This window comes from Fluviicola chungangensis (assembly GCF_007558725.1).
Lineage (GTDB): Bacteria > Bacteroidota > Bacteroidia > Flavobacteriales_D > Crocinitomicaceae > Fluviicola > Fluviicola chungangensis.
Window position 1 is genome coordinate 173015 of sequence record NZ_VLPL01000006.1, and the last position, 57671, is coordinate 230685.

Sequence of the window (57671 nt, forward strand, 5' to 3'; positions counted from 1 at the left end):
GGATCAAATGAATCTTCTACTTTCAGATAAACCAAGGGAGTAAATGATCTTGAGGTATCTGCCTGAAGCGTAACCAAGGGAACCAAGTTGGTATTCCCGTTAATATCCATTACAAACATCGCTTCCTGACCCTTGGTCAGTCCGCTTGCCAATTGCACTTTCATGGTATCTCTCCCGGGAACCAAATATTGAAGGGTTTCACCTCCGTAAACAGTTGCCTCTTTCATCGGCGTACGATTAACCAAAAAGACTCCCGAGCCGCGATTTTCCGCTTTGAATTTATTGCCAAGAGCCCGGATCTCATCATTTGGAGTCGCTTCTTCACGAACTTGTTTCACCAACCAGGCATTTCCAAGCGCAGCAGGATTTAAAATCGCAGTATCTAAGCCTGATGGCGATGATTGTAAGAAATACTTCACGTTCAACATATCCAATACTTTGTTATTGGTCTGTGAAATCTGAAATTCCATCAGATTATTGATATTTCTCAATTTAGCACCGTGATAACCGCCAAGTGATTTATGGAAATAAGATGCCCTACTACTTGAAAAAGCCCCTGAAAAGTCGAGTACCCGGTAGTTTGTTGCCATACTTAAAGCATGAAAACGGTATGAGTTAATCACATTTATTTTTGCAGCCCCCTCGTATCCTAATTCATCGGCCTTTTGTTTTCCTTTTGCTTCACCTCTTTTTACTACGGCGGCCAGTGATGGATTCTGAGCTATTTCAGCAGCCATAATCTCTTCATCTCCTTTCGTTGTAGTAATCGGGTAAGCAGTCAAACCCGCTTCCTCCCAATACTTATATCCATTTCCGGAAGCATCGTCAACCGCTCCCAAATAATTGTAAGCAACAGGAACCAGATCAGCAAATGTCAATATGACCAAACCTGCAACTAAAATGATATTTGCATTTTTTTCATTCTTGGAATACAGGAAAATAAGAAATAGTCCGGCTCCAAGGAAAGCAAACAAAATTGAACGCGTCATGCTTGAACTGAAAATCTGCTTTCTGGCCATTTTAACTGCATTATACGATTCCATCTGGGAATCTACCTGCATGTTTACAAATTGTTGCACTTGTTGTGGATTTGTTATATCCAGCTGATATTCCTGTGCCGCAACCTGTGGGTCCATTTGCATTACCTGTTTGGTATATGCCTCATTCAGTCCCGCATATTGTTTCGCTTCCATCGGGTTGGTGTAGCCATCACCTAATCCGGCTACTTTCACAATAATCAAAAATGCTATGAACGATCCCAAAACAATCATGACTTTTTGTTTCTGAGCAATAACCGATTCTCGCTGCTTGATGAGCTCATTCAAAAACAAAACTCCCATTACCGGAATCGTCAGTTCAACCAACACCAAGATAATAGTAACCGCTCTGAATTTGTTATATGCAGGAACATGGTCAATGAAGAAGTTGGTTAATCCCATGAAATTTTTTCCCCATGACAGCATAATTGCCAGTACTGTTACCGCAAAAAGCGCCCACTTCATTTTGTCCTTCAGGAAAAACAAACCTAAAAATGCCAACATACAAACAATGACTCCAATGTAAACAGGGCCCGAAGTAATGGGCTGCGTCCCCCAATATGAATATCCTTTCAGCGCATTGTTTATTTCTGCCTGAGACAAATCACTGTTCTGGATTTGTTCAGAAAATGGTGAATTGCCCAATTGTTCCGATGCACCTCCCTTTACGTATGGTGAAACAAATGTGAACGTTTCATCTATTCCATAAGACCATTGAGTAATATAGTCCCGATCCAATCCAGTGGATTGATTTTTTGCAGGTAATCCATCAGGGGAAACGGTGACATCATTTCCTCCGCGGATAGAGTATTTAGCATAATCGTTTGTAAGGATAATATTCCCGCTGTTGATTACAAAGGCCAGGATAAAAACTCCGATAATCCCGGCAGCTGTGACTCCGAAGTTTTTCAAATCTTTCTTCCGGATTGCTTCCACCAAAAAGTAAATACCCAGGAACAATAAAATAAACAAGAAATAATACGTAACCTGTACGTGGTTCATTGCCAATTCAAAGGTCATGAAGATCCCCGAAAGAATCACTCCCCACATCCGGTTGGTCCGGAATGCATAAATAAATGCCCCCAACAAAGCAGGCAAAAATGCAGCTGCACCAGATTTGGTAACGTGTCCTGCCTGAATAACAATCAACTCATAACTTGAAAAACTGAAAGCTATCGCACCCAAAAGCCCAACCCACGGGTTTATTTTCAGAAGCCTGGCAAACAATAAAAAACAGAGAAAATGTAAAAATATAGTTCCTACGGGATTTGGTAAAATTTTAAAATATTGACCTAAAATAGTTTTAAACCAGTTTCCCGGATATATAAGCGAAATTTGCTCTGCAGGCATTCCTCCAAAAGCAGAGCTCGTCCACAAAGGTTCTTTACCGCTTTCCTCACGAAACAGATCTGTCTCGTTACTCATTCCTTTCCACTCCTTAATATCGTGTTGCTTCACACCATACCCTTCAAATTGTGGCTTAAAGAACATCGCTATAACAATAAACATTCCTCCGATTATTGCCAGGTACATCCAATTTTTCTGAAAAAAGCCTTTTATATCCATAAGTTAAAATTGTCCGACCAAAAATAAGAACTTTAATCTTCCGAAGGGTGTTTTGACAGAAATTATCCTGATTTCTGATTTCTTCAGTAAACTTTGAACGAAAGTGAATTTGGAATGTATGACTAATTGTTCTAATATCAAATGATGAAAACAGTTTCTTTGTTGTTGGTTTTAACAACCCTAGCTTTTGTAACACGCGCTTCGGATCAACTTAAGTCCGTACCGAAATTTTACATTTATAAAACCACTAAAAATACAGCCATCAAAAACGGGGAAGCCAAACTCACCATTCATTTCGACAGTCCGAATTTCAGTGATATTCCACTAGGTTACCAGACAATCATCTATTACTCTGTCAACAATGTTGAAGATACACTGACCCTCAACACATCTTTTACTGCAACTCTCCGGTTAGCGGCAAAAAAGACTGTTTTCAAGTTTTGGCCGGGACCGGGTTATGATGAAGTGATCACAGATACGATCCAGATAGAGAACCAAACAGAAAATGAAGCACAAGTCAATTTCTATTCTGAAAACAGGATGATTGAAGTGGACAAGCCGGTCATTTACCTGCAAAATCCTGTAAAAATGGATTTTTCTCTAAAAGTAATACCCACAAACGGTTTCACATTTACTTATCCGGTGTACGAAGACGAATGGAAAGGAACTGTTTACCCAACTGGGGAAATTGAACTAAAGGGCCAAAAATATCCATACCTCTTTTGGGACTCAAAGCAAGCATTCACCTTAAAAAAACACACCAACGGATACCGGGTTTCCAAAGAAGAAATTATCCCGTTTTTGGAAAACCAGCTTTCCAATGCCCGCTTAACTTCCGCAGAAAAAACGGATTTCATCACCTATTGGGGACCGCGAATGATGCAATACGAATCCGTGTTTGTCCAGTTCTATCTCCAGGAAGACTGCAACCAATTCGCTTCAATCCACTGTGATCCGGAACCGACAGTGGTAAATCGGCTATATATTGCATTCTCAAAATGGAACGACAAATTGGAACCTTACATTCACTCCATTGAACTGCCTGCCTTTAAACGCGATGGATTCAATCTATTGGAATGGGGTGGTTTTGAACTTAAATCAATTGCCTTATGAATCGAACATTGAGTATCCTTTTTTTAGCGACGTCTTTTCTTGGTTTTTCCAAAGGAAGAGAATTACTTCCTTCGGTCTGGATTATCAAAGACAGCATTTCTGAAAAAATTCACCCGGATAGTGTTCAATTGGTTTTTAATGTGGACGACCTCTATAATCAGCTGATGCTGAACCAGCATGCTGCAATCGTGCAGGTGAAAATTGATGGAAAATCAAAGAAATATACCATTACCGATAAGCACCCGATCTTCAGATTTCCACTAGCGAAAGGGAAACACAGATTGGCTTTTTATATCAACGCCAACTTTAATGAAATATATCTTGAGCGGGAATTTATGGGAAAACACCATTACGAAATCGGATTAAATTTCCAGGGTTCTTCCAATTCCGGAAAACAAATCCTGGTGGAAAAACCGGTGATTTACCTCTATAGTGAAAAGGAAGAAGCCTTTCATCTGAAAGTGAAAACGAGTGCAGCATTACAATTTACTTATCCGGCATACAGCAATGAATGGGTGGGAACGAGTTCTCCAAACGGAACTATCCAGCTAAACGGCACCAAGTACCCATATCTTTTTTGGGATGCGCAACTTCCTGTCAATCAGGTGAACCTGGACTGGAACTTTGCTGATCAACTGGAAGGAAGTCACGTAATGGCTTACCTGGAAAACCAATTGGACAAAATCGGTTTCAATGAAAAAGAGAAAGCTGATTTTATCACCTATTGGGGTCCGCGCATGCAGAAAATGAAACACCTGCAGGTTCTTTGGATGCAAAATAAAAGTATTGATCCGATTGCCTCCCTGGAAATCTCGCCCAACTTCAAACAAAACCGCATTTACCTTGTTTTCCGGGAAACGAGCCAGTGGAACGAACAAACTCCGGAAATCAGAATCTCTTCTCCGGAACCAATGGACCGCTCCGGAAATTACCTGGTAGAATGGGGGGGAATGGAAATTGAACCAAATTTATAAAATGATGCGTCTTATCTTGTTTTTTCTGTTGATCAGCAGCAATTTGCTCGCAAACAAATTGGAATGGATTCCCGATTATTTCGTGAGATACGAAACCGATAAACATCCGCCCCAAACTGGTTCCCGGATTAAGATCATTTGTGAGTTCGATTCGGACTATGACTTATTCCGCGAATTGCGCTTCGGGATGAATGGCAGTAACGAACGTATCAAAATGAACGACAAAAACGAAGCGGAAGTGATCCGTAAACCACAAAAAGCCGTTTTTCAATTCTATTATGACAGCCATTTCCAGGAAATCGAAACGGATTCCATAGAACTAAAAACAGGTCAACTGACGATCATTTCGCTTCATTTCAAAGCAAAAAATGATCCGCGACCGGTCAAAAAACCGGTGATTTACCTCTATCCTGATTCAGACACGGACGTATCGGTTGATTTAAACGCAAAAGGAAATCTGACATTCACTTATCCCGATTATTCCAGAGGTTGGAAAGGGACAGCGCACCCCGATGGTTCTATTGATATCAACGGAGCACTTTACCCCTATTTGTTCTGGGAATCGGAACAGGTATTCAATACCTTCGATGCAAAGACCGGTGGTTTTCTCCTGGAAAAAGAGCAAGTCGTTCAATCCTTGGAAAAGTACCTGACAGATCTGGGTTTCAATGACAAAGAAAAAACAGATTTCATTACTTTCTGGGCACCTGAGCTTCGGAAATACGAACAGGTACTGATCCAATTTGTACTGAATGATTCCTGCAATGCATTCGCTGCACTGGAAATCACGCCGAAACCGCTGCATTTAAACCGGGTCTATATCGTTTGGTCACAAACAGATCAAACAAAGCCTCAGCTCGTGAAACCACAAATATTGCAGAAGCTGAACCGCGATGGTTTTGATGTACTGGAATGGGGCGGAATCGAATTAACGCCGCAACATCCCTAATCCAAAGCAAACTCGGCTACTTTTTCGGATTGGCGAACATTTTCACGTCATCTCCGGTGATTTTGGCTCCGCACAGAATCACCAGGCGTTCTACGATATTTCTTAATTCCCGGATATTTCCGGTCCAATCTGTTTGTTGTAATTCAATCAAAGCCTCATCCGTAAATTCTTTCTTTGGAATTCCATGTTCGTTGCAAACCAGGGCAATGAAATGTTCCGCAAGCATCGGAATATCTTCGCGGCGCTCATTCAAAGAAGGAACGTGAATTAAAATAACGGCCAAACGATGGTACAAATCTTCCCGGAAACGTCCTTCAGCGATTTCCTTGCGCAAATCCTTATTGGTTGCCGCAACCACCCGGGCGTCAATCTTAATGTCTCTTTCGCTTCCGACCCGTTGGATTACATTTTCCTGCAAAGCCCTTAATACTTTTGCCTGGGCAGAAGCACTCATATCTCCGATTTCATCCAGGAACAATGTACCTCCTGATGCCAATTCAAATTTTCCTTTTTTATCTTTTACTGCAGAGGTAAATGCCCCTTTTTCATGACCAAATAATTCACTTTCTATCAACTCACTTGGAATGGCTGCACAGTTTACTTCCACAAAAGGCATTTTCCTGCGATTGGAAAGATCATGCAACGAGCGGGCTACCAATTCCTTTCCGGAACCGTTTGCTCCCGTAATCAATACACGTGCATCTGAAGGAGCAACTTTCTCGATCATTTCTTTGATCTTGTTAATTCCCTCCGTTTCACCAATAATTGACGATCCTTTGAATTTGCGGACAGTCGTTTTCAGCTGTTTGGTTTCTTCGACCAGCACAACCCGGTCCTTTGCATTTCGGATGGTAACCAGGATCCGGTTTAAATCAAGTGGCTTTTCAATGAAATCAAATGCCCCTTTTTTAATTGCATCGACCGCTGTTTCTATGTTCCCATGACCGGAAATCATAATCACAGGTGAATCTATCTTTTGAGCAATTAATGCATCCAGGACTTCCATTCCATCCATTTGCGGCATTTTGATATCACAGAAGATAATATCGTAAAGCGTGTTTTTTGCTTTTTCAAGTCCTTCTGCCCCATTTTCTGCTTCATCTACCTGGAAGTCTTCAAACTCCAGAATTTCACGCAGGGCCCTGCGAATAGCACGTTCATCGTCAATGATCAGTATTTTTGCCATGTGTTTTTATTGGTGAACGAAAATAACCATTTAATTGAAAAGTGAGAATGGAAAATCGAGATCAAACAGATAAAGAGAAGTCCTCCTTTTCAATTCTCAATTTTAAATTTTAAAAGAATCTGCGCAGCACCCCTTCTTTCAAGGAACACGGTGATATCACAATCTCTCTGATCCCAAACTTTTCAATAATCCATTTTGTTTTCAAAGCCGCAATCGGAGCCATTTTTCTGCGGATCGGGATGATAAACGGATGATTTTCCCGTTGCTCGAATGTGGATTCAATGATCCAATTTAATGTTGTTACGATCTCTTTCCTGGAAAGTCGGATATTATCCAAGCTTGTAGGAAATTCTTTCTCATGAACCATTTCATAAAATGTTTCGAAGCTTCCGGAAGAACCAACGAGCACTTCGCATGAATCGAATGCATTCAGTTCCTGTGCATTTTCCTCAAACCAATTGATCAGTTCAACTTGATCCTCCTCTGACAAAGGATCTTTCAGAGAGAATAATTGGATTGCTCTTGAAACACCAATATTTGCGCTGATAAACTCCAATTCTTTTCCTTCTTCGATCCGAATAAACTCCGTACTTCCTCCCCCGATATCCATGATCAGAGAGGTTTGATCGAATTGGTAAGACCAGCTTACTCCCTGGTAGATCAATTTCGCTTCTTCCAGTCCGTCTACGATCTCAATGTCAATATCAAAGCGTTTTTTGATCTCCCGGATAAACTCATTCCTGTTACCTGCATCACGGACCGCCGAAGTGCCGATTCCTGCGATGGCATCAACTTGTAAATCCTCACAAATCCCTGTAAACTTTTCGAATGCGCGGAATGCGCGCTCCATGGCTTCGTCGGAAATGAATCCTTCGTTGATTCCTCCCATTCCCAGAGCAACTCCTTCCTTTGAGTTATGGACAATATCAAATCCTGCAGGGTTCAAATCCGCAACCAAAAGATTAAATGTATTTGTTCCCAGATCAATGACCGCTACACGCATTTTACTTGATTTTCAACCAAAGAATAATATTTTTAAACCGTAGCGTATGCCCGAATTGAAGCAAGCCGTTTTTGAACAATCGTGCTGCAATTGCAATTACACCAATCGAACTTGCCAGGAGTAAAAATAAGGAAACAAACAATTGGTATGCATTTCCTTCCGCAAATCCAAGAGATAATTTGACCATTGCCACAACCGGCGCGGTAAATGGAAAGTACATTAAAAATGTAGCCCACGGACTATCGGGATTTTCCAGGACGAAATATCCGGCATACAACGCAAAACACAAAAGAAGTATCAAAGGAATCAGGAATTGCTGTCCATCCGATTCTGAGCCCGAAACAGCTCCCAAAGCGGCAAAGAAAGCACCGTAAAACAAATAGCCGCAAGCAAAGAATAAGGAGAAATAAAAGATCATCACCCCGAACTGGACGCGCTCAAAAACCAATTCTACAAACTGATTGTAATCACTTACCTGTCCAGCTGCCTGGTTGGAAGCATCGTATATATCGACAAAAATGGTTTCACGCATGAAGTACAATCCCAATCCGATAATCAAACACCATAAGAATGCCTGCAAAAAGGCACTGATCCCGATACCTAAAATTTTTCCAAGCATTAAAGATCGTGGTTTTACTGTTGCCAGCAGGATTTCCACTACCCGGTTGGTCTTTTCCCTGGAAACCGAGCGCAAAATAGTCATCCCGAAAAGGAATATAAATACAAAAATGACTGCTCCGAAGAACAATCCCACCCATCCGGCCAGGTCACTTTTCACATCCTCCGGATCGTATACATTTCGAAATGCAAAATTCAGCGGTTGTTTGATCTTTCGAAAATCAGCAACAGACAATTCCGTGAATTGTTTGGCAAGAACCTCTTCCAATCTTCTTTCAACCTGGTAGCGAATATTCACTGACATGGTAAACGAGGGCTTTTCACGGTAAAACAAAAAGCTGGTTTTGTTGGAGAGAATTTTTTCATTGATTTCAACCATTGCGTCAAAATCTGCAAACCGTTTTTCTTTCGCAAACTGTTCCAACTCAATGTAATTCGTAGCAAATGAATACGTGATGTTCGGATCCTCATTCGCCATGATTTTTTGTTCCATTACATTTGCCGGATCAACGATCAACACCTGCCATTTTTGCTGATCTTTTCCTCCGAATTGAAAAATCAGGTAAGTGAGTGTAAGGACTACCAGAGGGCCTAAAATAGCCATCAGGATAAAAGAACGGCTTCCCAATCGTTCTCTGAGTTCGCGCATGGCAATTATCCAACTATTTCTCATTGCTTTCTGTTTTTACAGTTGAAATAAACACATCATTCATACTCGGCAAAACTTCCCAAGCCGCCTCAATTTTCACCTGCCCGATCAGGGTTTTCAGCAAATCTTCAAACGAATTATCTCCTCTCATTTTAACGCGTGCAATAAAGCGGTCATCGCCCAGGATTTCTTTATCGATTAGTTCAAACCCAATCCAAAGTGCATTGACGAAAGCAATCATATTCCCCCGGAATTTAACCGCATATTCTCCTGTTTTTTGCTGATCCTGAATTTCGCTTACCCGGCCTTCCAACACTTTTCTCGATTGGTGGATCAACACCACCCGATCGCAAATTTCCTCTACGCTGCGCATGTTATGAGTAGAGATCAGGATGGTTTTTCCTTTCAATTTCATTTCCTGCATTTCGGCCTTGATCAACTCCACATTTACCGGGTCAAATCCTGAAAAAGGTTCATCCAGAATAAGCAAATCCGGTTCGTGCAGGATGGCATAAATGAATTGTATTTTTTGCGCCATTCCCTTGGATAATTCTTGGATGCGTTTCTTTCTCCAATCCGCACAATTGAATTTCTTCAGCCAATAATCCAATGAAGTATTTATCTCGCTTTTACTCATTCCGCGCAAAGCGCCCAGGAAATGGGCATGAGCTTCCACAGTCATTTGTTTGTACAACCCTCTTTCTTCCGGCAAATAACCGATATGGGCCAAGTGCTTTTGTTGGAGCAAATCGCCATTGAAACGGATTGTTCCGGAGTCGGGCTCAATTATCTTATTGATGATCCGAATTAGTGTTGTTTTACCTGCTCCATTGGGACCAAGTAAACCGAAGATCTCACCTTTCCGAAGACTGAATGAAACCTGGTCTATCGCTGCTTTCCGCTGATAACGCTTTGTAAGCTCTTGAATTTCTAACATTTAATCAAAAAAATGATTTATTTCCCTTGTAAAAGTACCTTATTCCAGTTTTTCCATCGGTAGACCAACCAAAAAACAAGAATCATTAACGGATAAAACAAGAACATGGTTACATACATGTCCCAGCCCAATACCGGTTCGGAGACGTCAATAAACAATGCCTCCGTTTGAATGACCTGCCAATCGTTCGTTACAATGATAATTCCGAAGAGGTTGTTTGCCAGGTGAAAACCCCAGGAAAGTTCCAACCCGTTATCCATTACGGCAATGAAGGAAGTAAAAATTCCGGATGCAACATAATAGCCCATTGCGAAAGGTCCGAGTTTATCGATTTCGGGATTCATTAAATGCAGTGCTCCGAAAAGTATCCCGTTAACCGCAATCAGATAGATTCCTTTTTGAGTTATTTTCCCAACTAGCTGAAGCAGGAACCCACGAAACAACACTTCCTCGAATCCTGTTTGGAGCGGAACAAGAATTAAAGCTAACAGTACCAAATAAAAAAAGTGTTCACTTTGAAAGTTCCAACGGAACTGATGATTGAAATCCATGAACGTGATGAAAAAAGAAACCATTATCAACATGGCCCATAATCCGAATGCAAAGAAAAAACGGGTAAAATCAAAACGGGGACGTGCGGTTAAAAAGGTCCGGAAAGGACGTTTAAAAATGAGTTTTGAGCAAAATGCGATTGTTAAGATCCCAAAAACAAAGGGAATCATATTTAAAGCGAAAAATTCGTTTTTGGTAAACAGATTCCCGGGACCTGAAAAGGAAGTCAGGGTCCGACCAGCGGGTGACTTGGCTGAAATCAAGATTCCCATCAAAGATCCTCCAATAAAATAAACTCCGATAACAATTGCTACAAGCCCTAGCAAATAATGCCTGATACCAATTGTGGGTTCAAGCGGACTAGTAAATCTTCTCATACGATAAAGCTAGTGAAAAGAATATTTATTCGAGTGATTCAGGAAGATTGTCGCTAAATTCTTTTTGCCGCTTAAGATTTCACTATTGAAAATAAGGGGCTTGCATGAAACAGCAGTGGCGCGATTAATCGCGCCACTGTCTCAATTATTTTATTTCCGTTTACTGGAACATATCTTTCATCCGTTGAAAGAATCCTTTTTCATTTTGTCCCGGATTCGGCTTAAAGTTTTCACTGGTCTGTAATTTTTCCAGGATTTCTCTTTCCTCTTTGCTTACTTTTTTAGGTGTCCATACATTGATATGAACAAACAAATCTCCGTGTCCGTAACCCTGAAGCACCGGTAAGCCTTTTCCTTTCAAACGAAGCATTTTTCCGCTTTGCGTTCCTGGTTCAACCTTTATCTTTGCTTTTCCATTCACCGTCGGAACTTCAATTGTTTCTCCCAAAACAGCATCCACAAAATTGATGAATGCTTCATAGTGTAAATGTTCACCATCTCTGCGCAATTCTTCGTGTGCCTGCTCTTCGATTACCACAATCAAATCTCCAGGGATCCCATTAAAAGGGCCTGCATTTCCTTTACCGGAAACACTCAATTGCATTCCTTCTTCAACACCTGCAGGAATTTCGATTTCGATTACTTCTTCTTTTCGCTTTAATCCCTGATTGTCTGCATCTGCCGGTTTTTGATCGATCATTTTTCCGGCTCCCTGACAGGTATTACAGGTCGATTGTGTTTGCATGGCTCCCAAAAATGTCTGGGCAACACGTGTAATCCGTCCGGTTCCGTTACAGGTAGCACAAGTTTTGTATGTTACACCATCAGCATTTACCAGTTTGTTTACCTTGATTTTCTTCGTAACACCTTCGGCTATTTCCTCCAGGGTCAATTTCATTTTAACACGCAGGTTGGTTCCGCGCACTACACGCTGACCTCCTCCTCTTGCGCCACCAAAACTGCCACCCCCGAAAGCTCCACCGAAAATATCTCCAAATTGAGAGAAGATATCATCCATATTCATTCCACCGCCGAATCCACCGTTTCCGCCAAGGCCTGCATGACCATACTGATCGTAACGTGCTTTTTTATTTGGGTCGGAAAGTACCTCATACGCTTCCGCAGCTTCCTTGAATTTATTCTCAGCTTCCGAATCTCCGGGATTTTTATCCGGGTGGTATTTTAATGCCATTTTGCGGTAGGCTTTCTTAATTTCAGCTTCAGATGCGCCTTTTGAAATACCAAGGACTTCGTAATAATCTCTTTTATCCATAGTTAATCACTTCTCGTGAATCCATTTTTTACTGTCCGACAACCACTTTTGCAAAACGGATTACTTTATCATTCAAGTAATATCCTTTTTCTACATCCTCGATGATCTTTCCTTTCAGATCCTCAGATGGTGCCGGAACATTTGCAATTGCTTCATGCAAATCCGAATCGAAGGGCTGGTGTTTTGCCTCCATTTGTTTCAGGCCCTTTGCTTCCAGCAAATGTCTCAATTTGTGGTGGATCAGTTTAAAACCGTCCTTTACAGCCGCAATGTCTTCTGAATTTTCATTGTTTGCAATAGCGCGTTCAAAATCGTCCATAACAGACAACATGTCTTTCAACACTCCTGCACTTGCAGTCGAGATTAATTCGATTTTCTCTTTATTGGTACGTTTGCGGTAATTGTCAAATTCCGAATACAAACGCAAATATTTGTCATTTAACGCCGCAATTTGTTCTTCAGACGAAGGCGCCCCTGCATTTACTGACGAATTGTCAGCGTTTTCAACCTGCTCGTTCGCCGTTTCATCCTGATTTTCCTGATTCTTTGCATCAGTATCCTGGTTAAACTCTTCGTTTTGAACTGCTTCTTCTGCCATTATTGTCAATTTTTTGATTCAGATCAGGCAACTACCTTGCCATAGCGCAGAAAACAGACAAGGTGACAGGAAAACTGACATGTTAATTACGAATGCTGTCCCGATGGTTCTCGGGATACGAATTAACCAAATAACTCTAGGGACGCGAAGCACCGGTAATAATGTAGAAAACTCACCAAGCTACATAAACATTAAAAAAAGGATGTGACCTACTGTATGCTATGGGGTGAAATGAACCACATAGACCCATAGAACACATAGTGAATATTCAGTTTGAAGCTTGGATTGTTTTCTAAATCAGAAACTACATAGGTCAAAAAAGGTTCTTGAAAATAACACTTGCTGAAATGTAATGGACCGATTTCTCCCCGGCGGGAACATGTAAGAGATCATTCATATATCCAAGATTATAGCTGATCTTATTGTTTTTGGTGTGGTAAGAAATAACAGCAGACAAACGTGTTTCTCCATACTGGAAATGCTTCCACTCCTGGCTGGCTTCCTCGAAATCTGTTGAAAACAAAAATTCAAAACCCGCAATTACACTCAATCTTTTTGCTGGAACCAGGTCAAATTCGCTTTGAAATTTTAAACGCGACCTGAAAGCCGAAGAAACTTTCCAATCCCTGAATTCGGGATCATAAAACTTGCGGTATTCCTGTCTGAATGCAATGGAAGGTATTCCTTTTTTCTTCCAGCTTTTCATAATACGTGAATAAAGGCGGAATTCTTGTTTGAATCGGTCTTCAGCAGCCAAATACGGGTAGTTTTTTTCAAATTCATTTTGATGACGGTAACTTACAGCCAAAGAAACACTCCAAGCTGGTTTGAATTTGAATTTCACTTCTTCATTTAGCACGAAAATTCCCAGGCGATCAAAAACATTGATATCATCAACAGTACTTTGACCTGCAAAGCCAAAATAGGTCATCGAAGAAAACCTCCCGGCCGAATCCAGTTTTTGGTCCAGGCCAATGGCAAACCACAAATTCATTTTTGAATTACTTCCCAAACCGGGAGGAGTTAACTGACCGATGGAATAGGAATTATTCAAAAGAAAAATGAAAAGAAACATTTTTAATTTCATTGCTTTTATTCGTTTGGGGCAAGAATTTGAATTATTGATCATTCTCTTGATTCGAAAGAGTCTACACAAAATCAATCTTATCAATCAACTTATTGTTTTGGAAATAATATGCTTCAAAAGATTTCTTTCGGTTAACTGCATATACTGCCTCAATCATAATCTTATCTGCTTTTGGCGATCGGTTTTTTACATTCTTTTGCTGTTGAACAGATAATTCAGCGAAAGGGATAGTTTGCTCAAATTCAAACCCCTCATCGTATGTAAATTCAAGTTCGTAATTTGCCTGTTGCAGTTTTAGTTTTTGATTATAGACCATTAAGTCGGAGTCAGTTATCATCGTCTTTTCAGAGAATAAATTCTGTCCGGATTGTACCAGCATCATGACTCCGGAAAAAACCATTGCCGAATATCCGATTTTCCGGAAGGAGAGTTCGCTCAATTTTGGTAAAATCCATTTCATTAACAAGGTCGAAAAAACGGCTGAAGCGGTAACTACCAAACCAATCAAGATGACTTCATTACCTATCAACCCGAACAAACAATACAGGATAATTTTGAATAAATGCAATACAATTTCATTTGCAGCCCGTGTTGCAACAATCTCTTCTTTTGTCAAACCGTAACGCAGGTAAAATCGATTGAATAAAAGTCCTACCGCACCGGTTAACCCGGACAAAAATCCGGCAGACAATCCTATCAACACCAATTTAATAACAGATGGTCTTCGGTCAGAATCAAGCATTTTCTGCTTCCTAAAAAGAAAAGTCAGGTTACTTACCAAAAAAGCTCCCATTACAATTTCCAGGTATATCGGGTTTATGTATTTCAAGAGTAATGCTCCCAACCAAACAGCCGGTAAAGCTGCAGGAACAAAATATTGAACTACATCCCAGCAAATATTCTTTCGAAATACAATGAGTCTTGAGGCAGAGCTGGAGAAAGTGCCGATAGATAATGCTGCTGGAACCTGACTCACGGAAAGAAATTGACCTAAAACAGGAATGAGCATAAGCCCTGCGCCTCCTCCACAAATAGCACTGATCGAAAATGCCAAAAGACAAACTATAAACAAAATAATCAAAGAGGTTGTCATACTGATTTTTTTGATAGAATCCTTTAATTATTCCCCTATTTTGGTCAATACGATTGGATCCTGTTTTTCTCCTGTATCGGTATAAACCACTGTTTGGTCACCAAGATTTCCATCCAATTCAATTTCATAATACACTTTCTTACCGATTTCAATACGTTTCGCATCATCCAGTTTGAAATCTCTGTAGTCTGATTTGATCTTTGTTAGCACAGCTACCGGAATTTTTGCATGGGTAATTTCCTGTTCTACTTTCAGAATAGTTCCTTCCCCATTCACCCAAACTTCGTAATCATCTTTTCCGAGATCGAATTCCGCTTCATAAATTCCATTTTTCACTTCCCACTCCAGATCTTTGGCATCCGGGTATTTGGTCATTACAGCATTGATTACGACTGAAGGAATTTCCTGCTGGTCGATCGTGCTTGCACATGAGCCGAACGCAATTGGTAAAAAAGCCAATACGATTAATTTTAATCCTTTCATAACTTGTATTTTTTAATTGTTGATACAAAGCTATGGGGCAAATCAGGAAAGAATTGGGAATTGAAAATGGATAATTGAAAAATTGAAAAGATTTTGGCAATAGTACATTTATTGATCAATTGGAGAAGACTCTCTCCTTTTCAATTTTACATTGTACATTTTCAATTGAAGTTGATCATAAACTGGTGAATTCCCAGTGCATAGTTATACGAAATTCGATAACCCGAAAGGTCCACTATCGATTTCACAATTGCCAAACCTAAACCGGTCGAAGACTGATCATTGGATTCCTTATGAAAACGCTGAAAAACTTTAGCCGGATCCAATGGTTTATCGGTACCTGAATTCGAAATTTGCAACGAAGAATCAGTCAGCAAAATTCCGATCTTACCTTTTTTGAAATTATGCCGGATTGCATTCTTAATCAGATTGGTAATTAGTATCCTGGCAAGTTCCGGATTTATCTGTGCCTTTAATTCTCCTTCGAAAGCAAGATCCAGCTCCAATTCTTTGAATTCAATCTGATCCTGAAATTCATTCAATATGTTTTGAATCAATTCATTAAAACAAACCAGTTCTTCATCCCTGAATTGTTTGTTCTCAATTTTTGAAAGCAATAAAAGTGATTTATTCAGACGTGTCAATCGTTCCAGGGTTTCAATCGTTTGAAAGATCTCTTTAACGATTTCTTCCGATAGTTCCTTGTTTTCAGCCAATAATTGCAACTTATTCAATGCAATGGCCAAAGGTGTTTGAAGTTCGTGAGAAGCATTCTCGATTAATTGTTTCTGGTTATGGAATGAACGAATGTTACTTTCCAGTACTTCTGTCACCACTTTATTCAGTAATTGAAATTCAGCAGTTTTTGATTGAATGGGTTGGACTTTCTCGTTTTTTTCCAGTTTAAACTGGCTCAAACGATTCAAATAAGTGAAAAAAGGCTTCCACATACTGCGCAAAACAAGCGCATTAATCACCAAAATGGTCACCATCAAAATGAGGTAAAGCCATAGCAAAGAATAAAACAAATCTTCAATCAAATCATCTTCCTCCACCATGGAAGAAATAACCTTCAGTTCATAAAACTGATTTTCCTTTGCTTCAAAAACAGTGGTCAATAAACGTACGGGTTCCAGATCATGTTCATTTTCCATGTACATCAGCGTATCCTTATACTGATCGTAGTGTTTCAATGCATGATCAGCAGGCATTTTACGGATCGCATAATTTCCCTCATCAAAACTGGTTTTATATAAAACAGTCGAATCCTGGTTCGCTTCGTGAATGATCAGGAGTTTGGAATTGTCCAAACCATCATCAATACTGTCATGCACCTCATCAATCATGTTCACATAAAAAATGAAAGCCCAAGCAGACAGTGCAATGAGCAATGCAAGTGACATAAAGACAATCGTACGCTGAATTAATTTCACGATTCCATCAATTTATAACCGACTCCGTAAATGGATTGAATTTCAATTCCGGAATCCAGGTCGTTCATTTTTTTTCTCAAATTCTTGATCTGCGAATAGATAAACTCAAAATTATCCGACTCGTCAATATGATCTCCCCAAACATGTTCCGCCAAAGCAGTTTTCGATACCAATCTTCCTTTATTTGAAATCAAATACATTAAAATCGCAAATTCTTTTCGATTGAGTGTTACAGCTTCATTGTGGATCGTAATTGACTGATTTGTGGCATCGACCTGAATATTTCCAATTTCCAGCAGAGCATTCCCATCGAATTTTTTCCTCCGGACAATGGAACGGATGCGGGCAATTAATTCTGAAAAATGAAAAGGTTTTGTCAAGTAATCATCAGCACCCAAATTCAATCCTTTCAACTTATCGTCCAGTGAATTCCTTGCAGAAAGAATCAAGACTCCGTCTGATTTATTCTGGTTCTTTAGTTCCTGGAGGATTTCCAAACCGCTCCCATCGGGCAGATTAATGTCGAGCAAAATGCAATCATATTCATAAATCAAAGCTTTATCCAGGGCATCATTTAAGTTCATTGCAGTTTCCACAACAGCGTTTTCCTGCTTCAAGGCACGTTCGATTGATTCGAGCATTGCCGGTTCGTCTTCTACAACTAATACCTTCATTGTTCAAAGTTCCTTTAAAAATCTGAAAAAAATCTGGAATATGATGGAGTCATGAGCCAAGACTTCCAGAGTCAAGACTCATTGAAAATTTAAAACGGACAATTAATAAGACTTTATATAGTCCTGGACTTTTCAATTTTCCATTATCAATTCTTTGGTCTTGACTCTAAATTTACGCTAAACACTCACACATTAAAAATATCATCTAAATTTGTACTTCATTTCAAAATCACATGCTTCGTCCCTTTCGTGATGCCCTTAAACTTCTTCTGTTCTGGATCGTTTGTTTTGACATTCATCGGATCCTGTTTACAATCCACCATTTCGGAAAGTTAAAAGAGGCTGGTTTAGGTGAATGGTTCCTGGCATTTGTCTATTCATTCCGATTGGACCTTGCCACGGCAGCCGGACTTTCCGCGATTCCTTTCCTATTCAGATTATTCCAATATTATACGGACTGGAAATGGTGGGGACGTTTATTTCGCATAACCTTAATTGCTTCCATTCTTTTCCTGGTATTGGTTCAGGCGGGTGAAATTGTAGCATACGGTGAATGGAACCATAAACTCACATCCCGGGTATTCATGCACTTGTCGCATCCCGATGAAGTGGCAAGAACAGCCAATTATTCCATGATCTTTTGGTATGTCTTGTATGCCTTGATCCAACTGGTGATTTACATTTTCCTTTCCAGGAAATTCTTCAAAAAAAGGCCGATTGAAAAAGCAAATATCAGGCATTGGTTCGAATGGCTGGCATTACCGCTTACCTACGTAATTACACTGTTCCTTTTCTTTATGTCCCTTCGCGGAGGTTTTCAACCTGTTCCTCTAAACATTAATGCGGCAAGTTATTCCAACAAGGCAGTCGTCAATGATATTTCCATTAATTCGCTTTATTTCTTCGGGAAGAGCTACCTGCTTTACAATCGTTCGGAAATTGATGCATTCATTCCGAAAGTAGATAAAAAGGTAGCCCGGCAGGAAGTTGAAAAATGGTACAGTTATCCGAAAAAACATACGAATTACTTTTTGAAAAACAACCGTCCGAACGTGGTATTCATTGTCCTGGAAGGATGGTCGGCAGAAGCGATCGGCAGCCTGGGACCAAATAAAGGTGCTACACCAAATTTCGATAAACTCACAAAAAAAGGAGTACTCTTTACGAATATTTACGCCACCGGAACCACTTCCGAAATTGGGAACTCGAGTATTTTCAGCGGGCATTACACCTTACCGGAAGTTTCCATTTCCATGCAGCCGGAAAAACACCGGAAATTACATTGTTTGAATGAAGACATGGAAGCCTGGGGATATCACAGTTCCTATATTTTTAGCGGTGATCTGAAATACGGAAACATCGGCGGCTACTTCATGGACCATGGATTTGATGTTGTAAAGGATGAATCGGATTTTCCATCGGATTTACCACGTGGGAAACTCAATTTCTACGATCGAGACTTGTATAAATTCTTAATCCGGGAGATCAACAAGAACAAAAAACCCTTCCTGCAATGCGCATTTACGGGAAGTACGCATGCTCCGTATGACCAACCAGCGGCCTCTGGAAAAGGGAAACATTTTAACGGAGAAGAAGCAGATTTCATGAACTCACTGGTTTATGCCGATGAGTGCCTGGGTGAATTCATCCGAAACTGTAAGAAATATCCCTGGTATAAAAATACCTTGTTTGTTTTTGTTGCAGATCACGGACACGCTTCTCCCGGAATGGTAGATCCGGGAAGGGGGAAATTCTATCATGTTCCTCTATTGTTTTATGGTGAACCGATCAAGAAGTCCTATCGGGGAAAACGTATGAATGTGGTGGGTTCTCAAGCAGATATTGCTGCAACGCTGATTTACCAGATGAAAGGAAAACCGGCCCGTTATCCATACAGTAAAGACCTGATGAACCCGAAAGTTCCGCAATTTGCGTTCCATGCAATTATCCGCGGATACGGCTGGGGAACCGATAAAGGAAATTTCACCTATTACATGGAGCAAAAAATTGTCGGTGACAATACATTTACTGATCCGAAGGACTTCAAACGTGCGGAGAAAAACTGCTCTTATTTCCTGAATACGCTTTACGAAGATTATAAAAAATTGTAAGTTCCTGAATTTTCTAGGATTGTACGCGAAAAGTACCGTATCTTTGCGCCGGCGATGGAACCCAAGTATCATCACATCCTATTTTGAAGTAAGGCATGTCATCCAAATTGATTAATATTCGAAATTTAAACCCGGAAGAACTGAAGGCAGCAATCATTGCGTTCGGGGAACCTGCATTCCGTGCAAAACAGGTTTACGATTGGATCTGGAAGAAAAATGTGCATGATTTCTCTGCCATGGCAAACATTGGGAAAAGCCTGCAGGAAAAATTACAGGAGAACTTTTATTTCGATGGAATTACCGTGGAAGACCAACAGGTTTCTACTGATAAAACAATCAAATGTGCTTTTGGTATTGAAGGACAGTCGCAGGTCATTGAAGGCGTTTTGATTCCGACCACGAATCGCATGACAGCATGTATTTCGTCGCAGGTCGGATGCAGTTTATCCTGCGCGTTTTGTGCTACCGGCCGACTGAAAATGATGCGTAACCTAAGTGCAGGCGAAATCGTGGACCAGGTGGTTTATTTGAAGAATTTAGCAACCGATAAATACAACACCAATCTTTCCAATATCGTTTACATGGGAATGGGAGAACCGTTGCTGAATTACAAAAACGTGGTTCGCAGCACAGAGATCCTTACCGATGAGAATGGATTGGGAATGTCGCCAAAGCGCATTACAGTTTCTACGGCCGGGATCGCCAAAATGATCAAAAAATTGGGAGACGACCAGGTAAAATTCAACCTGGCACTTTCACTGCATGCCGCGAATGATGTGAAGCGTTCCAAAATCATGGACATCAATGACACCAACAACCTGGAAGCGCTCTCCGAGGCATTGCTTTATTTCCATGAAAAAACCGGTTCTCGTGTTACCTTCGAATACATCATTTTCAAAGACTTCAACGATGGCCTGGAAGACGCCCGGGAATTAGCTGATTTCGCCAAAGTAGTCCCCTGCAAGATCAATATCATTGAGTACAATCCGATTGACGATGGAGAATACCGCCAGGCAGACCGGCAAAAAGTAGATGACTTCGCCCGTTTCCTGGAAGAAAAATGCAACCTCATCGTAAACGTTCGCCGCAGCCGCGGAAAAGACATCGATGCCGCATGTGGTCAATTGGCCAATAAGAATAAGATGATTGATAAGCGGGTTTTGAAAGCTCATTAAGAGTAAAGACTTACGGAGTCAAGATTAAACTGAAATTTAAATAGACTCCATTAAACTTTTCAAAAAAGGTTTTCAACTTCCTAGACAGAATTCGACACAGTTTTTTATTATCAATTATTGGCAAATCAAGTTTTTTGTAAAAAAAACTTAAAATTCTCTCAATCGATCCGTTATACTTCTAATTTCGTTCCAGTCACCCACATAGTAATCAATGTCAGGAATTGCATCCTGATCATTAACGACCTATTTATTCTCACTTAAACATAACCAGTCAATGATCAACACTATCACAAAACGCGAGCTTCAAATTATCTCTCTGATGATGGAGGAAAAAAGCGCTAAAGAAATTGCTGTTTTACTAAATCTGGAGCCAAAAACGGTGGAAAGTCATAAAAGAAGATTGATGAAACGCTTTGGCGTCAAATCGTCTATTGGAATCATACTATACGCTATTTCCTCCGGATTTATTGAGTTAAACGGATAAATTCATGTTATTTTAATCGTTAAGTAATTTCCGCAAGACAAAAGTTTTCTTTTTAGAAAATGAACATCTAGTTTTGTTTCACTTCGAAGTCAACAATTTTATTAACCCTTCGCTTTCTGCGAAATCATCTAAATGAATATGAAAAAAATTATTTTCACGGCAATTGTCTTGGGATTTGCTCCCAAAATAATGGCTCAAAGTGCTGTCAAAGCTATTCCCAAAAACACACATGGTTACATTATCCTAAAGGACGTTAACAACAACATAGATTGTTGGCAAATTGACTTCTTTGAGAGAAAATTCCAAAATAATGCAGTCGCATATGTTCCACTTAAATCCGAACGAGTATGTGGAAAAGACTATCTTGGCATGCCGGATGGTATAGGTGGTGACATAACGCGTGATATCTATTTTTCAGTTTCGGGCTCCGAATCCAATGGTACGAAGCATAATTTCGATCAATTGGTTTCTACAGGAACTTTCAGTGCTTTTAACGGAACTCCGCAAACCTTTGTCAGAAGAGCGGGTGTATCTTGTGACGGTCAATCAGCCGGGCGTGCTTATGCTTACGACTTATCTATCAATGAGTTAACAACTCCTCAAAATCCAAACGGTACCGGGGGAGGTTCAGTTTTTATGGCTCCGGCATCAAGATACCAGCAAGGTTCAGTTTTTGTTCCGTTCTATGCATGTGTTGAAATTAACAATCTTCAAAATCATTTCGCCATTAATTATTCTTGGACTCCTATTATGTATCAGAGTTATTTAAATCCCAACACTACTCCTGATCCTTTACTAGTATCTCCTATTCTTTACCCCCAGGATTTACCATCCGGAACTGCGGTTATGAACCCTTCTAACCAATGGATTAACGGCCCCTACAGAATGGTTGCTAAAAACTTAAGTCAATATAGACCTGCTTTGGGTTCCGTAAAGAGCAATGTAGATGTTGCTACTGTTAGCCAGTATAATTTATCTGCGTACATGAACCTGGTAAACAACAGTACTGAGTACCAGATATTATGTTCGGAAGAAGTGAAATGTCTGGGTAATGGTTTTGCGATGCAGGGAACCAGCGTGGCTCCGGGCGAATTGGACTGCCTTCCAATCAATAATACCAATCTCGTAAATCCCACAACTAACCAATTTAGCCCGGGAACATATTTCCAGGGTATCCAGGATTGTTTTGGTGTTTATGAAGGCGGTACTTATGGCCAATGGTGGGATCAAGCACATTCGTGGGTTGAATTGGTCTATGATGTGGAAGGAAATACGCCTGGTGCGGCTTCTGGAAATGACCCGAGGTTACACATTGATCCGCTTACCGGATTTGAAACCGTTTGGGCATTTAATCAGGCTCAGGGAGTTTATATAAACAAAGGAACACTGAAACCCGGAATCTATAAATTGGGGATGGTCTTCAACAATGGAGATTATTTTCCGCTGATGTTTGAAGTGAAAGAAACACTTCCGATTATTTCCGAATTGAAAGATTTAATGAACGTGAATTTCTTCCCGGTTCCAATCACTGGAAACAACTATTCAATGGAAGTGGAAACCGGATTTTCAGGAAAAGTGATCTACCAGCTTTTTGATAGTCAAGGGACTAAAATCTATGAAGAAACATTAGATCTTCAAAAAACGACTGGTCGAGATCCTTATACCATAAGAATAAATGTTCCAACCAATATTCCGAACGGGCTCCTTTTCAATAAGTTTATTTGCCCTGATGGATCCATTTATACAGAAACAACTATCAAATAAATAGATTTCTTAAAAGGAGTGAAGCAAAGCTTCACTCCTTTTTTATTAAAGATTGATATTAATTTTATATTTTAGCCTCACAACAAGATACCATGAAACACATTCTATATTCCACCTTCCTTTTTTTCTGCTTTCATTCTTTTGCACAAGACCTGAACCTAAGCCAGCAATATTCATTTGGAGGCTCCGGATACGATCAATTATTAAAGACCATTCGTTTATCGAATGGAAACTACATTCTTGCAGGAGTTTCCAGTTCTCCCCTAAGCGGCACAAAAACGGAAGCAGGTTACGGATTAATAGATTGGTGGATCGTCTGCCTGGATGCGAATTACAATGAGTTGTGGCAAAAAACAATGGGCGGCACCCTGGATGACTACATGAGCGGGGTGAAAGAACTCAGCAATGGGGATTTATTAGTGTACGGTTTTTCCAATTCCTCGAATACCGGAAACAAACAATCCATTACACACGGTAGTAATGATTACTGGGTGGTGCGTATGACCAATTCCGGGACCGTTGTTTGGGACAAAACGTATGGTGGTAGTGATGTGGATAATGCATCAAACTTACTCGAACTAAGTAGCGGAAATATCATAGTAAGCGGTTCTTCTAATTCACCAGTATCTGGCAATAAAACAGTCCCCTCCTATGGTTTTACAGATGTATGGGTTCTAAAATTAGATCCTGACGGCAACATCCTAACACAAGCTGTATATGGAGGAAGTAATTATGATTCTGATTATTCCATGCTGCAATATGGTAATGATGGTTTATTTTTAGCAGCAAATTCTATATCTGGAGTTTCTGGCAATAAGACTATCCCTAACCTGGGAGGAGATGATGCCTGGATTATTAAGATTGACACCTCTTTAAATATCATCAATCAATATGTGGTAGGCGGAAATAGCGTTGATTACCCGGCATCCTTTATTCAACTGGATAATGGGAACTTTTTACTCACCTTTATCAGTTCATCCACCGCCGGAGGAATGAAAACCGAAAACGGGTATGGCAGCAACGATGTCTGGCTGGTGGAACTGGACACTGATTTCAATGTAGTTCGTGATAAGACCATTGGCGGAAATGTGGATGAATACATTTACAATACCTACCAGCTGGACAATGGGAACATTCTGCTCCCAATCAACACCGGTTCTGCTTCAAACAGCTTAAAATCAGAAAACAACATGGGGGCCAGTGATTCTTGGCTGGTAGTATTGGACGAGAATTGGAACATAGCCTACGAAAATACGATTGGTTCATCCGGAGCCGACGGAATAAACGAAATGATCCGAAAAAGCAACGGAGAAGTGGTCTTTTTTGGAAATTCAAATGGTGGAATCAATAACGATAAAACATGTAATACCAATGGACAAAATGATTTCTGGGTGGTTACGGCACAGACAGACCTTTCTGTTAATTCCAACATTCTTTCAACAGAAAGCATTTATCCAAATCCTACGGAATCCACAATCCAATTTAAGACGACAGAAATGAATAACGACCCTTATCAGGTCCTTGATATTAGTGGAAAAGTTCTTATGGAAGGGATTGTTAACAAGCAACAAATAGATCTGTCAGAATTGCATTCCGGAACATACTTCATCAGTTTAAACAACAACCAATACAAAGTCGTAAAATTATAGAACCAGGACTGGGACACTATTCTCTGCTTACTATACTTTTTGAATTTTGATCCGATAGCTATCGCGGATTGAATTTTGAACTACATTTGTATTCATGACAGTTCAGGAGATTTTAGCACCCATCGAAAACGAAATGAAATTATTCGAAGTTCGTTTCCACGAGAGCATGAAATCAAAGGTTCCCTTACTGGATAAAATCACACATTACATCATCCGGAGAAAAGGAAAGCAGATGCGTCCGATGTTCTTGTTCCTGACAGCAAAAATGCTGGGTGAAATCAATGAAAAAACCTATCAAAGCGCATCGCTTGTAGAACTATTGCATACAGCAACATTGGTCCATGATGATGTGGTAGACGATGCCAACGAACGGCGTGGTTTCTTTTCGGTAAATGCGCTTTGGAAAAATAAAATTGCTGTTCTAGTTGGTGATTACATGCTTTCCCGTGTATTGCTTCATTCCTTGGAAAATGACAATGTGAGGGCGCTTCAGATTGTAGCCCGAGCTGTTCGCGAAATGAGTGAAGGGGAATTACTTCAAATTGAAAAAGCACGAAAACTGGATATTACGGAGGAGGTTTACTTTGATGTCATTCGCCAGAAAACAGCCAGTTTGATTGCAACGGTTTGTGAGTCCGCGGCGGCGTCGGTTGACCGCGAAGACATGGCAGACCGTATGCGTCGATTCGGTGAGCTGGTGGGATTGGCGTTCCAGGTGAAAGACGATATTTTCGATTACGGAACCCCTGGAAACATTGGAAAACCGACAGGAAACGATATTCGTGAACGCAAAATGACCTTACCGCTGATTTACGCCTTACAACACAGTGATAAAGCTGTTCGCAAAGAGTTGATGAATATTGTCAAAAATCACAACGAGAAGAAAAAATATGTCCAGCGTGCCATTCAACTCGTGGTTGCAGCAGGAGGAATTGAATATGCCCACAAACGCATGATCGAACTCAAAACCGAAGCCCTGGATTTGTTAACGGATATTCCAGATTCGGAGTCAAAAAGGGCTTTGATCGGTTTGGTGGAATATACTGTCACACGGGATAAATAATTGAAAAATGAAAATGGAAAATTGACAACGTTTGGATTTATTTCTTCTTTTCAATTGTTGTTCATTTTCAATTCATCCTATTGGTCCAGCAAATCAGAAGATTGATCCCTCGGATTTCGCTCCCACTTCTTTTTCAACAAATGTTCAACACCATATGCCACTGAAGCTGCAAACACAATTGCGGTCAATGAAAAAACAAAATCCGGTAAATCCGTGTGGATATCTGCCGTAACTATAATTACTCCGATTAAAAAAGCAAAAAGAAATTGCGAGAACAGGAATATCGATCCTCCCAGCAATCCGTAACTCCAATGGGCCCGATTGTACGTTTTCGACAGGTTGTAATACGATTTCCAGAATAAATAAATAGGTATAATTGTTAACATCTGAATTGATTTGTCTGCAAATTTAATCAATTGAACAGCATCTATCCAATTTTCAACCAACCGGTCGATTTCAACGTTGTGAACTGTAACGCATTTAGACAACTTTCAGTATCTTTACAAAACATTAAAACAACATGAAAAAAATCCTTGGTCTTATTTTAATTGCCTCTATTTCGTTAACCACGAGCAGCTGCGGAGAAGAAAAAAAAGCTCCCAAAAAAGAAACTGCTGATGACCTGGTAGAAATAAAGAATGGAATTTATACGGAGTACTATCCGGGCAGAAAAGCCGTTAAATTCAAAGGACCTCAAGATGAGAACAGCCAGAGAAACGGACGTTGGTTCTTCTATGATGAAAGAGGGAACGAACTCTCCATGACGGAATATGTGAATGGGAAAAAACACGGTTTTATTTTTGTGCGTTACCCAAGCGGTGCTATGCGCTACACGGGTGAATTCAATATGGATAAGGAAGCCGGGCTTTGGAAATTTTACAAGGAAGACGGATCCCTTATCTCTGAAAAGGATTATGGAAACACTGAAATTATCCAATAAGAGAAAGCACTGTTTTAGAGAAAATTAAGCGTAAGCGCAGTTAAACTTAAGCAAAGCTTTTGATGAAAATCAAGTAACAACGCAGAAAAAGAATATAGAATAGTATGTCTCGCATTCCCCCGCATATCATTGATGAAATCATGCAAACAGCTCGCATTGAAGAGGTGATCGGGGAATTTGTGAACTTAAAAAAATCAGGATCCAACCTAAAAGGATTGAGTCCGTTCGTGGATGAAAAATCGCCTTCATTCATGGTTTCCCCAGCGAAACAAATTTTCAAGTGCTTTTCTTCCGGAAAAGGTGGAACAGTGGTTAGTTTCCTCATGGAAAAAGAACACTTCTCCTATCCAGAGGCGCTTAAGTGGCTGGCAGACAAATATGGAATCCAGGTCCCGGAAGATAAACCGCAAACAGCAGAAGAAATAGCTGCCGTTACCGAACGCGAAAGTTTATACATCATTAATGAATTTGCCAAGGAACACTTCATGCACAACATGCATGAGATTCCTGAAGGTCAGAATATCGGTCTCTCCTACTTCGAGGAACGTGGATTTCGTGCAGATATCATCAAAAAATTCCAATTGGGGTACTGTTTGAATTCGGGAGATGATTTCACCAAAGCCGCCTTAAAGAAAGGATACAAGCTGGAATACCTTGAATCCGTTGGATTGACCAGAACCAAGGAAGAGCGCAGTTTCGATTTCTTCCGTGGCCGTGTCATGTTCCCGATCCATTCTATTTCGGGGCGGGTTTTGGGATTTGGGGGACGAACGCTGATTACCGACAATAAAAAAGTAGCCAAATACTTCAATTCTCCGGAAAGTATCATTTACAACAAGAGCGAAATCTTGTATGGACTTTACTTCGCAAAAGGAGATATCGTCAAATACGACAACTGTTTCCTCTGTGAAGGATACACAGATGTCATTTCAATGCACCAGGCCGGGGTTGCCAATTCGGTGGCTTCTTCCGGAACTTCCCTAACAAAGGAACAAATCCGCTTAATCAAGCGGTATACGCAAAACATCACAATCCTTTACGATGGAGATGCTGCCGGAATCAAAGCATCTTTCCGCGGAATCGACCTCATCTTGGAGGAAGGAATGAATGTAAAAGTAGTCCTTTTCCCGGATGGCGATGATCCCGATTCTTACTCCAAAAAAGTAAGCACTACGGAATTGATGGATTTCATCAAAGCCAATACGCAGGATTTTGTGAGTTTCAAAACCTCTCTCTTGCTTGCCGAAGGAAACAATGACCCGCTGCAAAAAGCACAAATTATCCGCGATGTGGTACAATCCATTTCATTGATCCCGGACCAGATTACCCGTTCGGTTTTCACTACGGAAATTGCACGCGTTTTCGGGTTTGATGAAAGCATTGTCATCAACGAGCTGAACAAACTGCGTAAAAACCAGATTTCGAAAGAGTTAGACGAACCGATGATCGCGTCGAATCCTTCACTGACAGACACATTTACCGAGCCGACTCCACAGCAAATCACAGCTACGGAAGTTAAGTTACCTTACGCCCGCGAAGAGTATGAATTAATCCGGGTATTGATAAAATACGGTGTTTTTGCTATCACTACCGAACACATCGATGAACATGGATTAGCTCATACGGTGGAAGTCAGTGTCGCAGAATTGATCAACCACGAACTGGCAAAAGACGAATTAACTTTCCAGTTCCCTCTCTTCCAGGAAATTTATCAGCAAATTGTTGATGGTTTGGCATCCAAAACACTCTTTAAAGTTTCATTTTGGTTAAGACATGAAAATCCGGAAATTGTGCAGTTAATTACTGAAATTGAAACCGAACAATATGAATTGAGTCCGCAGTGGCTCTTAAAATATAGCGTGGATACCAACCGCGAAATTGACAAGCTGAAAAGCACGGTCATGAACGCTATTTATGCTTTCAAGAAGCTGCGGGTCATGCAGCGTATAGAGCAAATTCAAAAAGAACTGAATGAGCTTGCCGATACTATTACGGAAGAGCAATTCCAGGACTTACTGTCCGAGCAAATCGTTTTGGAACGCGTTAAGATGTCTATCGCAGGTAAGTTGAACCAAACCATTATTCACTAAGCATGTTAGAAACCCAATTCACGCTTGGTTTGATCAAGGTTTGTTATTTGAACATCCTCATTATTGCGATTTCGTTCTTTTTGGCATACGTCGCAAAAAAAATCATTTACCGTTCGGTAAAGCATTACCTGACTTCCGCAAATATTCATCTGGAAGGACGAAAAGCAACCTGGCTAAAGCTCTTAAGCCAAAGCGGATTTGCATTGGCTGCTTATGTTTCCGTGAAGTGTTTCAATATCAACAACGAAGGAGTGACTTTCAAAGAATTCCTCGATAATCACTTTATTGATACTCCCAGGATCAAAGTAAGCTTTGAAAATGTCATTTATGTCATTTTAATTATTTTCGGGGCACGAGTCGTGCTAAACGTGATTCGTTTGTTCATTCAACGCCGGTTTAAACGGCATAAAATGTCGGAGATCGGGACAGAATATGTCTATACGCAAGTAGCTAAATACGTGATCAATGTCCTGGCGTTCTTCTGCATTCTGGTTGCCTTGGACGTGGATGCAACATTATTCCTGGGAGGTTCGGCTGCTTTATTGGTCGGATTGGGTCTTGGATTACAGGATGTTTTCAAAGACATGTTCTCCGGTTTCGTCTTACTTTTTGAAGGAAGTATCCGGGTTGGAGACGTAGTGGAATTCAATGATGGAAAGTCCTCTGAAGCCATTGTGGCAAAGATTATCCGGATCAATGTGCGTACGACCCAGATCGAAACACGGGATGGCAATGTCCTCATCGTTCCCAACACGAAACTAACCCAGGAATACATTGAGAACTGGAGCCATGGAAGTACACTCTCCCGTTTCCGGCTTCCGGTAACTGTTGCTTATGGAAGTGATACGCATTTAGTAAGTGAGCTCCTGAAACAGGCGGTGCTGAGTCATCCGAAAGTACACAAAACAAAAGGCGTTGATGTGCGCCTGAATGATTTCGGGGAAAACGGTCTTCAAATGGAAGTTATGTTCTGGGCGGATCAAAGCTGGGATATCAATGTGTATAAATCCGAGATCCGTTTTGAGATTGACCGGCTATTCCGTCATTACAAAATTTCAATTCCTTACCCGCAAAGGGATATGCGGATTATACAATCTTCCGGTGAAATGAAAGACTAAAGACAAATTTAGTCTTGAGTCTTATGTCTATAGTCTTATGTCTTTCTTGTTTCCTATATTTGCACCCTATGAAAGCAGAAATTAAAGCAGTTATTGATGCGATGAGTAAGCGTTTTACTTCGCATCCTTGGCATGGGATTGAGATTGGTGAAAAGCAACCGGCAATCGTAAATGCCTTTATCGAAATCATCCCGGCAGATTCAATCAAATACGAGATTCACAAGCCGTCGGGTTATATTATGGTCGACAGACCTCAAAAATTATCGAACCACATGCCTTGTTTGTACGGATTTGTTCCGCAAACTTATTGCGATAAGGAAGTAGCTGCATTTTCTAATGAAAAAACCGGAAGAACGGATATCGTGGGAGATGGTGATCCATTGGATATTTGTGTGCTTTCCGAGCGTTCTTTCAATCACGGGAACATCTTGTGTGATGCAAAAGTCATCGGAGGTTTCCGCATGCTGGATGGCGGGGAAGCTGATGATAAGATCATTGCTGTTTTGAAAGGCGACCAAGCGTATGGAGCAATCGAAGACATTTCGGAAATGCCGAAAATGGTGATTGACCGAGTGCGTCATTTCTTCCTGACCTACAAAGATTTGGACGGAGGTGCTAAAAATGTAGAGATCACGCATGTTTACGGCAAAGAAGAAGCATTCGAGGTCATCAAAAGATCGCATAACGATTACAACAATAAATTTGGGAATGCAGATGCAAATCTTGCTTCCGCTTTAGAGAAACTGTTGGGTTAAAAACTCACTTTTTTATCAAACACTTTTAAAATAACAGTCTATGAAACAGGTTTTTACAACTGTACTTTTAGCAATTGGCTTTAGTACTTTATCAATGGCTCAATTAGCACCTCAACCGAGCCCCATGTGCAAAATGGAGCAAACTGTAGGACTTACAAACCTAAGCATTGAATATTCCCGTCCAAGTAAGAAAAACCGGGTGATCTTCGGTGATGTTGTTCCATTCGGAGAAGTTTGGAGAACCGGTGCAAACGAAAACACGAAGTTCACAAACTCAGACGCCGTTATCTTTGGAAAAGATACACTGAAGCCTGGTACGTATGCCATTTACACAAAACCGACAAAAGAATCCTGGGATTTGATTTTCTATACGGACGCAACAAACTGGGGAACACCTGAAAGTTGGGATGACAAGAAAGTGGCATTAAAAGTCTCCGCAAAACCTGTTGTATCAAAAGATGTGTTAGAAACATTTACCATTTCAATAGACGGGTTGCAATCTGTAAACGGCGGTACTTTAACATTGAAATGGGATCAAACAGCAGTTTCTTTCCCGTTTACAGTTCCGACAGATGCGAAAGTAATGGCTAACATCAACAAAACGATGGCAGGACCTTCTGCAAATGATTATTTCGGTGCTGCAAATTATTACCTGGAGAACAAGAAAGATTTGAAACAAGCATTGGAATGGGCAACAAAAGCTTCTGATATGAACCCGGAGGCTTTCTGGATCCTGCGCACCAAATCATTGATCCAGGCAGAATTGGGAGACAAAAAAGGTGCTATTGAATCTGCGAAAAAAGGATTGGCTTTGTCCGAAAAAACGAAATACGACAACTATACCAAAATGTTTACTGATTCGTTGAAAGAATGGGGTAAATAAGTCAAAAAAATGTTGGAAAAGGCGGATCTGCGGGAGTGGATTCGCTTTTTTGTGATTTAGCAAGTTAGTAAACTTACTTACAACATACCATCAACATCCTGAAAAAATCAATTATGCTTAAAACCGTTAGTATGTTAGCAAACATGCTAACAAAAGAAATTAACCGTATTCGACAAAATAGTTCTCATAACCGAACGAACAGATTTGCAACAAATTACTCAATAACTCGCCAGGGTTGCTAGATCATATATACCTTCTGTAACATTTTACATGAAATTACTTCTAATACAAAACAGGCACTCTTCTTGTAAAGAGGAAATAATTGTATTTTAGACTCTGCAATCGGATATGAGAATTTTAGCAATTGTTTACGTCGTATTATCTTGTGGATTTCTTCACGGCCAGCAATCCAATTCGGAAGATTACCTGGATTACGGGGCTATTGATAAACAATCCAAACGCTACATTGATCTGAACATCGGAAATCCGGGCGACGATAAAGTATATATATTGCGGGTTGAGCACAGTCCGGAAGTAACTTATCGCTTGACTTCTGATCTGATTCAACCGCTTTCAACCGTTCAGCTTCGCATTCAGGTAAACCCTTCGCAAAAAGGGGATTTCAACTATGTCTTGAAATTGTATATGAGTGATCAGGTAAACCCGGTGATTTATCGTTTGACAGGAACGGTTACGGAAGAACTCCCAGATGATAATTATCTGACTAAATGCCCCGATTTTAATGCAATTCCTGCAGGACCGAACTCTCCCAGTGAATTAACTATTATCACGATCAATAAAGCCACAAAAGAGCCTCTTTCAAAATCTACTGTAAGTATTATTCACAACGGACAGCCAAGCGGAACATGGATCACCGGAAGATTGGGAAAATTTTCAGAAAAATTGCCTCCCGGATTCTTTTATTTCGTAGTAAGCAAGGAAGGTTATCTGACCAAAGAAGCGGGAATTTATGTCGGACCGGAGATTTCTGAAATCACCATCCCTCTATCCCAAAATCCAGCTTATGATCCACCGGTCCCAACCAAGGAACCAATTCCCGAACCACAAGAGATCGCACAACAACTGCCTCCAAAGGAAGCACAGGAAAAGCTAAACGAACAGATGACCAATGAAAGTATTGACACTACGACCCAAAAGGTCATGCCGGAATTGGTTGCTATTCCTGCAGAAAACTTTGATCCATCGTATTTCAAGGATGTCAATGTGGTTTTCGTTCTGGATATTTCAAGCTCCATGAAAATGGGTGAAAAAATGGACCTGATGAAATATTCGCTGAATCAATTGGTCAGTAAATTGCGACCTCAGGATAAAATGGGATTAGTGACTTATGCCAATTCTGCCGAAGTCTTCCAGTCTTCCACTTCCGGAGATCACAAGGAAGAATTACAGAAATCTATTTCAAACCTGAAACCTATTGGGATGACCGCCGGAGGAAAAGGAATCAAACTGGGATACAAAGAAGTGATGAAAAGCTACGATCCGAACAAAGCCAATATGGTGATCATTATTACGGACGGTGCTTTCAATAAGGATTCGGAAGATTATCAGAAAACTGTTCAGAAATATGCAAAAGACGGCATTGTATTCTCGGTCGTAGGAATTCAAACCCGAGAAAAGGACGCGCATTTAATGGAAGAAGCAGCACATTTTGGTAACGGACGGTTTGTTCCGATCCAGAAACTGGCTGACGCTCATTCCAACCTGACGCAGGAAATACGGATTGCATCGTTTAAGGGTGCCAAAAAGAATTGAAAAGTGAGAATTTAAAATTGAAAAGAGGGACTCGTCAACTCACAATCATAAAAAGTAAATACTTTTCAATTCTCCATTCCACATTTTCAATTAGTTCGATTCTATTTTTAGATTTGTACCGGTTTTTAAATAAACACGAATGAAGTTCTCCTTCCTAAGGAAAAAGTGGTTCAAAATACCTTATACCATCCTGCTTTACGGGTTCGCTGCTTATGGTTTTATTCTTACGGCAACTTATTTTGCAGTCAAGTTCAACTGGACAAATGAAAGTGGTTCTGTGGATGAGAACAACCGCTATTTTGCAGAAATGCACAACAAATACGATCAGTCGTTCAAAGTGGACTCGGTTTCCATGATCAAACACCGTTTTGAAGTCCTGAACCGTATCATGCTCGTGAACGAGTTTTATCCTAAAAACGCAAACTATATCCTATCCGTTTACAATGAAAACAAGGACGAAAAATTGGCTCTGCGGATGCTGGATGCGGTAGATCTTCAACTGAAAAAGAACAAGGCATACCGCAAAGCCTGGTCTAAATGGAAATACAAGAACGAAAACACCTCTCAAAAAAGCACCGGATTAAGCGTTTTTGAATGGATGAATATCGCCGAATGGCAAGATTTTAAACAGGCTGTAACCAAGGACAAGAAATACATTGACTCGGTATATCATGTAACCGGAGTTGAACCCAGATTAATCGTTGCATGTTTGGTTGGTGAACAGATCCGTTTATTTAATTCCAGCCGGGAATCTTATAAACGGTATATCGGTCCACTGAAAGTTTTGGCGCTGGAAAACCATCTTTCTTATGGCGTTACTGGCATCAAAAATGGAACGGCCCTAACCATTGAACGTTACCTGTCAGAAAAAGACAGTGAATTTTATCCAGGAGAAAAATACGAAGCCCTTTTGGATTTTGATTCTACAGCCAATTATACCACAAAAGCCAATGATACACTGGATATGCGTTTACAACGCCTGGTGCAATGGGAAAATCACTATTATTCGTATTTGTATACAGCATTGTTCTTAAGAGAAATCAAAACTCAATGGGAAAAAGCCGGCTACCCGATTGATGATCGTCCGGAAATCCTCGCCTCCTTATTCAACCTTGGCTTCCAGCGCTCGGTTCCTAAACCCAATCCTGCAGTTGGCGGTTCGGTTTACAAAATCAAGAATACAGATTACACCTTTGGATCTGTGGCTTATGAGTTCTTTTACAGCGGTGAGCTGGCAGATGTTTTTCCTTATAAAAAGCTTAGCTTTGATGAGCCCCGAACTGTTATTAAACGACCAGATCCCAAAGAAGACTAACTGGATTTGAGCATTTTCTTGCATATTCGGTTAAAACCCAGCGATATGAAACGATTTATTTTTCTCCTCGTATTCCTCCCCTTTTATGCCCAGTCTCAAAACCAAGAAAAAGAAGTCCGGGATGTCATTGACCACTTATTCAAAGGCATGTCAACAGGAGACAGTGCTGTAGTGCGTAAATTATTTTTACCTAATGCCACGTTGAACACCTGTTTTTTAACGACACAAGGAGAAGCAAAGTTACACCGGGACTCCATCGCTGCTTTTCTGAATTCGATTGGTACGCCGCATAAACAAGTTTGGGACGAACGGATTCTTTCCTGTGAAATTAAAATCGATGGAAACCTGGCGGCAGTTTGGACCGATTATGCATTTTACGTCGACAACATTTATTCACACGAAGGAGTCAATGCGTTTCAATTGGTAAAAACTGACGGTGAGTGGAAAATCCTCATCATTACAGATACCAGGAGAAAGAAATAAGTACACCAGGAAACGATTCTTAAAACATCGCGTAAAAACCGGTTGTTCTGCATTTTAGCCATCCAATAACCGGTATATTGGGAAAAACAGCCCGGTTTAACGTATTTCTAGCTAAAAAAGGGCATCTTTGTTACTCTTTAGTCATTCACTCAAAATCTGTCCTTATGATTCGCGTATTTTATACACACGAAAATGAGCTGGTTTGGGAAAAATATCCTGAAAAAGCAGTACTCGACCCCAATAGAAATTATTTATGGATCGATTTGCTGCATGCAAGTCAGGAGGAAAAAGACCAGGTGTGCAAATTCTTCAAAGTGAAATTGCCCACCTACAAAGAAGCGGTCGAAATTGAAAGCAGTTCACGTTATTCGGAGGACAGCGCATCGATCAAAGCGAACAGCGGTTTTCTAAAAGATGGCGATGCACCCAAAATCCACCAGGTTTCCTTCCTGCTGAAAGGAAATGTCTTATTCACTGTTCGTAATGTAGAATTACAATCTTTTGCAGAAGTGGTTAAAAAGATCAAGGTTGCCAGGCAAGATTTCATTCGCTCGGGATCCCAGATCTGGGTCTTGCTATTGGAAACTCGGATTGACCTGGATGCGGATTACATTGAAAGCCTGACCCGCATTACCAACATCATCAGCCGGAAGGTGCAAAGTTTATCCGACCCGGAAGAAAAGACCTTGCGTAAGATCGCCGAATTGCAGGAAAACACCATTTTAATCCGGGAAAGCATCACTGACAAACAGCGCTTAATTTCTGCTTTAACGCGTTCTCCTTTTATCGATCAGGAAACAGGGGAACGGTTGCGTGTTATCATGAAAGACATCACCTCGCTGCTGCAGCATACACAATTCAGTTTTGAACGCCTGGAATACCTTCAGGATACCCTGATGGGTTTAGTGAATATCGAACAGAATAAGATTATCAAAATCTTTACGGTGGTTTCGGTGATCTTCATGCCTCCTACACTCATTGCAAGTATTTATGGAATGAACTTCAGGGTTATGCCCGAATTGAACTTTTCATACGGTTACCCGATAGCGGTTGTATTGATGATCAGTTCTTCAGCTTTGACCTTGCTTTATTTTAAGCGAAAGAAGTGGTTATGAAGCCGTTTGTGTCACTTCGCGTTTCCACCATGTGTTCTCGATACATCCCGATTAAAATGTCGGGATACTCGAACCAACCAGGTGGAGTATCAGGAAGCTCAAACAGTTAAAAAAGAAAAGTCCCACTCGTGGTAGGACTTTCCAAACTATTTTGTTACCGGAATCGCAATGTTGATCTTAATGGTATTTCCAACATCACCACCTGCTTTTCCTACATTGTAGGTTGAGCGATCAATAGAGAACGAAGAACTGATTTTTCCCTTGCTGCCGGATTTCGTAAAGGTGAACGGAATGCTGATTTCCTTGGTTACATCTTTCACCGTTAATTTTCCTTTTGCGATATACCCCTTCTCTTTCTTCTCAATTGAAGAAGAAGTGAATTTGATATTCGGATATTTATCGGCATTGAACCATTCATCACCCAAAGCATGCTTGTTTTGCAAACCATTTCCGGTGTTGATCGAATTCACATCAATCGTAAACACAAGTTTGGATTCGGACAACTTTGCTTCGTCAAAATTCACAGTCCCGCTAAGTGTTTTAAAAATCCCGTTCACTCCCTTTGCAGAGAAATCAACGCTGTAATCTTTCCCGATCTTCCACGTTTTTACTTGTGTGAATGAAAATACTCCCCCAATCAGGAGGAGTAAAGCCATCAAAGAAATACTTCTTTTCATGATTATTCTTTAACCAATTCCAAGTCAGCAGTCACATTTACATCGTTGCTCAAACCCGGATTTTCACCCCCAACTTTGAAGTCCAATCTGTTAATAGTTCCTGTCATCTTGAAACCACTTACTTCTTTTTTGTTCATCGGATGCGTCATTGTACCGTTGTGAACTGCAGTCATTGTTACTTCTTTCGTTACACCGTGCAATGTTAAATCACCCACTACTTTATATTCGTTCTTAGACTTTGGAACTTTTGTAAATGATTTGCTTACGAACGTGAATGTAGGATATTTCTCAGCATCGAAGAAATCCGCACCTTTTAAATGGTTATCACGCATTTCGTTTGCTGTGTTGATACTGTTAATTTCACCTGTTAATTCTACTTTTGCATCGGAAAAATCTTCTTTCGTAGCAGTTATTTTTACTTCGTAGTTTGAGAAGCTTCCGTTGAAATCAGAAATTCCCATGTGTTTTACTGTAAACCCAAGTCTTGAGTGAACTCCGTCTAAAGACCAGATTGAAGATGTTGCCACTGTGAAAGATAGTGCTAAACCAGCGAAAGCTGCTGCTAAAATAGTTACTGGACGTTTCATGTTTGTTTGTTTTTGTTTATTTATTTGTTTATTAAATTTTCATTATCTGCTACCGCGGATATCTTTTTCGAAAGCAGTGCTTTCTCTTATTTGTTATTAATTACGTGATTCGTGTTTCCAAAAAAATGGAACCAGAGCTAAAAAGCTCAGTGCAGGAAAGAAATGCATTGGAATCGCCAAGCCGGGAAATGCTTCAGGTCCGTCCATTGTCAATGGAAGTTTGAAATCCAACACACCGATAATACTTGCAAAACTTAAGATACAATACAGGATATTTAAGATCGGAATCAAAAGCGGTCTTTTAAGCCGGGAAGCTATCACATACCCTAAGCCCATCAACAAACACCCGACGATGCAAGCGATAAATATTCCTGTCGGATTCAAAACCGAACTGAAATCGGTATAAAATGCCTCATTATAGATTGCATTGTACAAGGTTCCTACTCCTCCGGCTACTATTCCGCTGGTTACTCCCAGCAACAATCCTTTCTTTAAGTTCATATCTTTTTTTAAAAATACAAACCTAGGTAAATATTTCCATTGTAACCAAATTAATTTCTTTTTTATATCAGTATCCTTATGGAAACTAGCTGAATTTAGGGAAGTTAACGAGGGTTTGAACCATTTTTTTAATGAATATTTAACATTTATTCGATTATTTAACCCAATACTTTTGTAAAACCCCGGAAGTTGATAAAGGTGCCCATGCACTAATCACTTGGTGGTTTGCATCCAGAACAAGGTATCGGGGAATGTAAATCAACTCGAAAGCTTCCAATCGCCCAAAAGTCAATAACGGTGATCTTTCCTTTAAAATAGGACAACTTTACCGGATCTCTGTTAAAATAATTCCAATTGTTCACCGAAATTCATTCCCTCCAGCTGAAGGAGTTTTTGTTTGGCATTCAATCCTCCGGCATAACCGGTTAAACTTCCGTCACTTCCAATAACACGGTGACACGGAACAATGATCGAAATGGCATTTGCTCCATTTGCAGTTGCCACCGCACGGATCGCTTTTTCATCTCCGAGGATGCGGGAAAGCTCAAGATAACTGGTCGTTTTTCCGTAAGGAATCGTAAGCAGTTTCTCCCAAACGGATTTCTGAAAATCACTTCCTACCAATAAAAGCGGCAGATCAAATGCAGTTCGTCCCCTGGCAAAATATTCATTCAACTGCGATTTTGCTTCATTCAACAGATCGGTTTCCTCCAATTTGAATTCAGACTGTAAGCCAACCTGGATCCGACTATCGACCTGATCACGCATTTTGCGGTATTTCCAGTCGCACAAACACAATTCTCCACCCGATTCTCCAAGAACCAATTCACCATAGGGAGATTGAAAATATTGTAAATAAATCATGCTTTAATCCAAAATTATAAACACAATCCCGATAAGCTATCGGAGCAAAAGTTGAAAATACTAAAATTGCCGCGAATTACTGGTTCGAACTCGCGGCAATTTATCAGGTAGTAGTGGTTGGTTGTGCAGATGAATAGATTCTGTGTTGATTACCAAATTCCATAGATGAATTATTCGTAATTTTACCTCATGAAATTATTTAAGGACTTTGGTAAATGGGGGGTAATCGGATTGTTTATCACTGCACTTTTTTCTCCATGTTGTTTTCCTTTGTTTGCATTTGGTGCTTCGGCATTAGGTCTTGGGAGTTTTGAACTTTTCGGAGGTTGGACAATGATAATCTTTCAGATCATGGTAGTTATTTCTTTGGTCGGATTTTACTTGTCGTATCGCAAGCATTATTGCACGTACCCCTTACTAATTGCAATACCGAGTTCTCTGCTAATTTTTCTAAGTTATAATTTAGATTTCGGTAAACATTGGATATACTTTCTATATGTAGGTATGTTGGGATTGCTCATTGCCACAATAGTAAATTGGTATCGAAATCGATTACACGGAACCTGTGATACTTGTATCACAATTGAAGGGAAAACGGTAGAGTTGGAATCATTAATTACGTGTCCTGAATGTGGACACAAAAAATTAGAAATGATGCCAACCGATGCCTGTACATACTTCTATGAATGTGAAAATTGTAAGACTAGACTTCGCCCAAAACATGGAGATTGTTGCGTTTATTGTAGCTACGGAACCGTACCATGTCCACCAATTCAACTGGATAAAAAATGTTGTTAAATCTTTAAGGCAACTATAAGTTAGCCTGTATAGCGCATAGCTTTAGCTGTGTGCTATTTTTTTCTTCGAAAGCTGGATTAAAGAAGGTTTTGTTTCTGAATAATATGAAACATAATTCCAATAACCTCCTCTCAATGGCAATTATTGCTTTCTTTTTGATTCCGTGTTTTTGTACTATTCTGGTGTAAATATCTCTGTTTATTTTATTACTCCTGACTGATGTAAGAGCGGGTAAATACATCGCTTTTCGAATGTGCTTGTTTCCCCTTTTCGATATTTTAGACACACCTCTTATTGAGGTTCCCGATTGCCTTTCCTTTACATCTAGCCCCGCATAACTGGCGAGTTGCTTTTTATTCCGAATTAATTCAAATCCATTAGTTTCAGCAAGTAGTATAACGGCGGTTAAACGTCCTACACCTGGGACACTTGTCATATACTTAATTTCGTCATCTAAATCGGGGCTTTTACAAACCACTCGCTCAATATCTGCTTTGATTTCAGACTCTTGTTTATTGAGAAATTTGATGCGTTGTTTCAATCTATTAATGGTTTTTAAGAGAGGATATGCCTCCCTCTCTTCAGCATGAAGCTGGTTCTTTAAAGCAGCCCTTTCGGATACAAGTTGGTCCCGCTCGCGAGTAAGTTGCCGCAACTTTTTATAAGATTCTTTTGGCGGGTTCCAGTCATCTAGTTTACGTTCCAAACCAAAACGTGCAATTGCTTCGGAACACGTTTTGTCATTGACAGTTTTAATCGTCAAAGTTCGCATATAACTGTTAATCTTATTAGGCAAAACAATACTTAGTGAATGCCCTTTACCATGTAGGAAATAAGCTAATTTCTCATGATAGACACCCGTTGCTTCCATTACAAAACGAACTGATATGGATGAATCCATTTTGTCATTCATAAACTGTAACAACTTCATAAATCCTGCCTCGGTATTCTTGAAAGAACACTGGAATAAATAGTATATATCCATTGATTCAGACATCTTTCCAAATGTGACGTCTAAGGTTTTTAATGAGACATCAATACCTACGCTCTGCCTAATGATTTTCTCCATATTGTTGTTTTTATTTTCTTCGCTCCGTGATTTCTTCTTTCACTTTTGTCTCCTGTTGACATTCTGAATATCGCGCGAATGCCGATTTCTTACATTCTTGTTCAAAGTCTGAGAAGAATAAAAGAATGAGGTAATTTCTATACATCAGCATACTTCTAAAGAGTTGCTTTGTGGTTAATCAAACTCTCATTCTTTTCACTTTGCTTGTTTCAAATTAATAAAATACAAACATAGGAGTGGTTAGGTTTCATCTAAGCAGTGGTCAGGTGGCCGATGAATAGTGATCAGGCCGGTTGGTGGTGATTCAGGATAAGTTGATTAGTAAATGGAGCTGTTATTCATTGTCTTTAGAAATTGTCTCATTGTTTTTATTTTGATAAGACAAAGATACGTGGGTAGAACGTAGGGTATTTACGTCCTGTGACGGCTCATGAAAAAGTTTAAAAACCCAGTAAAATCAATAGATCCAGAAGAAATAAATTTACTAAAAAAGCGTTGTTTCCGGCTAAAAAATTGGTCCTTAAATTACTTCTTTACGATCCTCCTTTGCTGATCCCCTATTTTCACCAAATAAACTCCCGAAGAGAGTTCTGAAAAGTCGATTTGTGTTTCCGATTCTTCTGCTAAAATGGTTTTGCAGCATCTTCCTTCCAGAGTCAGGATTGAAATGAGTTGATCCTTTTTGCTTCCGGAAAGTGTGCAGGAGTTTTCTGCTGGATTCGGGACGATTGTCCAGGTGATTTTTTCCAATTCACTGAGCGAAGCCGAACCATCGTATTTGGCAATATAGCTGTTGGAATTATTGATCCCGCCGCCGACATACAAATCGCCATCGTACCACGCTATTCCTTCTATTTCCCGATTCGGGGTCCCTCCACCCAAGGTATCGACAGTTGTTCCGTCAAAAGCGCAGATCCCTTGTCCCATATGAACAGTCGTTCCTTCTACTACACGATCAAAACCACCGGCTATGTACAATTTCGAATTGAAGACTTTCAATGTATGCACAAAAGAATAATCCCCGGAATTATTGTAGTATACCCGGAATCCCGGATCAACCCAAGCCGTTCCGTTCCACTTTGCAACGCATTTCAAAGCTGTTGATCCACTCATGGTAAAATCACCTCCGGCATACAATTCTCCGTTAAAGACACCCATTCCGTAAACCGTCCCGTTAAATCCTTCTCCCAGGTTGTGCCACTGACTTCCATCCCAGCGTGCAATTCCATTCACTGTAATTCCCCCCGCTTTCAGGAAGTTTCCTGCAACGATGAGATCTGTTCCCAAATGACACATGTCATGAGGATACATTACAGGTGCGGTTCCAGCAATATTCCCGCTTAATCCGCTTCCCAACGAATCCCAAGCAGAACCGTCCCACTGCATAATTCCTGAAATTGCTTTGTTTCCTACCCGATCAAATTCTCCGCAAGCAATAATGTTACCGTTATATTCTTCCAAGGCATAAAGGTTAGCTGTCTGAGAACCACCAGATACAGCATTCGTCAGGTAGACACCTTCTCCTACTTTGAAAAAATCCGTTCCTCCATACTGATAAACCCAATTCGAGTCTGTTACTGTTGGTTCATATCCTACGAAATAGAGGAAATTTCCCAGGTATTTCAATTGGTGACCCGCATACTGGTATCCGGTTCCTACAGGCTGAAAGGCACTTCCATCCCATTTTACAATGTGATTGTTAGCCGTTCCACATAGGTTGGTGAAAAAACCTGTTGCGTACAATTCGTTATTGAAGACCTCGAAGTTGTCTACAAAACCATTCCCGGTACCGCAAACAGTTGTCCATTGAGCAAAAAGTGTTGTAGAACTGAGTATTAAGAGGGCTATACCTGTAAGTAAAAGCTTTGTCATAGCTGGTGTTTTTATTGAGTTTTCAATAAATCCGAACGATGAAACCTTACAAAAGGTTGGAAGAATTTTTGAAATCAAACTATTTCGAAAAATATAATTACCCTGGTAACTGGTGGATAATCTTGCACTTATCCTAAACAGGGAATTAATGATCGGAAAACCAAGGAGATTATCCACAATTTTCTAATTTTAGCAGCTATGAAAAAAAGTGAAAGCATATCCAGACAACGGCTTAAATCCATCATTGGCGGATCAATCGGGAACCTGGTGGAATGGTACGATTGGTATGCCTACTCGGCATTCTCGTTGTATTTCTCAGGTGCTTTTTTTCCCGAATCAAATCCTACGGCACAATTACTAAACACCGCCGGAATTTTTGCTGTCGGCTTCCTGATGCGCCCGATAGGCGGATGGATGTTCGGAGGAATTGCAGATAAGATCGGCCGGAAAAAAGCCATGACACTTTCCGTACTATTAATGTCTTTCGGATCCTTATTGATTGCATTGATTCCCTCCTATTCAACGATCGGCGTACTGGCTCCAGTCTTACTTTTAGGGGCAAGGCTGTTACAGGGACTCAGCGTGGGTGGAGAATACGGTGTTTCGGCGACCTATTTAAGTGAAATGGCTACCGAGGACCGGCGCGGTTTCTATTCCAGTTTCCAATACGTAACCTTGGTAGGAGGTTTGCTTATTGCCCTTGGTATTCAATTATTATTGCAAAAACTGATCTTAACGGAAGGACAGCTCCAAAGCTGGGGTTGGCGGATTCCTTTTGTTATCGGAGCAATATTGGCACTGGTTGCCTTGTACCTGCGCAGCAACCTGCATGAAACACAAGCTTTCGAAGCACAACAGGAAAAGAACCGGAACAAAGGAAAGATCAGCGAATTAATGCAGCATCCAAAAGCAATTTTGTTGGTTGTCGGATTGACCCTGGGTGGAACACTTGCTTTCTATACGTATACCAATTACATGCAAAAGTTCCTGGTCAATACGGTCGGCTTGAGCAAAGATGTTTCTACCTTGATTTCTTTTGTAAGCCTTTTGATCTTTGTCATTTTGCAACCACTTTTCGGGGCATTATCCGATAAAATTGGGAGAAAACCCTTACTGGTCGGTTTCGGAGTGCTTGGTACAATTTTCACTGTACCTTTATTAACGGCGCTCAGCCACACACATTCTGCCTGGACTTCCTTTTTTCTGCTCATGGCCGGACTCGTTATCGTAAGCGGCTATACCAGTATCAATGCCATTGTGAAAGCAGAGTTGTTTCCCGCAGAAGTCCGTGCACTGGGAGTTGGTCTTCCCTATGCTTTAACGGTTGCACTATTCGGAGGAACTGCTGAATACCTTGCCTTATGGTTTAAAAATGCAGGACATGAATCCTATTTCTATTGGTACGTGACCGGATGTATCTTCATTTCTTTGCTTGTATACTTTTTTATGAAGGACACAAGAAAAAATTCCTCTCTCAATCAAGATCCGAAAGAACGTTAATTATACCACCAACAATAGGCATTCAGGGAAGTGGCAATCAACAACCATAAAAAATACGGTACAAGCAGGATGGATTTAAATCCCAACACCGGTCCATATCGAAATAAAAGTACAGCAATCAGAAGCGTCAGTGCACCAATGAGAATCAATCCGCCTGAAAGGTGGTGGAAATAAAAGAAAACCGGATTCCAGGCAACATTCAGTACCCATTGAATACTGAACAAGGCAATCAAAGCTTTCCTGTTTTTTACTTTCTCGAGGGCAAAAGCCATGTAAATCGCGAAGCAAATCATGATGGTCGTCCAAGCTGCTCCAAAAACCCAACCGGGAGGAGTCCAGGGTGCTTTATTCAAAGAAAGGTACCATTCGGAAACCACCCCTTTTTCGGTAAAAATTCCTCCAATTCCCAAGGCAACAAAATTGACAACTAAAAAAAGAATAGTTTTGAAAATCATAAGGCTAAAATTTACATAATACGCAATTGGAATCTGTTGAAGTTACGAAAAAAAGAAAACATATTTATCAAAATGCGAATGACTTTCAAAAGGTATTCATTCGTTCTTATTCGGCATAATTAACCTGTGCTTAACATTCTTTTTTCGTTATTTCTGTAATTTTTCGGCATGAAAAAATGCTGTTCTCTCCTTGCAATTATTTTTCTTTCAGTACACTGTACGAAAAGTAAAGTTCCCGTTCCAATTGCTCCTTTTTCTCCCGCTCCCTCAAATTGTCAATTAGCAGATAGTATCTCCTACATTCAAACGATTAGTCCAATTCTCAATGCGAACTGCAATTCATGTCATCAATATCCCGGGGCGGGAAGCATTAGTTTGGATAGTTATTCAAACACCAGGATTTTTGCTCAAAGCGGACAGCTAGTTCAAGCTATTATTCATGATCCGAATTATGTGATTATGCCTCCACCCCCACACAAAGAATTAGACTCTTGCGAAATTAAAGCAATCAAATTATGGGTTCTTCAAGGATGCCAGGATAACTAACGAATTCTTTCATTTAAGTTCCAGAAACAGAATATTCGGTTAGAACATCAATTATTGCTGTCCTATTTAAAGAATTGTTAAAGAGCGGATGATTTGAGTTCTCAATGGGAGATTTCCTGTATTATTGCACACGATATTACACAACGCTTATGCTGAAGCTTCAGCCAAGGCACTGACATACACAACATGACAAAACAATTCACACTCGCTCTGACACTTTTACTGGGACAAAACATCATCGCTCAAACATCCCCGGAACTCAATTCAGCGGAAATCCTTTTGGGAATTAAAAAACTCAACACGGTTGGTTCCGTGCTCTACATTGCAGCACATCCTGACGACGAAAATACCCGTTTGCTGGGATACCTGGCAAAAGAGAAAAACTTCCGTACAGGATATTTGTCTTTAACCCGCGGAGATGGCGGACAAAACCTCATCGGGAAAGAACAGGGAGAGTCTTTGGGCCTGATCCGGACACAAGAATTACTGGCAGCTCGAAGAACCGACGGAGCAGAACAATTTTTCACCCGTGCAAACGACTTCGGGTTTTCAAAAAATCCGGAAGAAACCTTTACCATCTGGAACAAAGACAGCATTCTGAAAGACGTGGTACTGGCTATTCGCCGGTTCAAACCGGATGTGATCATTTGCCGTTTCCCGACAACCGGGGAAGGCGGGCACGGACACCACACGGCTTCTGCCATTTTAGCCCTGGAAGCATTCGACCTGGCAGCCGATCCTACCAAATTTCCGGAACAACTGAAAGAAGTGGAAGTGTGGAAAACCAAACGCATTTTCTGGAACACCTTCAATTTCGGTGGAACTAATACCACCTCGGAGGACCAATTAAAAATAGATGTCGGGACCTATAATCCATTGCTCGGGATCAGTTATGGTGAAGTTGCCGCAAACAGCCGCTCCATGCACAAAAGCCAAGGGTTCGGTTCTGCCAAACAACGCGGGGAAAGTATGGAATATTTCAAATTTCTGAAAGGGGAAGCTGCCGAAAAAGATGTTTTCGAAGGTGTCAACTCATCCTGGAAACGCCTTCCGTCCGGTACGGATATCGAAGGCTTAATATCAGCCTGTATTTCCCATTTCGATCCGCAACATCCGGAAGGTTCTTTGCCGGCATTGGAAAGCATTTATTCGAAAATCAAGCAATTGGATGAAACAAATCCGAATGTACGTTATTGGAAAAACCAGAAATTGACTGCCTGCCAGGAATTGATCCTGCAATGTGCCGGATTGTGGATGGAATCCTATGTTTCAGATTACAGTGCGGTTCCGGGAAGCGAGATCAGCATTTCAAACCAGATCATCGCGCGCAATACCGGGAATGTGAAATTAAATTCTCTGACTTTCCTTGGTCAAACAGATAAAGCAACCGATTTGCAATTGAGCAAAAACAAATTGGAAACAATTGAGCAGAAGGAAAATTTGTCAAAGTCAAGTCCCTATTCTACGCCTTATTGGCTAGCGGAACCACATACTGTTGGAATGTATACCGTGAAAAATCCGGTACTGATCGGAACGCCGGAAAATAAACCTGCAAAGAGTGTGGTGTACCATCTAACGATTGATGGAATAGATTTCCATGTTGAACGCGGATTGGTATTCAAATCAACGGATCCGGTAAAAGGTGAAGTGTATCGTCCATTCGAGATCCTTCCTCCGGCAACCATCAACATCACGGATCAGGTGGTTGTTTTCAGTGCAATGACTCCAAAAGAGGTTTCATTCACCGTTAAAGCAAACCAGTCAAACATCAAAGGAACTGTAAAAGTTGCTGTTCCAACGGGCTGGAAAATCGAGATCAAAAATCCGGAGGTGAACCTGGTGAAAAAAGGCGACGAGCAACTTGTGAAAGCAATCCTGACACCTGAAAAGAACGGAAAAGACGGACAGTTGCGTGCTTCGGTTTCAATCAACGGAAGTGATTATTCCAAAAGCATTACACGCGTTGAATACGACCACATTCCTTACCAATTCTTTTTAAGTGATGCAGAAGCAAAAATCGTATTCCTGGATCTGAAAAAAACAGCCTCTAAGATTGCATACATTCCGGGAGCGGGAGACAATGTGGTTGCCTGTTTAACACAAATTGGTTACGATGTGACTTTATTGACCGACGAGTTACTGGCGAAAGAAGACCTGAGTGTTTATAAGAGTATCGTAACCGGAGTACGTGCTTACAACACCAACGACCGCCTGCCGGTATATTACGATAAGCTAATGGCATATGTTGAGCAGGGAGGAAATCTCATCGTCCAATACAATACAAACAACCGCATTGCTCCGATGGAAACAAAAATCGGACCTTATCCGTTTACGATTTCCAGGGATCGTGTGACCGATGATAATGCACCTGTAACATTTACGAATCCGGAACATCCGGTTCTGCATACACCGAACACCATTACACCGAAGGATTTTGAAGGTTGGGTACAGGAGCGCGGAATTTATTTCGCTACCGAACTCGATCCGCATTACGAGACGGTCTTTTCCATGCAGGACCCGAATGAAAAGCCGAGCAAAGGAAGTTTGATTATTGCCAAACACGGAAAAGGGAATTTTGTTTACACCGGACTGGTGTTTTTCCGGGAATTACCGGCAGGAATTCCGGGAGCATACCGTTTGTTCGTGAATTTATTGAGTTTGCCGCAAAATAAGAACTAGCGATAGCTAGTGATAAGAAACAAGCATTACGCCTTCGCTGATCGCATGCCGCCTTAGCTTTAGCGATGGCACAAGCTACTGCGTAAGCGTTAGTGCAGTTTCAAAACAAAAATTGAGAATGAGATTTGATGGAAGAAGAAAACGATCATAAAAACTGGAACTGGGCATATGCCGTGGTAATTGGTGTACTCGCTGCGCTGATTGTTTTCTTTTACTTTTTTACCCAGCATTTCTCATGAGTACCATTGACTGGATTGTCCTGATCGTAACACTGCTTGCTGTGATCGGATATGGTTTATACAAAAGCAAAAGCGAAAAAACCCTGGACGGCTATTTTAAAAGCAGTAATTCCATGAGTTGGATCCTCATCCTGCTTTCCATCATGGGAACCCAGGCCAGCGCCATTACGTTTCTTTCAGCACCCGGTCAAGCCTATACGGACGGAATGCGTTTTGTTCAATATTATTTCGGTTTACCGCTGGCAATGGTGGTTTTATGTGTCACCTTTATTCCGATCTACCATAAATTAAAAGTTTTTACGGCCTATGAATACCTGGAACAGCGGTTCGATCTGAAAACGCGTTCCCTGGCCTCCATCCTGTTTTTGGTGCAACGTGCACTTTCTACCGGGATCAGCATTTACGCCCCATCGATTATTTTGTCGTCGCTGCTTGGCTGGAATATCTATTATACCAACCTGGTTATGGGTGGGTTCCTGATCATTTATACCGTAACCGGTGGAACGAAAGCAGTAACGTATACGCAAATGCAGCAATTGATCGTGGTGTTTATCGGTATGTTCCTGGCAGGATATCTTGTGGTCCATATGCTGCCAGAGGACGTCAGTTTTTCGGATGCGTTGCATGTAGCCGGTAAAATGGGAAAACTGAATGTCATCGAAACAAAAATCGATGTCACGGATTCCGCATGGTGGAAGGACAAGTACAATATCTGGAGTGGAGTGATCGGTGGATTCTTTCTGGCTCTCTCCTATTTCGGAACAGATCAATCACAGGTCGGACGATATTTAACAGCAAAAAACACCAAGGAAAGCCGCACCGGGTTATTGATGAACGGCCTGGTCAAAGTACCGATGCAGTTCCTCATCCTGTTGGTGGGAAGTTTGGTTTTTGTATTCTACATGTTCTTCCAGTCGCCGATTTTCTTCAACCAAAAAGAAGTGGATCAAGTGCTTGCATCAGAGTATCAAACAGAGTTCCGGACTCTCCAGGTGAAAAATGATTCCCTAAATACCGTTCGCCAGATACAAACGACTTCTTTGGCGGAAGCATTGCACACGAATGACCGGGCAGCAATTAAAACCTTGCAAACCGATTTGCTGCAGATCGAAACTCAAACGAAAGCAGTTCGGGAACAAGCATTGTCCATAATGAAAAAAGCGAACAGTGCGGCGGATACCAACGACACGAATTACATTTTCCTTTATTTCGTTGTAGAGAACCTTCCCAAAGGATTAATCGGCTTATTGATTGCTATGATCTTCCTTGCTGCCTGGGGAAGTATTGCCGCAGCATTGAATTCGCTTGCTTCAACCACTGTGATTGATTTGTATAAACGATTGTGGGTAAAAGACAAGAACGAATTGCATTATTACAAAGTATCGCGCTGGTTTACCTTCGGGTGGGGAATTTTCGCCATTGCAACTGCCATGTTTGCTAGTAAACTGGGAAGTTTGATCGAAGCAGTAAACGTATTGGGGTCTTTGTTCTACGGTACAATCCTGGGAATCTTCCTGGTGGCATTTTACCTGAAACGGATCGGCGGGAAAGCCGTTTTCCTGGGAGCGATCATTACAGAAATACTTGTAATCGGAATTTATGCCATCGACGTGATTTCTTTTCTGTGGCTGAATGTAATCGGATGCTTACTGGTGTTGTTGATTGCGGGGATTATCCAGTTGTTCCTCAAACCAATAGAACGAAAAGAAGATGAGAATCTGGAAATCAAGCGTTCCAATAATCCGGACTTACTGGATCATTAATATTTTTCCGGCTGTCAATTCTCAATACGTTCCGCTAATGTCTGTTCGAGTTTCAGTTATAGGCTAAAGTATCAAGAACAACATGCGTAATACTCGAATTGACAGTTAAGAAAAACAAAAAAGCCCTTCTACCGAAGCAAAAAGGCTTTGAATTATTTGTTGGAATTCCTTATTTATTCTCTGCCAATAATTTTTCTCCCAAAGCAACGTAATCATCATTTTTGGCATCTTTTGCCAACGCGATGGATTTCTCAGCACTTGCTTTTCCTGCAGCCTTGTCCCCCAATTTGTATTCAATGCGTGCTTTCAGGTTGAACATGTAAAATGCAGTTGGGTTTTCCTCTGTTGCTTTTGTAGCCCAAACCAATGCTTGTTTCAGATCTTTCCCATTGTCGAAATAATAGCTCGCAGCTCTGAAGTATTCCGGTTTCTCGGATTTCATGGATTCATCGATGCTTTGCATGACACGAGCGTCGATGTCCGTCGTCATTTTGATGGCAATCACCGTATTCTCCCAAAGCAGCATTAGTTTCGATTCTGTTGCGGAAATATCACCGATATTGATCATCAGTGATTCCATTTTCATCGGGATTTTGATGGCTTTCACTTTGAAACGCAATACTTCGTTCTCTGTTTTGTAATCTCCGACATTCCCGTTCAGTGTCAAATCTTTGTACAACATGATTTCCCAGCTGTCTTTGTTTGGGATCGTATATAAACCGTAAGTTCCCGGTTTAACAACATTTCCTTCCAATTTCACTTCATCTGTGAACGTAATTTTTGTTGTCGCATTTGCCCCGGTTCTCCAAATCTTTCCGTAAGGCACCACATCTCCGAAGATGGTACGTCCTTTTACTCCAGGGCGAGAGTATTCAACGGTTACTTCTCCCAAACCGAATTTTTGAGTAACTGTTTGTAATGGACTTGGTGCCGGTACGGTAATTTTTTGTGCAGCAGCTCCCAAAGAAAGCATTCCGAATGCCAGGAATAAAACCGCCTTGTTTGTAATGTTCATTTTCATATTGATTCTTATTTGAATTTGCATCGTGAAAATAGGGCTTATTTAGCTAACAAAAGCGGATTTAACGTTTTATTAGGATTTAGGAATTCAAGCGTTCGAGAATTCTCGAATGCTTTAAAAACAGGAGAATACCGATTCGGTAAAACTCGAATTCCAGAATTATGTAATTATAATGTATTAAGAAGAAACACTCTCAACGGATGGGCTAAAACGCTGGTCCTATCCAGCTGACCATTCGATTCTATGGATAGTCAAGAATACCAACATTATTGAAAAAAAGAATTGCAGACGAATACAAAGAATACGTGATTAAGACTTTAATTTAGAAATTTTCCAGGTTATTATCGCGTTTTTGCTTCAACTGCTTGTAAAAAGAAGGAGAAAGACCGGTTACTTTCTTGAATTGATTCGATAAATGGGCAACGCTGCTGTAATTGAGCTTGTAGGATATTTCAGTCAAATTCAACTCATCGTATAACAAGAGTTCTTTGACTCGTTCTATCTTATTGAGGATAATAAATTGCTGAATAGTCATTCCTTTGACTTCTGAAAAAACATTGGAAAGGTAGGTGTAATCGTAGTTCAATTTTTCACTGATGTAGTCTGAATAATTGATTTTGAGTGTATCTTCCGAATAATGGATCATTTCAATGATTACGGCTTTAATCTGCTCAATCAAAATACTCTTTTTGTCCTCCATTAATTCTAAACCGGAGTTTAGTAAGTTTACACGCAGCGTTTCGCGGTCTTCGGCTGAGATATCCTCCATGATTTGAACCATTCCCAGATCAACAACAACGAAATCCAAACCCAGCTTAGCCAATTCGGCTTTTACGACCATTTTGCAGCGCTGGCTTACCATATACTTGATGTACAGTTTCAAATTGCAAAGGATTTAATTAAAATTCAATAAAATAGTAATGGAAATAATTCAAATTTTAATCCTCGTAACCACTTTTAATTGTTGTGCAAATCATCTTGAATTGCTCATTAGCATTGAATTTATGTCTTGCATGTGCCGGAATAATAATACCTTCTCCCAACTTCAATGTGAATATTTTTTTATCTATGATAAGTTCCGCTGAACCATCAATAATTTGGACATATGTGTCAAAAGGAGAATGTTTCTCCTCTAATTCCTCACCTGCATCTAAAGAGGACACCGTTATATTTCCGGTCGTTTTTTTAATAATCGTTTTACTCAGAATTGCATTGGGCACATACTGAATGATTTCGACAACGATATGGGATTTAGCTTTTTCAATTTCTATCTCATTGTTGTCTGTGTTGCTCTTCATGGCGATTTAATCTTATTGAATTGATGACTATTATTTAGAATTGCTTTCTTGCTGAACCTCAATCCGTTTCTCCTTCATTTTTTTAAAGTAAAACGGTGTTAAATCAGTTACTTTCTTAAATACCCGTGTTAATTGGGCCCCATTCCTGTAATGCATTTTTTGTGCAATTTCCTTTACTTTCAGATCTTCATACAGGAGCATTTCCTTCATGCGTTCCACTTGCTGTATTAAAATAAACTGGGGTAAATTGATTCCATGTACCTCAGAAAATAAATATTTGATCTCTGAATAATCAAACGCTAAATTCTTTACCAGATAATCCGGGTATTCCTGCCTGGACATTTCAGGATGCTTATAGATCAAATCAATAATTGTTGCTGAGATACGATCCAGTAATTTACTATTCGCACTGTCCAAAACTTCAAATCCTAATGACAGAATACGTTCCTGAAACTGAATCTTTTGTTCTGCAGATAATTCTTCCTGAAATTCAACCATTCCCTGGTTAATCTTGGGCATAATAACGCCCAGTTTTTTTAATTCTGCACCAACCATTTTCTTGCAGCGGAGGCTGACCATGTACTTTATATAGATTTTCAAAATATGGTTGTTATTGAATGTTTGTGAATGTACAACTATTTATACCCCCGACCTAATTAATAACTGCTTTTAAATTGATTTTCAATAAATTAATCTTAAAAAGATGCATCCAAGTCAAAAAAACACAAGCCACCCGATAAAAACTTATCCAAATGACTTGTATCCCGTTAATCTGGTTTCAGATTATCGCAACCAGGATGGTTATTTTTTGTCTGCAATTAATTCCATTCCATCGTTGGCTTTATCCTTCAGCTTATCTGTCCGATCTTCCGCATCCTTCATCAACTTAGCCCTGGTATTTTTCCCTTTATCGGGTGCTAACAAAATCCCGGCTGCCAAACCGACTGCCGCTCCCGCAACTAAAGATCCGACGATCTTTGATGCGTTACCGGATTTCTTTTTATTCTTCTCTTCACCCGTTTTCATATTCATTGATTTTTTAATGATGAATTTAGCAACATGCCCCGCTAATCTGATTACTGCCTCCATTTGCCCTGCTATTTTCCAATTGGTAATAACTTCCCGATACGACTTAAATCTTAAATCCGATCGTCAATTGTACAAACTGATTTCTGTAGCGTGGCGTCGTAGATGTTCCGTCACCTCTGTTATTTTGAAGGTCCCATGAAGCTCTCCCGGAAACTACGACATGATAGATATTAATATCAAATCCGGTAGAGATGCCGAGCATATTCTTGCGAATATTATCGTTCTTAAACTCCTTCTCTTGCGCAGTGCTGTTATTCCCGAAAGTATATTCATTCCGCTCACTTACCCGGAAAGATACCTGAGGCCCAACCAAGATAGTCAGAAAGGCAAGTGGTTTGATCTGAAACTGGAGTGGAATGTCAATCCAATTCGTTGTTTTCTTATACGAATATGAAGTACCCAGTAATGTTCCTGAAGCCCGAAACCCTTTTTGAGAGAACAGCACCTCTGGTTGAACTCCGATGTACCTTCCGATCGGAATCCCAACAAAAACACCACCTGCAAATCCCAATTTAGCATCCGCATCAAAATCTTCTCCTTTAGAATCCCAAACATTGGATAAATTAGCTCCTGCCTTTACTCCAAAAGTAAAATTTTCACGGCGATCATATTTTTCAGATTCCTGTGCTGTTCCTGTAACAACAATTCTAAGTACAGCGAAGAGAATTAAACCTATTTTTTTCATTTGAATGTATTTAAACGTGGAAGTATTTCCACTTGATAAAGGTCATCCTATTTAGAACGGATACCTTTACATAGTAAGTCTAAAAGCTTACATCAATCACTTGTTTAAGCAGCTACACTAAATAAACCAATACTTTTTTTTTGATTCCAGTTCATATTTTTCCAAGAGCTCCAGCAACTGGTTGTGATACTTCCTTAAATCGGCTAATTTGATTGACGAATCTTTACTGTTTGTAAGAATTTCAGGCATTTCATTCAAATACTTTGAAAGCTCGGGCCGATTCTTTTTAATTTCCAGGATGCGGGCCAATATTTTATTTGTTTCCGCCTGATGGATCCGGTAAACCCGGTGTTTCGTACTTAAAAATCCCAAAGAGGAACCAACAAATTCCCGAAACCTGTTTAATAACGAATTACTTACTTGATTTTCCATTTTTTAACTGTATAAAAAAAGGAGCTGCCGAAGCGCACTCCCTTCCTAACCAATTCTCAGAACAACTACTCTACTATTGATTTTAGCAATAGAGAATTCCTGTTCTTCCTAATTGTTTATTTGTATTACCTGATGGCGTCTTCCCCAAAATCCTTTAGCGATTTTTCCAGTTCACGCAGATCACTATCAAACTTATGTCGAAACTCTTTCAAGTCTTCCGCGTTATCGCCTCTGTATTTGCGCATACGTAATTCTAACTCGTCGTTTCGTTTCCGCATGGCAACAATTTTTTCATTCCTGACGGCTAAAACTCCCTCTTTTAAGAATGTTTTTTGGTCCTGGAGCTTTGCAATCTTCAATTTGTTTTCTCTCAAGTCAGATTCTACTGACAACCGATAAACGGCGATTTCTTTGGCATAGTTTTCATTGGCTCTATCCAACTCATTCTGTGCGTTTTGAACATTTTCAGACGCCTCCTCCACTTTTTCTGCTTTTGTTGTTGTACAAGCAGCAATAAGGACTACCAGGATTGGCAGTATCCAAAAAGATGTATTGTTTTTTTTCATCACTTCAATTTTTAGGTAACTGTGTTTAATGCGCTAAAAGTTCTTAGTTGATGTTCATGAGTTACTTCATAATTTCCATCAAAGATTCACTTTCAAGGAATTTGGTACACATGATATTTAAACTAAAAAGTGCCTATTTGTTGTTTGAACCTATAGGCACCTTTTACACAAGATCTAAAAACAGGAACTATTGATATTCAATACGTGTTTTGAACTATGCTGTAAGAAAGATTAAACTTCACATTTATTGATGATATTGATCACCTCCTCACGTTTTTTATTCAGCCTGGTTTCAACTCGCTGAAGTAATTCATTTTCCTTACCCGGTTCAAATTTTAAATCCGAATCTGTTAATTGATTGAATTTCTCTTTCAACTGCTCAGATTGTTTTTTCCAATCACCTGAAATTTTGAATGACTCTGCTTTTTTATCTGAGTTGGTAGTTGTGTTTCTTGAATCTGTTGACATAACGTTTGTTTTAAAATGAATACTCTTTGTAGTATCAAAGGTGATCTTTAATGCCTCCTGAAGCATTACACAATAAAACACCATTGTTACACAAATCCCATGTATTCTGGCCTTAAAACATAAATTTCACCTGTAATCTGGCTGAGAATGGAGTTCCGGGAGTAAAATGAATTTCCGATACGGGTTGAGATTCATCCTTTAGCCGGGATTCCGTTAAAAACTGGGTTTCATTCCAGTTCACATTGAAGAGGTTGTTTACAATTCCGGTAATGACAACTGATTTATGCTGATAGCCTAAGGTAAAATCATTCACAAAATACCCTTTTGCCAGGACGCTTCTGTCTTCATTTGCTGCTCTGTCTCCCATATACCGGTAAGAAAGGGTCGCGAAGATGCCTTTTTTGAAATTGAACTGTACTTTTCCGTCCGAAGTGAAAACCGGTGCCAAAGGAATGTAATTCTGGCCTTTCGGTTCGCTTACCGCCCGTGCATGGGAATAATTCAGATTGGAATAGAGAAACAGCCACTTGGTTGGCTGAAAAGTCAATCCGGCATCAAATCCCAAACGCTGCGAACGACCACTTGGCTCTACCACACCGGCATCCCCCACATACACAAACTCCTGCTCGGACAGCAAATACCACAAAACACCATTAAACAATAAATTCTTTGTGATTTTCCAAGTGGTTCCCAAATCGGTTCCCAAGGCCAAAGGCAACGCTTTCTTATTCAGATTATCCGATGAAAGCAAAACACGTGCATCGTTGGAGTGGTACCCGATTCCTGATTTCAGGTAAAGTTGTACATCGTCCGTAACGTTATACAGCAAAGATACTTTGGGTAAAAGCACCGCTTGAGATAAGCTCTTCGGTTGATAAACACTGTCCTTCAAATTGTTGTAATAGAATGTTACATTGTCTCCTCTTAGCGCTGCACTGAGCACGAAACGGTTGATTTCCAGTTTACCCGAAACATACCCGAATAGATTGGTTTCATTGATGTTTCCCAATTGAACCAGGTTGCGTAATTGAGTGCGTCCGGTTGTTTGGGCCAAACCGATGTTATTGATGTCATCGTAACGGAACCCACCACCACCTGCAAAGCTAAAAATGGTTCTTTCGTTCACTGCAAAGGTCTTTTTATATTCCGATTTCCCGCCATAAATTTTCCGGCTTTCGTATTGGTGAATCTGATCTCCGTTGACCGAATCTTCCAGGAAAAAGGTGAAATTCGAAAAGAGCGAAAAATCATACATGGAGACAAAAAAATCACTTTTTAAAGTCGACGAAGCATTGAGCTTTTGAATCACTCCCAACTGCACATTTGACCGGGATGTTTTTCCTCCTTCCGTGTTGTCAATTGCGCCGAATCGCGAGATCATACCGTTTGCAACTGCTCTTTCCGGGATCTGCCCGGATGCATTCCAACTACTTTGAAAAGTGGACGCAGAAAGCGTAATCTTAAAGTTAGGGGAAATGGCCCCGGTATATTTTCCGTAGAAATTAATCCGTCTAAAATCCTGCGGTGATTCAAAATAATTGTCTGTTTGGAAATAATCCGCTGCGAAATAGGCATTGTTCCGTTGATTTTCCAATATCTTCACTCCTGCGGTAATCTTTTTGTGATCAAACATTCCATATTCCCCGGAAACAAAACTTTTGGATAATTGTTCCCTGGTCTGAAAATCCACCGAACCGGCAGTAGCTAAATCACCTTTTGTTATGTCATAGGGCCCCTTTTCAAAATGGATCTTGTCGACCACTTCCGGCATTACAAAATGAAAGTCAGCATATCCCTGACCGTGTGCATGAGAAACCATATTTACCGGCATTCCATCCAGTGAGAGAGCAACATCTGTACCGTGATCGATATCAAATCCACGCAGAAATAGCTGTTCTGCTTTTCCTCCTCCTGCATGTTGCGCAACGAATAATCCCGGGACCAAAGTCAATAATTCCTGTGCCGAACGAACCGGCTGAAGTGTCAGGTTGATATTCGCCGTTTGTGTCAATTGCGTTCGATTCCCGGTAACTTTCACCTCACTCAACTCCGTAGCATTTTCTATTAACCGGAACAACACATGCTTCTCAAAGTAGCTTTCATTATCGATCAGGAAAATCTGTTTTTGATATCCCTGGCTTTCAATCCGAATAGAATCTCCCAGATGTACATCTGTCAAAACAAATTCTCCCAATCCATTGGTCATACTGTATTTTGCCGAACCGTTAAGACTCACCCTCGC

54 protein-coding genes and 1 pseudogene (2 of these 55 running past the window's edge) are annotated in these 57671 nt (G+C 40.4%); 24 read left to right on the forward strand and 31 right to left on the reverse strand.

Annotated elements, in window-relative coordinates:
• Positions 1-2603: the 5' portion of a YfhO family protein gene (locus tag FO442_RS12990; RefSeq protein WP_144333631.1), read on the reverse strand. Its footprint begins 406 nt before the window's first position; 2603 of the gene's 3009 nt are visible here — the first part of the coding sequence; its start codon is at positions 2601-2603; its stop codon lies off the left edge, out of view.
• Between the two features lie 144 nt (positions 2604-2747).
• Here FO442_RS12990 and FO442_RS12995 point away from each other — a divergent pair, with 144 nt between their 5' ends.
• From FO442_RS12995 to FO442_RS13005, 3 genes are read left to right on the forward strand one after another with little or no spacing between them, the layout of a single operon-like run.
• On the forward strand, positions 2748-3716 hold the full coding sequence (locus FO442_RS12995) for a hypothetical protein (RefSeq protein WP_144333632.1): 969 nt from the start codon (positions 2748-2750) through the stop codon (positions 3714-3716).
• The gene (locus tag FO442_RS13000; protein ID WP_144333633.1) at positions 3713-4690 is read left to right on the forward strand and encodes a hypothetical protein; all 978 of its coding nucleotides are present in this window, start codon (positions 3713-3715) and stop codon (positions 4688-4690) included. The genes FO442_RS12995 and FO442_RS13000 overlap by 4 nt, the downstream gene beginning before the upstream one ends.
• Before the next feature lies 1 nt (position 4691).
• Positions 4692-5639 (forward strand): hypothetical protein, encoded by a 948-nt coding sequence (locus FO442_RS13005; RefSeq protein WP_144333634.1) that lies wholly within the window; start codon positions 4692-4694, stop codon positions 5637-5639.
• Between the two features lie 16 nt (positions 5640-5655).
• Here FO442_RS13005 and FO442_RS13010 read toward each other — a convergent pair whose 3' ends face one another.
• The 5 genes from FO442_RS13010 to FO442_RS18720 all read right to left on the reverse strand — a co-directional run bounded on the left by FO442_RS13010 (position 5656) and on the right by FO442_RS18720 (position 10529).
• Entirely contained in the window at positions 5656-6825 is a 1170-nt protein-coding gene (locus FO442_RS13010; protein ID WP_144333635.1) for a sigma-54-dependent transcriptional regulator, read from the reverse strand.
• A gap of 109 nt (positions 6826-6934) precedes the next feature.
• Positions 6935-7828 carry a Ppx/GppA phosphatase family protein gene (locus FO442_RS13015; protein ID WP_144333636.1) on the reverse strand — a complete coding sequence of 298 codons (894 nt, stop codon included), beginning with the start codon at positions 7826-7828 and terminating at the stop codon, positions 6935-6937.
• Between the two features lies 1 nt (position 7829).
• Positions 7830-9119 (reverse strand): ABC transporter permease, encoded by a 1290-nt coding sequence (locus FO442_RS13020; protein ID WP_144333637.1) that lies wholly within the window; start codon positions 9117-9119, stop codon positions 7830-7832.
• Positions 9109-10032, reverse strand: a complete 924-nt coding sequence (locus FO442_RS13025) for an ABC transporter ATP-binding protein (protein ID WP_144333638.1) — start codon at positions 10030-10032, stop codon at positions 9109-9111. The genes FO442_RS13020 and FO442_RS13025 overlap by 11 nt, the downstream gene beginning before the upstream one ends.
• Positions 10033-10049: 17 nt before the next feature.
• Positions 10050-10529, reverse strand: a complete 480-nt coding sequence (locus tag FO442_RS18720; protein ID WP_186280111.1) for a CPBP family intramembrane glutamic endopeptidase — start codon at positions 10527-10529, stop codon at positions 10050-10052.
• A gap of 58 nt (positions 10530-10587) precedes the next feature.
• Here FO442_RS18720 and FO442_RS18725 point away from each other — a divergent pair, with 58 nt between their 5' ends.
• Positions 10588-10878 carry a hypothetical protein gene (locus FO442_RS18725; RefSeq protein WP_186280113.1) on the forward strand — a complete coding sequence of 97 codons (291 nt, stop codon included), beginning with the start codon at positions 10588-10590 and terminating at the stop codon, positions 10876-10878.
• Between the two features lie 243 nt (positions 10879-11121).
• Here FO442_RS18725 and dnaJ read toward each other — a convergent pair whose 3' ends face one another.
• From dnaJ to FO442_RS13065, 7 genes are all read right to left on the reverse strand, one after another.
• On the reverse strand, positions 11122-12234 hold the full coding sequence (gene dnaJ / locus FO442_RS13035) for a molecular chaperone DnaJ (RefSeq protein ID WP_144333640.1): 1113 nt from the start codon (positions 12232-12234) through the stop codon (positions 11122-11124).
• 28 nt (positions 12235-12262) lie between these two features.
• Positions 12263-12832, reverse strand: a complete 570-nt coding sequence (locus FO442_RS13040; protein ID WP_144333641.1) for a nucleotide exchange factor GrpE — start codon at positions 12830-12832, stop codon at positions 12263-12265.
• 313 nt (positions 12833-13145) lie between these two features.
• On the reverse strand, positions 13146-13919 hold the full coding sequence (locus FO442_RS13045) for a DUF2490 domain-containing protein (RefSeq protein ID WP_186280115.1): 774 nt from the start codon (positions 13917-13919) through the stop codon (positions 13146-13148).
• Between the two features lie 61 nt (positions 13920-13980).
• Positions 13981-15012: a sulfite exporter TauE/SafE family protein gene (locus FO442_RS13050; RefSeq protein ID WP_144333643.1), complete on the reverse strand. Its 1032-nt coding sequence runs from the start codon at positions 15010-15012 to the stop codon at positions 13981-13983.
• A 27-nt stretch (positions 15013-15039) separates the two neighbouring features.
• A complete protein-coding gene (locus tag FO442_RS13055; protein ID WP_144333644.1) occupies positions 15040-15495 on the reverse strand; it encodes a PepSY-like domain-containing protein in 456 nt (151 codons plus the stop codon).
• 161 nt (positions 15496-15656) lie between these two features.
• Positions 15657-16928 carry a sensor histidine kinase gene (locus tag FO442_RS13060; protein WP_222101997.1) on the reverse strand — a complete coding sequence of 424 codons (1272 nt, stop codon included), beginning with the start codon at positions 16926-16928 and terminating at the stop codon, positions 15657-15659.
• Positions 16925-17602 carry a response regulator transcription factor gene (locus FO442_RS13065; protein ID WP_144333645.1) on the reverse strand — a complete coding sequence of 226 codons (678 nt, stop codon included), beginning with the start codon at positions 17600-17602 and terminating at the stop codon, positions 16925-16927. Before FO442_RS13065 ends, FO442_RS13060 begins: the two co-directional genes overlap by 4 nt.
• A 233-nt stretch (positions 17603-17835) precedes the next feature.
• On the opposite strand from FO442_RS13065, the gene FO442_RS13070 reads away from it, so the two are divergent.
• From FO442_RS13070 to FO442_RS13095, 6 genes are all read left to right on the forward strand, one after another.
• On the forward strand, positions 17836-19713 hold the full coding sequence (locus tag FO442_RS13070) for an LTA synthase family protein (RefSeq protein WP_144333646.1): 1878 nt from the start codon (positions 17836-17838) through the stop codon (positions 19711-19713).
• A 95-nt stretch (positions 19714-19808) separates the two neighbouring features.
• Positions 19809-20888, forward strand: coding sequence for a dual-specificity RNA methyltransferase RlmN (gene rlmN, locus FO442_RS13075; RefSeq protein WP_144333647.1), 1080 nt, complete (start codon positions 19809-19811; stop codon positions 20886-20888).
• 274 nt (positions 20889-21162) lie between these two features.
• Positions 21163-21372, forward strand: coding sequence for a response regulator transcription factor (locus FO442_RS13080; RefSeq protein ID WP_144333648.1), 210 nt, complete (start codon positions 21163-21165; stop codon positions 21370-21372).
• Positions 21373-21510: 138 nt separating this feature from the next.
• A complete protein-coding gene (locus FO442_RS13085) occupies positions 21511-23136 on the forward strand; it encodes a hypothetical protein (protein ID WP_144333649.1) in 1626 nt (541 codons plus the stop codon).
• A 92-nt stretch (positions 23137-23228) separates the two neighbouring features.
• Entirely contained in the window at positions 23229-24785 is a 1557-nt protein-coding gene (locus tag FO442_RS13090) for a T9SS type A sorting domain-containing protein (protein ID WP_144333650.1), read from the forward strand.
• Positions 24786-24879: 94 nt separating this feature from the next.
• Positions 24880-25848: a polyprenyl synthetase family protein gene (locus FO442_RS13095; RefSeq protein ID WP_144333651.1), complete on the forward strand. Its 969-nt coding sequence runs from the start codon at positions 24880-24882 to the stop codon at positions 25846-25848.
• Between the two features lie 77 nt (positions 25849-25925).
• On the opposite strand, the gene FO442_RS13100 is transcribed toward FO442_RS13095, so the two are convergent.
• A complete protein-coding gene (locus FO442_RS13100; protein ID WP_144333652.1) occupies positions 25926-26234 on the reverse strand; it encodes a hypothetical protein in 309 nt (102 codons plus the stop codon).
• A 134-nt stretch (positions 26235-26368) separates the two neighbouring features.
• Here FO442_RS13100 and FO442_RS13105 point away from each other — a divergent pair, with 134 nt between their 5' ends.
• The 9 genes from FO442_RS13105 (at position 26369) to corA (ending at position 36320) form a co-directional block, all read left to right on the forward strand.
• Positions 26369-26788 carry a toxin-antitoxin system YwqK family antitoxin gene (locus tag FO442_RS13105; RefSeq protein WP_144333653.1) on the forward strand — a complete coding sequence of 140 codons (420 nt, stop codon included), beginning with the start codon at positions 26369-26371 and terminating at the stop codon, positions 26786-26788.
• A 104-nt stretch (positions 26789-26892) separates the two neighbouring features.
• On the forward strand, positions 26893-28878 hold the full coding sequence (gene dnaG / locus FO442_RS13110; protein WP_144333654.1) for a DNA primase: 1986 nt from the start codon (positions 26893-26895) through the stop codon (positions 28876-28878).
• Positions 28879-28880: 2 nt separating this feature from the next.
• Positions 28881-29996: a mechanosensitive ion channel family protein gene (locus FO442_RS13115; protein ID WP_144333655.1), complete on the forward strand. Its 1116-nt coding sequence runs from the start codon at positions 28881-28883 to the stop codon at positions 29994-29996.
• Positions 29997-30097: 101 nt separating this feature from the next.
• Positions 30098-30751 (forward strand): inorganic pyrophosphatase, encoded by a 654-nt coding sequence (locus FO442_RS13120; protein WP_222102001.1) that lies wholly within the window; start codon positions 30098-30100, stop codon positions 30749-30751.
• Between the two features lie 40 nt (positions 30752-30791).
• Entirely contained in the window at positions 30792-31634 is an 843-nt protein-coding gene (locus FO442_RS13125) for a DUF2911 domain-containing protein (RefSeq protein WP_144333657.1), read from the forward strand.
• A gap of 348 nt (positions 31635-31982) precedes the next feature.
• Entirely contained in the window at positions 31983-33407 is a 1425-nt protein-coding gene (locus FO442_RS13130) for a vWA domain-containing protein (RefSeq protein WP_144333658.1), read from the forward strand.
• Positions 33408-33546: 139 nt separating this feature from the next.
• On the forward strand, positions 33547-34722 hold the full coding sequence (locus FO442_RS13135; RefSeq protein WP_144333659.1) for a hypothetical protein: 1176 nt from the start codon (positions 33547-33549) through the stop codon (positions 34720-34722).
• Between the two features lie 45 nt (positions 34723-34767).
• Positions 34768-35205, forward strand: a complete 438-nt coding sequence (locus tag FO442_RS13140; protein ID WP_144333660.1) for a nuclear transport factor 2 family protein — start codon at positions 34768-34770, stop codon at positions 35203-35205.
• A 164-nt stretch (positions 35206-35369) separates the two neighbouring features.
• The gene (corA, locus tag FO442_RS13145) at positions 35370-36320 is read left to right on the forward strand and encodes a magnesium/cobalt transporter CorA (RefSeq protein WP_144333661.1); all 951 of its coding nucleotides are present in this window, start codon (positions 35370-35372) and stop codon (positions 36318-36320) included.
• A gap of 146 nt (positions 36321-36466) precedes the next feature.
• Here the strand turns inward: corA and FO442_RS13150 are convergent, their stop codons facing one another.
• From FO442_RS13150 to FO442_RS13165, 4 genes are all read right to left on the reverse strand, one after another.
• Positions 36467-36997: a YceI family protein gene (locus FO442_RS13150; protein ID WP_246073851.1), complete on the reverse strand. Its 531-nt coding sequence runs from the start codon at positions 36995-36997 to the stop codon at positions 36467-36469.
• Between the two features lie 2 nt (positions 36998-36999).
• Positions 37000-37584: a YceI family protein gene (locus FO442_RS13155; RefSeq protein WP_144333663.1), complete on the reverse strand. Its 585-nt coding sequence runs from the start codon at positions 37582-37584 to the stop codon at positions 37000-37002.
• A gap of 96 nt (positions 37585-37680) precedes the next feature.
• Complete coding sequence (locus FO442_RS13160; protein WP_144333664.1) at positions 37681-38085, reverse strand: hypothetical protein; 405 nt, start codon at positions 38083-38085, stop codon at positions 37681-37683.
• 339 nt (positions 38086-38424) lie between these two features.
• Positions 38425-38949 carry a methylated-DNA--[protein]-cysteine S-methyltransferase gene (locus tag FO442_RS13165; RefSeq protein WP_144333665.1) on the reverse strand — a complete coding sequence of 175 codons (525 nt, stop codon included), beginning with the start codon at positions 38947-38949 and terminating at the stop codon, positions 38425-38427.
• Positions 38950-39138: 189 nt separating this feature from the next.
• On the opposite strand from FO442_RS13165, the pseudogene FO442_RS18885 reads away from it, so the two are divergent.
• Both FO442_RS18885 and FO442_RS18890 read left to right on the forward strand, forming a co-directional pair.
• Positions 39139-39477 (forward strand): annotated as a pseudogene (locus FO442_RS18885) (MerC domain-containing protein); the annotation flags it as partial.
• 54 nt (positions 39478-39531) lie between these two features.
• Entirely contained in the window at positions 39532-39747 is a 216-nt protein-coding gene (locus FO442_RS18890) for a GDCCVxC domain-containing (seleno)protein (protein ID WP_246073855.1), read from the forward strand.
• A 13-nt stretch (positions 39748-39760) separates the two neighbouring features.
• Here FO442_RS18890 and FO442_RS13175 read toward each other — a convergent pair whose 3' ends face one another.
• Positions 39761-40816 (reverse strand): IS110 family RNA-guided transposase, encoded by a 1056-nt coding sequence (locus FO442_RS13175; protein WP_144333667.1) that lies wholly within the window; start codon positions 40814-40816, stop codon positions 39761-39763.
• Positions 40817-41341: 525 nt separating this feature from the next.
• Positions 41342-42688 carry a T9SS type A sorting domain-containing protein gene (locus FO442_RS13180; protein WP_144333668.1) on the reverse strand — a complete coding sequence of 449 codons (1347 nt, stop codon included), beginning with the start codon at positions 42686-42688 and terminating at the stop codon, positions 41342-41344.
• 198 nt (positions 42689-42886) lie between these two features.
• Here FO442_RS13180 and FO442_RS13185 point away from each other — a divergent pair, with 198 nt between their 5' ends.
• Positions 42887-44188 (forward strand): MFS transporter, encoded by a 1302-nt coding sequence (locus FO442_RS13185; RefSeq protein WP_144333669.1) that lies wholly within the window; start codon positions 42887-42889, stop codon positions 44186-44188.
• On the opposite strand, the gene FO442_RS13190 is transcribed toward FO442_RS13185, so the two are convergent.
• On the reverse strand, positions 44185-44643 hold the full coding sequence (locus FO442_RS13190; RefSeq protein ID WP_144333670.1) for a TspO/MBR family protein: 459 nt from the start codon (positions 44641-44643) through the stop codon (positions 44185-44187). The genes FO442_RS13185 and FO442_RS13190 overlap by 4 nt on opposite strands.
• Before the next feature lie 732 nt (positions 44644-45375).
• On the opposite strand from FO442_RS13190, the gene FO442_RS13195 reads away from it, so the two are divergent.
• Both FO442_RS13195 and FO442_RS13200 read left to right on the forward strand, forming a co-directional pair.
• The gene (locus FO442_RS13195; protein WP_144333671.1) at positions 45376-47868 is read left to right on the forward strand and encodes a PIG-L family deacetylase; all 2493 of its coding nucleotides are present in this window, start codon (positions 45376-45378) and stop codon (positions 47866-47868) included.
• A gap of 235 nt (positions 47869-48103) precedes the next feature.
• A complete protein-coding gene (locus tag FO442_RS13200) occupies positions 48104-49870 on the forward strand; it encodes a sodium:solute symporter family protein (RefSeq protein WP_144333672.1) in 1767 nt (588 codons plus the stop codon).
• A 169-nt stretch (positions 49871-50039) separates the two neighbouring features.
• Here FO442_RS13200 and FO442_RS13205 read toward each other — a convergent pair whose 3' ends face one another.
• The 10 genes from FO442_RS13205 to FO442_RS13250 all read right to left on the reverse strand — a co-directional run.
• The gene (locus tag FO442_RS13205) at positions 50040-50891 is read right to left on the reverse strand and encodes a DUF2911 domain-containing protein (protein ID WP_222101998.1); all 852 of its coding nucleotides are present in this window, start codon (positions 50889-50891) and stop codon (positions 50040-50042) included.
• A gap of 322 nt (positions 50892-51213) precedes the next feature.
• Complete coding sequence (locus FO442_RS13210) at positions 51214-51774, reverse strand: helix-turn-helix domain-containing protein (protein WP_246073852.1); 561 nt, start codon at positions 51772-51774, stop codon at positions 51214-51216.
• A gap of 55 nt (positions 51775-51829) precedes the next feature.
• Positions 51830-52189 (reverse strand): cupin domain-containing protein, encoded by a 360-nt coding sequence (locus FO442_RS13215; RefSeq protein WP_144333674.1) that lies wholly within the window; start codon positions 52187-52189, stop codon positions 51830-51832.
• Between the two features lie 30 nt (positions 52190-52219).
• The gene (locus FO442_RS13220) at positions 52220-52789 is read right to left on the reverse strand and encodes a helix-turn-helix domain-containing protein (RefSeq protein ID WP_186280118.1); all 570 of its coding nucleotides are present in this window, start codon (positions 52787-52789) and stop codon (positions 52220-52222) included.
• A gap of 201 nt (positions 52790-52990) precedes the next feature.
• Positions 52991-53278 carry a YtxH domain-containing protein gene (locus FO442_RS13225; RefSeq protein ID WP_246073853.1) on the reverse strand — a complete coding sequence of 96 codons (288 nt, stop codon included), beginning with the start codon at positions 53276-53278 and terminating at the stop codon, positions 52991-52993.
• A gap of 43 nt (positions 53279-53321) precedes the next feature.
• On the reverse strand, positions 53322-53963 hold the full coding sequence (locus FO442_RS13230; protein WP_144333676.1) for a porin family protein: 642 nt from the start codon (positions 53961-53963) through the stop codon (positions 53322-53324).
• Between the two features lie 117 nt (positions 53964-54080).
• Positions 54081-54395 (reverse strand): hypothetical protein, encoded by a 315-nt coding sequence (locus tag FO442_RS13235; protein ID WP_144333677.1) that lies wholly within the window; start codon positions 54393-54395, stop codon positions 54081-54083.
• A 125-nt stretch (positions 54396-54520) separates the two neighbouring features.
• Positions 54521-54961 (reverse strand): peptidase M23, encoded by a 441-nt coding sequence (locus tag FO442_RS13240; protein ID WP_144333678.1) that lies wholly within the window; start codon positions 54959-54961, stop codon positions 54521-54523.
• Between the two features lie 231 nt (positions 54962-55192).
• On the reverse strand, positions 55193-55429 hold the full coding sequence (locus tag FO442_RS13245) for a CsbD family protein (protein ID WP_144333679.1): 237 nt from the start codon (positions 55427-55429) through the stop codon (positions 55193-55195).
• 112 nt (positions 55430-55541) lie between these two features.
• Positions 55542-57671 carry the 3' portion of a TonB-dependent receptor gene (locus FO442_RS13250; RefSeq protein ID WP_144333680.1) on the reverse strand. The gene runs 135 nt beyond the window's last position, so the window shows 2130 of its 2265 coding nt (coding positions 136-2265); its start codon lies beyond the right edge, outside the window; its stop codon occupies positions 55542-55544.

Excerpts from the sequence above, each read along its gene's own strand:
- FO442_RS12995 (WP_144333632.1), top strand. The coding sequence starts at position 2,748 with ATGAAAACAGTTTCTTTGTTGTTGGTTTTAACAACCCTAGCTTTTGTA.
- FO442_RS13000 (WP_144333633.1), top strand. The coding sequence starts at position 3,713 with ATGAATCGAACATTGAGTATCCTTTTTTTAGCGACGTCTTTTCTTGGT.
- FO442_RS13005 (WP_144333634.1), top strand. The coding sequence starts at position 4,692 with ATGATGCGTCTTATCTTGTTTTTTCTGTTGATCAGCAGCAATTTGCTC.
- FO442_RS13010 (WP_144333635.1), bottom strand. The coding sequence starts at position 6,825 with ATGGCAAAAATACTGATCATTGACGATGAACGTGCTATTCGCAGGGCC.
- FO442_RS13015 (WP_144333636.1), bottom strand. The coding sequence starts at position 7,828 with ATGCGTGTAGCGGTCATTGATCTGGGAACAAATACATTTAATCTTTTG.
- FO442_RS13020 (WP_144333637.1), bottom strand. The coding sequence starts at position 9,119 with ATGAGAAATAGTTGGATAATTGCCATGCGCGAACTCAGAGAACGATTG.
- FO442_RS13025 (WP_144333638.1), bottom strand. The coding sequence starts at position 10,032 with ATGTTAGAAATTCAAGAGCTTACAAAGCGTTATCAGCGGAAAGCAGCG.
- dnaJ (WP_144333640.1), bottom strand. The coding sequence starts at position 12,234 with ATGGATAAAAGAGATTATTACGAAGTCCTTGGTATTTCAAAAGGCGCA.
- FO442_RS13040 (WP_144333641.1), bottom strand. The coding sequence starts at position 12,832 with ATGGCAGAAGAAGCAGTTCAAAACGAAGAGTTTAACCAGGATACTGAT.
- FO442_RS13045 (WP_186280115.1), bottom strand. The coding sequence starts at position 13,919 with ATGAAATTAAAAATGTTTCTTTTCATTTTTCTTTTGAATAATTCCTAT.
- FO442_RS13050 (WP_144333643.1), bottom strand. The coding sequence starts at position 15,012 with ATGACAACCTCTTTGATTATTTTGTTTATAGTTTGTCTTTTGGCATTT.
- FO442_RS13055 (WP_144333644.1), bottom strand. The coding sequence starts at position 15,495 with ATGAAAGGATTAAAATTAATCGTATTGGCTTTTTTACCAATTGCGTTC.
- FO442_RS13065 (WP_144333645.1), bottom strand. The coding sequence starts at position 17,602 with ATGAAGGTATTAGTTGTAGAAGACGAACCGGCAATGCTCGAATCAATC.
- FO442_RS13070 (WP_144333646.1), top strand. The coding sequence starts at position 17,836 with ATGCTTCGTCCCTTTCGTGATGCCCTTAAACTTCTTCTGTTCTGGATC.
- rlmN (WP_144333647.1), top strand. The coding sequence starts at position 19,809 with ATGTCATCCAAATTGATTAATATTCGAAATTTAAACCCGGAAGAACTG.
- FO442_RS13080 (WP_144333648.1), top strand. The coding sequence starts at position 21,163 with ATGATCAACACTATCACAAAACGCGAGCTTCAAATTATCTCTCTGATG.
- FO442_RS13085 (WP_144333649.1), top strand. The coding sequence starts at position 21,511 with ATGAAAAAAATTATTTTCACGGCAATTGTCTTGGGATTTGCTCCCAAA.
- FO442_RS13090 (WP_144333650.1), top strand. The coding sequence starts at position 23,229 with ATGAAACACATTCTATATTCCACCTTCCTTTTTTTCTGCTTTCATTCT.
- FO442_RS13095 (WP_144333651.1), top strand. The coding sequence starts at position 24,880 with ATGACAGTTCAGGAGATTTTAGCACCCATCGAAAACGAAATGAAATTA.
- FO442_RS13100 (WP_144333652.1), bottom strand. The coding sequence starts at position 26,234 with ATGTTAACAATTATACCTATTTATTTATTCTGGAAATCGTATTACAAC.
- FO442_RS13105 (WP_144333653.1), top strand. The coding sequence starts at position 26,369 with ATGAAAAAAATCCTTGGTCTTATTTTAATTGCCTCTATTTCGTTAACC.
- dnaG (WP_144333654.1), top strand. The coding sequence starts at position 26,893 with ATGTCTCGCATTCCCCCGCATATCATTGATGAAATCATGCAAACAGCT.
- FO442_RS13115 (WP_144333655.1), top strand. The coding sequence starts at position 28,881 with ATGTTAGAAACCCAATTCACGCTTGGTTTGATCAAGGTTTGTTATTTG.
- FO442_RS13120 (WP_222102001.1), top strand. The coding sequence starts at position 30,098 with ATGAGTAAGCGTTTTACTTCGCATCCTTGGCATGGGATTGAGATTGGT.
- FO442_RS13125 (WP_144333657.1), top strand. The coding sequence starts at position 30,792 with ATGAAACAGGTTTTTACAACTGTACTTTTAGCAATTGGCTTTAGTACT.
- FO442_RS13130 (WP_144333658.1), top strand. The coding sequence starts at position 31,983 with ATGAGAATTTTAGCAATTGTTTACGTCGTATTATCTTGTGGATTTCTT.
- FO442_RS13135 (WP_144333659.1), top strand. The coding sequence starts at position 33,547 with ATGAAGTTCTCCTTCCTAAGGAAAAAGTGGTTCAAAATACCTTATACC.
- FO442_RS13140 (WP_144333660.1), top strand. The coding sequence starts at position 34,768 with ATGAAACGATTTATTTTTCTCCTCGTATTCCTCCCCTTTTATGCCCAG.
- corA (WP_144333661.1), top strand. The coding sequence starts at position 35,370 with ATGATTCGCGTATTTTATACACACGAAAATGAGCTGGTTTGGGAAAAA.
- FO442_RS13150 (WP_246073851.1), bottom strand. The coding sequence starts at position 36,997 with ATGAAAAGAAGTATTTCTTTGATGGCTTTACTCCTCCTGATTGGGGGA.
- FO442_RS13155 (WP_144333663.1), bottom strand. The coding sequence starts at position 37,584 with ATGAAACGTCCAGTAACTATTTTAGCAGCAGCTTTCGCTGGTTTAGCA.
- FO442_RS13160 (WP_144333664.1), bottom strand. The coding sequence starts at position 38,085 with ATGAACTTAAAGAAAGGATTGTTGCTGGGAGTAACCAGCGGAATAGTA.
- FO442_RS13165 (WP_144333665.1), bottom strand. The coding sequence starts at position 38,949 with ATGATTTATTTACAATATTTTCAATCTCCCTATGGTGAATTGGTTCTT.
- FO442_RS13175 (WP_144333667.1), bottom strand. The coding sequence starts at position 40,816 with ATGGAGAAAATCATTAGGCAGAGCGTAGGTATTGATGTCTCATTAAAA.
- FO442_RS13180 (WP_144333668.1), bottom strand. The coding sequence starts at position 42,688 with ATGACAAAGCTTTTACTTACAGGTATAGCCCTCTTAATACTCAGTTCT.
- FO442_RS13185 (WP_144333669.1), top strand. The coding sequence starts at position 42,887 with ATGAAAAAAAGTGAAAGCATATCCAGACAACGGCTTAAATCCATCATT.
- FO442_RS13190 (WP_144333670.1), bottom strand. The coding sequence starts at position 44,643 with ATGATTTTCAAAACTATTCTTTTTTTAGTTGTCAATTTTGTTGCCTTG.
- FO442_RS13195 (WP_144333671.1), top strand. The coding sequence starts at position 45,376 with ATGACAAAACAATTCACACTCGCTCTGACACTTTTACTGGGACAAAAC.
- FO442_RS13200 (WP_144333672.1), top strand. The coding sequence starts at position 48,104 with ATGAGTACCATTGACTGGATTGTCCTGATCGTAACACTGCTTGCTGTG.
- FO442_RS13205 (WP_222101998.1), bottom strand. The coding sequence starts at position 50,891 with ATGAAAATGAACATTACAAACAAGGCGGTTTTATTCCTGGCATTCGGA.
- FO442_RS13215 (WP_144333674.1), bottom strand. The coding sequence starts at position 52,189 with ATGAAGAGCAACACAGACAACAATGAGATAGAAATTGAAAAAGCTAAA.
- FO442_RS13225 (WP_246073853.1), bottom strand. The coding sequence starts at position 53,278 with ATGGAGGCAGTAATCAGATTAGCGGGGCATGTTGCTAAATTCATCATT.
- FO442_RS13230 (WP_144333676.1), bottom strand. The coding sequence starts at position 53,963 with ATGAAAAAAATAGGTTTAATTCTCTTCGCTGTACTTAGAATTGTTGTT.
- FO442_RS13235 (WP_144333677.1), bottom strand. The coding sequence starts at position 54,395 with ATGGAAAATCAAGTAAGTAATTCGTTATTAAACAGGTTTCGGGAATTT.
- FO442_RS13240 (WP_144333678.1), bottom strand. The coding sequence starts at position 54,961 with ATGAAAAAAAACAATACATCTTTTTGGATACTGCCAATCCTGGTAGTC.
- FO442_RS13245 (WP_144333679.1), bottom strand. The coding sequence starts at position 55,429 with ATGTCAACAGATTCAAGAAACACAACTACCAACTCAGATAAAAAAGCA.